At 71.2% G+C, this 57,671-nt stretch carries 40 protein-coding genes (1 of these 40 running past the window's edge); 13 read left to right on the plus strand and 27 right to left on the minus strand.

Annotated elements, in window-relative coordinates; translation table 11 throughout:
• Window positions 1-134: 134 nt before the first annotated feature.
• The 3 genes from ABZ172_RS18745 to ABZ172_RS18755 form a co-directional block, all read right to left on the minus strand.
• Window positions 135-758, minus strand: coding sequence for a helix-turn-helix domain-containing protein (locus tag ABZ172_RS18745; RefSeq protein ID WP_356884897.1), 624 nt, complete (start codon window positions 756-758; stop codon window positions 135-137).
• Window positions 759-921: 163 nt separating this feature from the next.
• Window positions 922-1,596, minus strand: coding sequence for a response regulator (locus ABZ172_RS18750; RefSeq protein ID WP_356884829.1), 675 nt, complete (start codon window positions 1,594-1,596; stop codon window positions 922-924).
• Window positions 1,593-3,248: a sensor histidine kinase gene (locus ABZ172_RS18755; RefSeq protein WP_356884830.1), complete on the minus strand. Its 1,656-nt coding sequence runs from the start codon at window positions 3,246-3,248 to the stop codon at window positions 1,593-1,595. Before ABZ172_RS18755 ends, ABZ172_RS18750 begins: the two co-directional genes overlap by 4 nt.
• A gap of 155 nt (window positions 3,249-3,403) precedes the next feature.
• On the opposite strand from ABZ172_RS18755, the gene ABZ172_RS18760 reads away from it, so the two are divergent.
• The gene (locus ABZ172_RS18760; RefSeq protein WP_356884831.1) at window positions 3,404-4,771 is read left to right on the plus strand and encodes a cation:dicarboxylase symporter family transporter; all 1,368 of its coding nucleotides are present in this window, start codon (window positions 3,404-3,406) and stop codon (window positions 4,769-4,771) included.
• Between the two features lie 146 nt (window positions 4,772-4,917).
• Here ABZ172_RS18760 and ABZ172_RS18765 read toward each other — a convergent pair whose 3' ends face one another.
• The gene (locus tag ABZ172_RS18765; RefSeq protein WP_356884832.1) at window positions 4,918-6,378 is read right to left on the minus strand and encodes a glycoside hydrolase family 16 protein; all 1,461 of its coding nucleotides are present in this window, start codon (window positions 6,376-6,378) and stop codon (window positions 4,918-4,920) included.
• A 172-nt stretch (window positions 6,379-6,550) separates the two neighbouring features.
• Between ABZ172_RS18765 and ABZ172_RS18770 the strand changes: the two genes are divergently transcribed.
• Both ABZ172_RS18770 and trxA read left to right on the plus strand, forming a co-directional pair.
• Window positions 6,551-6,967: a MerR family transcriptional regulator gene (locus ABZ172_RS18770; protein WP_356884833.1), complete on the plus strand. Its 417-nt coding sequence runs from the start codon at window positions 6,551-6,553 to the stop codon at window positions 6,965-6,967.
• Window positions 6,964-7,305 (plus strand): thioredoxin, encoded by a 342-nt coding sequence (gene trxA / locus ABZ172_RS18775; protein ID WP_356884834.1) that lies wholly within the window; start codon window positions 6,964-6,966, stop codon window positions 7,303-7,305. The genes ABZ172_RS18770 and trxA overlap by 4 nt, the downstream gene beginning before the upstream one ends.
• A gap of 304 nt (window positions 7,306-7,609) precedes the next feature.
• Here trxA and glgB read toward each other — a convergent pair whose 3' ends face one another.
• The 4 genes from glgB to ABZ172_RS18795 form a co-directional block, all read right to left on the minus strand.
• Complete coding sequence (glgB, locus tag ABZ172_RS18780; protein WP_356884835.1) at window positions 7,610-10,060, minus strand: 1,4-alpha-glucan branching enzyme; 2,451 nt, start codon at window positions 10,058-10,060, stop codon at window positions 7,610-7,612.
• 117 nt (window positions 10,061-10,177) lie between these two features.
• Window positions 10,178-11,611 (minus strand): maltokinase, encoded by a 1,434-nt coding sequence (locus ABZ172_RS18785; protein ID WP_356884836.1) that lies wholly within the window; start codon window positions 11,609-11,611, stop codon window positions 10,178-10,180.
• A gap of 236 nt (window positions 11,612-11,847) precedes the next feature.
• A complete protein-coding gene (gene treS / locus ABZ172_RS18790; RefSeq protein ID WP_356884837.1) occupies window positions 11,848-13,554 on the minus strand; it encodes a maltose alpha-D-glucosyltransferase in 1,707 nt (568 codons plus the stop codon).
• Complete coding sequence (locus tag ABZ172_RS18795; protein WP_356884838.1) at window positions 13,551-15,653, minus strand: alpha-1,4-glucan--maltose-1-phosphate maltosyltransferase; 2,103 nt, start codon at window positions 15,651-15,653, stop codon at window positions 13,551-13,553. Before ABZ172_RS18795 ends, treS begins: the two co-directional genes overlap by 4 nt.
• Window positions 15,654-16,361: 708 nt before the next feature.
• Here ABZ172_RS18795 and glgP point away from each other — a divergent pair.
• Window positions 16,362-19,019 (plus strand): alpha-glucan family phosphorylase, encoded by a 2,658-nt coding sequence (gene glgP, locus ABZ172_RS18800; protein ID WP_356884839.1) that lies wholly within the window; start codon window positions 16,362-16,364, stop codon window positions 19,017-19,019.
• A gap of 195 nt (window positions 19,020-19,214) precedes the next feature.
• Window positions 19,215-21,044: a SpoIIE family protein phosphatase gene (locus ABZ172_RS18805; RefSeq protein ID WP_356884840.1), complete on the plus strand. Its 1,830-nt coding sequence runs from the start codon at window positions 19,215-19,217 to the stop codon at window positions 21,042-21,044.
• A gap of 260 nt (window positions 21,045-21,304) precedes the next feature.
• Here ABZ172_RS18805 and ABZ172_RS18810 read toward each other — a convergent pair whose 3' ends face one another.
• From ABZ172_RS18810 to glgX, 4 genes are all read right to left on the minus strand, one after another.
• Entirely contained in the window at window positions 21,305-23,347 is a 2,043-nt protein-coding gene (locus ABZ172_RS18810; RefSeq protein ID WP_356884841.1) for a M4 family metallopeptidase, read from the minus strand.
• Between the two features lie 680 nt (window positions 23,348-24,027).
• Window positions 24,028-25,899, minus strand: coding sequence for an ABC transporter ATP-binding protein (locus tag ABZ172_RS18815; RefSeq protein WP_356884842.1), 1,872 nt, complete (start codon window positions 25,897-25,899; stop codon window positions 24,028-24,030).
• On the minus strand, window positions 25,896-27,707 hold the full coding sequence (locus tag ABZ172_RS18820) for an ABC transporter ATP-binding protein (protein ID WP_356884843.1): 1,812 nt from the start codon (window positions 27,705-27,707) through the stop codon (window positions 25,896-25,898). Before ABZ172_RS18820 ends, ABZ172_RS18815 begins: the two co-directional genes overlap by 4 nt.
• Before the next feature lie 216 nt (window positions 27,708-27,923).
• Window positions 27,924-30,158 carry a glycogen debranching protein GlgX gene (gene glgX / locus ABZ172_RS18825; protein WP_356884844.1) on the minus strand — a complete coding sequence of 745 codons (2,235 nt, stop codon included), beginning with the start codon at window positions 30,156-30,158 and terminating at the stop codon, window positions 27,924-27,926.
• A gap of 154 nt (window positions 30,159-30,312) precedes the next feature.
• On the opposite strand from glgX, the gene ABZ172_RS18830 reads away from it, so the two are divergent.
• From ABZ172_RS18830 to ABZ172_RS18860, 7 genes are all read left to right on the plus strand, one after another.
• Window positions 30,313-31,533, plus strand: a complete 1,221-nt coding sequence (locus ABZ172_RS18830; RefSeq protein WP_356884845.1) for an Ig-like domain-containing protein — start codon at window positions 30,313-30,315, stop codon at window positions 31,531-31,533.
• 213 nt (window positions 31,534-31,746) lie between these two features.
• Entirely contained in the window at window positions 31,747-32,997 is a 1,251-nt protein-coding gene (locus ABZ172_RS18835; protein WP_356884846.1) for an Ig-like domain-containing protein, read from the plus strand.
• An 86-nt stretch (window positions 32,998-33,083) separates the two neighbouring features.
• On the plus strand, window positions 33,084-33,851 hold the full coding sequence (locus ABZ172_RS18840) for an enoyl-CoA hydratase-related protein (protein WP_356884847.1): 768 nt from the start codon (window positions 33,084-33,086) through the stop codon (window positions 33,849-33,851).
• 251 nt (window positions 33,852-34,102) lie between these two features.
• Entirely contained in the window at window positions 34,103-34,618 is a 516-nt protein-coding gene (locus ABZ172_RS18845; RefSeq protein WP_356884848.1) for an ATP-binding protein, read from the plus strand.
• Between the two features lie 387 nt (window positions 34,619-35,005).
• Entirely contained in the window at window positions 35,006-35,857 is an 852-nt protein-coding gene (locus ABZ172_RS18850; protein ID WP_356884849.1) for a polysaccharide deacetylase family protein, read from the plus strand.
• Window positions 35,857-37,029 (plus strand): beta-propeller fold lactonase family protein, encoded by a 1,173-nt coding sequence (locus tag ABZ172_RS18855; protein WP_356884850.1) that lies wholly within the window; start codon window positions 35,857-35,859, stop codon window positions 37,027-37,029. Before ABZ172_RS18850 ends, ABZ172_RS18855 begins: the two co-directional genes overlap by 1 nt.
• 101 nt (window positions 37,030-37,130) lie before the next feature.
• Window positions 37,131-37,346: an EF-hand domain-containing protein gene (locus tag ABZ172_RS18860; RefSeq protein WP_014153971.1), complete on the plus strand. Its 216-nt coding sequence runs from the start codon at window positions 37,131-37,133 to the stop codon at window positions 37,344-37,346.
• A gap of 89 nt (window positions 37,347-37,435) precedes the next feature.
• Here ABZ172_RS18860 and ABZ172_RS18865 read toward each other — a convergent pair whose 3' ends face one another.
• The 10 genes from ABZ172_RS18865 to ABZ172_RS18910 form a co-directional block, all read right to left on the minus strand.
• On the minus strand, window positions 37,436-37,840 hold the full coding sequence (locus tag ABZ172_RS18865) for a GntR family transcriptional regulator (protein ID WP_356884898.1): 405 nt from the start codon (window positions 37,838-37,840) through the stop codon (window positions 37,436-37,438).
• A 105-nt stretch (window positions 37,841-37,945) separates the two neighbouring features.
• Window positions 37,946-38,914, minus strand: coding sequence for an ABC transporter permease subunit (locus tag ABZ172_RS18870; RefSeq protein WP_356884851.1), 969 nt, complete (start codon window positions 38,912-38,914; stop codon window positions 37,946-37,948).
• On the minus strand, window positions 38,911-39,846 hold the full coding sequence (locus tag ABZ172_RS18875; protein WP_356884899.1) for an ABC transporter ATP-binding protein: 936 nt from the start codon (window positions 39,844-39,846) through the stop codon (window positions 38,911-38,913). Before ABZ172_RS18875 ends, ABZ172_RS18870 begins: the two co-directional genes overlap by 4 nt.
• 195 nt (window positions 39,847-40,041) lie before the next feature.
• A complete protein-coding gene (locus ABZ172_RS18880) occupies window positions 40,042-40,806 on the minus strand; it encodes an enoyl-CoA hydratase/isomerase family protein (protein ID WP_356884852.1) in 765 nt (254 codons plus the stop codon).
• 77 nt (window positions 40,807-40,883) lie between these two features.
• Complete coding sequence (locus ABZ172_RS18885; protein ID WP_356884853.1) at window positions 40,884-42,137, minus strand: cytochrome P450; 1,254 nt, start codon at window positions 42,135-42,137, stop codon at window positions 40,884-40,886.
• Between the two features lie 101 nt (window positions 42,138-42,238).
• Entirely contained in the window at window positions 42,239-43,612 is a 1,374-nt protein-coding gene (locus tag ABZ172_RS18890) for a cytochrome P450 (RefSeq protein WP_356884854.1), read from the minus strand.
• 13 nt (window positions 43,613-43,625) lie between these two features.
• Window positions 43,626-44,216, minus strand: coding sequence for an ATP/GTP-binding protein (locus tag ABZ172_RS18895; protein ID WP_356884855.1), 591 nt, complete (start codon window positions 44,214-44,216; stop codon window positions 43,626-43,628).
• Window positions 44,191-44,571: a DUF742 domain-containing protein gene (locus ABZ172_RS18900; protein WP_356884856.1), complete on the minus strand. Its 381-nt coding sequence runs from the start codon at window positions 44,569-44,571 to the stop codon at window positions 44,191-44,193. Before ABZ172_RS18900 ends, ABZ172_RS18895 begins: the two co-directional genes overlap by 26 nt.
• Entirely contained in the window at window positions 44,568-44,978 is a 411-nt protein-coding gene (locus tag ABZ172_RS18905; protein ID WP_147958276.1) for a roadblock/LC7 domain-containing protein, read from the minus strand. Before ABZ172_RS18905 ends, ABZ172_RS18900 begins: the two co-directional genes overlap by 4 nt.
• Window positions 44,975-46,129, minus strand: coding sequence for an ATP-binding protein (locus ABZ172_RS18910; protein ID WP_356884857.1), 1,155 nt, complete (start codon window positions 46,127-46,129; stop codon window positions 44,975-44,977). The genes ABZ172_RS18905 and ABZ172_RS18910 overlap by 4 nt, the downstream gene beginning before the upstream one ends.
• Window positions 46,130-47,159: 1,030 nt before the next feature.
• On the opposite strand from ABZ172_RS18910, the gene ABZ172_RS18915 reads away from it, so the two are divergent.
• On the plus strand, window positions 47,160-47,729 hold the full coding sequence (locus tag ABZ172_RS18915; RefSeq protein WP_356884858.1) for an SMI1/KNR4 family protein: 570 nt from the start codon (window positions 47,160-47,162) through the stop codon (window positions 47,727-47,729).
• A gap of 73 nt (window positions 47,730-47,802) precedes the next feature.
• On the opposite strand, the gene ABZ172_RS18920 is transcribed toward ABZ172_RS18915, so the two are convergent.
• The 5 genes from ABZ172_RS18920 to gcvH form a co-directional block, all read right to left on the minus strand.
• Window positions 47,803-52,278, minus strand: coding sequence for a hypothetical protein (locus ABZ172_RS18920; RefSeq protein WP_356884859.1), 4,476 nt, complete (start codon window positions 52,276-52,278; stop codon window positions 47,803-47,805).
• 21 nt (window positions 52,279-52,299) lie between these two features.
• Window positions 52,300-53,238, minus strand: coding sequence for a hypothetical protein (locus ABZ172_RS18925; protein WP_356884900.1), 939 nt, complete (start codon window positions 53,236-53,238; stop codon window positions 52,300-52,302).
• Window positions 53,239-54,539: 1,301 nt separating this feature from the next.
• Window positions 54,540-55,925, minus strand: coding sequence for an L-serine ammonia-lyase (locus ABZ172_RS18930; RefSeq protein WP_356884860.1), 1,386 nt, complete (start codon window positions 55,923-55,925; stop codon window positions 54,540-54,542).
• 152 nt (window positions 55,926-56,077) lie between these two features.
• The gene (gene glyA, locus ABZ172_RS18935; RefSeq protein ID WP_356884861.1) at window positions 56,078-57,340 is read right to left on the minus strand and encodes a serine hydroxymethyltransferase; all 1,263 of its coding nucleotides are present in this window, start codon (window positions 57,338-57,340) and stop codon (window positions 56,078-56,080) included.
• An 18-nt stretch (window positions 57,341-57,358) separates the two neighbouring features.
• On the minus strand, window positions 57,359-57,671 hold the 3' portion of the coding sequence (gene gcvH, locus ABZ172_RS18940; protein ID WP_147959602.1) for a glycine cleavage system protein GcvH. It continues 65 nt past the right edge of the window; the window shows 313 of its 378 coding nt (coding positions 66-378); its start codon lies off the right edge, out of view; its stop codon occupies window positions 57,359-57,361.

The raw sequence follows: 57,671 nt of genomic DNA on the forward strand, positions 1-57,671 counted from the left end.
GCGCCCCGCGCGGCGGACGCTCGCCCGGCCGCACCGCCCGGCCCCCGCTCAGCCGCACCGCCCCGCGCTCGCCCGGGACGGCCGCTTCCCGGTCCCGGTGGGGGTACCGGGATCCCGTGAGGGGCCTCACCGGTTCAGACGCCCGCCGTCCGCCAGAACTCCTCGACCACCCGGTCCAGGAACTCCCGCCCCTCGTCGCCCGCCGTCCCCGCGCGGTCCCGGCCGGTGGTGTTCCAGCTCAGCGTCGACACCATCAGGGCCTGGTAGTCGGTGTGCAGCTGTTCCAGCGCGCTCTGGAGCAGGATCCGGTCCAGCGGGACGAGCTTGTCCACCGGCCGCACGTACGCCTGCCAGCGCGTCGTGACGGCCCGGGTCAGCAGATCCGCGAGCTCCTCGTCGCGGCCCGTCACCGTCAGGAACCGGGCCGCCGACATGTCCAGCGCCTCGCAGAGGGCCACCGCCTGGCGCTCGTTGCCGCGCCACCGGCCCGTCTCCTCGATCCGCCGGTAGGCGGAGGGCGTCATCCCGAGGACCCGCGCCAGGTCGTCCACCGCGAGGTCCCGGGCGATCCGGTGTTCGCGCAAGGTGCTCGCGGCGGCCAGCAGTTCACCCGGTGCGCACCACAGCACACCGGCCAGCGCCATGAGTTCGCGGTCCCCGGGCAGCGCCGTGCCGCGTTCCCAGGCCATCACGGTCTCGGCCGTGACACGCATGCCGTACTGGGCGCCGAGCCCGTACGCAACATGTCCGGGCGCCATTCCCAGCGCCTCGCGGAGGCGGCGCGCGGCGGGGGCGTTGAAGGGCGGGGTGGGGTGCACGGCCCCACCGTAGAAGGCCGGGAACCCCCTGGCTACAGGCTGTTCCGACCAGTTCACCCTTCGTACGATCCTCCTAGGCGGGTCCTCGGCGGCGCGCAGGGGATCAGCGGGTTTCGGCCACCCAGTGGTAGTGCAGTTCGGGCCGGCCGACCTGGCCGTAGCTCGGCCGCCGCGCGGCCCGGCCGAGCGTGACCAGATACTCCAGATAGCGCCGGGCGGTGATCCGGGAGATCCCCAGGGCCTCCCCGGCGGCCGCCGCGGTGACCCCGTCCGGGGCCTTGCGCAGCGCCCGGGTCACCGCCTCCAGCGTCGGCCCGCTCAGCCCCTTGGGCAGCGCGGCCGGATCGGCGACCCGCAGCGCGCCCAGCGCCCGGTCCACCTCCTCCTGGCCGCTCGCCTCACCCGCCGCCGCCCGGAACTCCGCGTACCGCAGGAGCCGGTCCCGCAGTGTGGGGTAGGTGAACGGCTTCAGCACGTACTGCACGACGCCGAGCGACACGCCCTCCCGCACCACCGCCAGGTCGCGCGCGGACGTCACCGCGATGACGTCCGCGCCGTGCCCCGCCGCCCGGAGGGAGCGCAGCAGCTGCAGACCGTGCCCGTCGGGCAGGTAGAGATCGAGCAGCAGCAGGTCCACCTCGGTGCGCTCCAGCGCCCGCGCCGCCTCCGCCCGGGTGTGGGCGACGGCGGCCACCTCGAAGCCCGGGACCCGGCCCACGTACATCTGATGGGCGTCGGCCGCCACCGGGTCGTCCTCCACGACCAGCACCCGGATCACGGAGCCTGCACCTCCGCCGCCGTACGGCCGGCGAGCGGCAGCCGCACCGTGAACTCCGCGCCGCCGCCCGGCGCCCGGTCCAGCGTCACGGTCCCGCCGTTGCGGTGGACCGCCTGCCGCACCAGCGCCAGCCCCAGGCCGCGGCCCGAGCCGTGGGTCGTCCAGCCGCGCCGGAACACCTCGTCCGCGTCGTCCGGGCCGATCCCGGCACCGGTGTCGGCCACCCGCAGCAGCAGCTCCCCGGACTCCGTCCGCGCCGTGACGGTGACCACCGCCCGTGCCGCGCCGCGCTGCGCGGGGACGGGCCCGTCGGGGCCGCCGGTCGCGGTCTCGGACGCGGCGTCCACCGCGTTGTCGATCAGGTTCCCCAGGATCGTCACCAGGTCACGCGGCGACGGCGAGCGCGGCAGGGCCCCGTCGTCGATCAGGCTGTCCTCGGCGAGCACCAGCTCCACCCCGCGCTCGTGCGCCTGCGCCGCCTTGCCCAGCAGCAGGGCGGCGAGCACCGGCTCGGCGACCGCGCCCACGACCCGGTCGGTCAGCACCTGGGCGAGCTCCAGCTCCGCCGTCGCGAAGTCCACCGCCTCCTCGGCGCGGCCCAGCTCGATGAGCGACACCACGGTGTGCAGCCGGTTCGCCGCCTCGTGCGCCTGCGACCGCAGGGCCTGGGTGAACCCGCGCTCCGAGTCGAGCTCGCCCGACAGGGCCTGGAGCTCGGTGTGGTCCCGCAGGGTCACGACCGTGCCGCGCCGCTCACCGCCGACCACCGGGCTGGTGTTGACGACGATCACCCGGTCCGCCGTCAGGTGGACCTCGTCCACCCGCGGCTCCGAGGCCAGGAGCGCGCCGGTCAGCGGCGCCGGGAGCGCGAGCTCGTCCACGCCGCGTCCCACCGCGCCCGGCGCGAGCCCCAGCAGCTCCCGGCCCGCGTCGTTGATCAGGGCCACCCGACGCTGCCCGTCCAGCATCAGCAGCCCCTCACGCACCGCGTGCAGCGTCGCCTCGTGGTAGGTGTGCATCCGGCTCAGCTCTCCGGCGTTCATCCCGTGGGTGTGGCGCCGCAGCCGGGCGTTGATCACGTACGTACCGAGCGCCCCGAGCGCCAGTGCGGCCCCCGCGGCCGTGCCCAGGGCGCCGAGCTGCTCGCGCACCTGGGTGGACACCCGCTCCACGGTGATCCCCGCGCTGACCAGGCCGACGATCCTGTCCCCGTCGCGCACCGGTGTGACGACGCGTATCGAGGGGCCGAGCGTACCGGTGTAGGTCTCCTCGAAGGTCTCGCCGAGCAGGGCGCGCTCGGTGTGCCCGATGAACCTCCGGCCGATCTGGGAGGGGTCCGGGTGCGTCCAGCGGACCCCCTCCGGGTTCATGATCGTGACGAAGGCGATCCCGGTGTCCGCGCGGACCTTCTCCGCGTACGGCTGGAGTACGGCGGACGGGTCCGGGGTACGGATCGCCTCCCGGACCGACGGAGATCCGGCCATGGCGAGGGCGGCGGCCCTCACCTGGCGGGCCGCGGTCTCCTCGGCCTGGGACCGGCCGGAGGCGTAGGCGAAGAAGGCGCACCCGGCCACGACCGCCGCCACGAGCAGGGCCTGCATCGCGAACAGCTGGCCGGCCAGGCTGCGGGGGCGGGTACGGGGCAGGCGCATGCTCCCCAGTCTGCCTGGCGGCGACCGACTGCCCAAGGTGGCTCGAAAGCATCCGTGAACGTTATGAACGCAAGGGTGACGGCCGTCACAGGGAAGTGAATAGTCACCGGAGCCCCCAGGGACGGGGAGCGAGCCGCATACCCGAGGAGACCCCCGTGGCAGAGAAAGCCGCACGACGGGACCGCACGCATTACCTCTACCTGGCCGTGATCGCCGCCGTGGTGCTGGGCATCACGGTGGGCCTCGTGGCTCCGGGCTTCGCCGTCGAGCTCAAGCCGATCGGCACAGGATTCGTCAACCTCATCAAGATGATGATCTCGCCGATCATCTTCTGCACGATCGTGCTCGGGGTCGGCTCCGTACGGAAGGCCGCCAAGGTCGGCGCCGTCGGTGGTCTGGCCCTCGGCTACTTCCTGGTGATGTCGACCGTCGCCCTGGCCATCGGCCTGGTCGTCGGCAACCTCCTGGAGCCCGGTTCCACCCTCCACCTCACCGAGGCGGCCCGTGCCGCGGGTGAGAAGCAGGCGTCGGGGGCCAGCGAGTCCACCGTCGACTTCCTGCTCGGCATCATCCCCACCACGATGGTGTCCGCCTTCACCGAGGGCGAGGTCCTCCAGACCCTGCTCATCGCCCTGCTCGCGGGCTTCGCGCTCCAGGCCATGGGGTCGGCCGGCGAGCCGGTCATCCGGGGCATCGGCCACATCCAGCGCCTCGTCTTCCGCATCCTGGCCATGATCATGTGGGCCGCCCCGGTCGGCGCCTTCGGTGCCATGGCGGCGGTGGTCGGCGAGACCGGCGTCGACGCGCTGAAGTCGCTCGCGATCATCATGATCGGCTTCTACGTCACCTGCGCGCTCTTCGTCTTCGTGATCCTGGGCGCGATCCTGCGCCTGGTGGCCGGCGTCAACATCCTCTCCCTGCTGAAGTACCTCGGCCGTGAGTTCCTGCTGATCCTCTCCACCTCCTCCTCCGAGTCGGCCCTGCCCCGGCTGATCGCGAAGATGGAGCACATGGGCGTCAGCAAGCCCGTCGTGGGCATCACCGTGCCGACGGGCTACTCCTTCAACCTCGACGGCACCGCGATCTACCTCACGATGGCCTCGCTCTTCATCGCCAACGCGACGGGCGACCCGCTGAGCATCGGGGAGCAGATCTCGCTGCTGGTCTTCATGGTGATCGCCTCCAAGGGAGCGGCGGGCGTCACCGGCGCCGGTCTCGCCACCCTCGCCGGCGGGCTCCAGTCGCACCGCCCCGAACTGGTCGACGGCGTCGGCCTGATCGTCGGCATCGACCGCTTCATGAGCGAGGCCCGCGCCCTGACGAACTTCGCGGGCAACGCGGTCGCCACGGTCCTGGTCGGCACCTGGACCAAGGAGATCGACCGGGAGCGGGTGGACCAGGTTCTCTCCGGCGCCCTCCCGTTCGACGAGCAGACGATGACGGACGACGGCCACGGCGGCACTCCGGACGTCCCGGACGCCAGGGACGGCGGCGAGGAGCAGCCCTCGCTCGCGAAGGTCTGACACGCGTGCGACCGCGGCCGGTACGGGACTCCCGTACCGGCCGCGGCCGTGTGTGCCCGGGGCGCCGCGGGCGCCGTGCCCCGGGCACGACCGCCGCTCCCGGTCCGGCGCACCCCCCCGTGCCGCGGGGTGCGCCGGACCCCGCCTCAGCCGTACGGGATGTGGACCACCGACTGGTTGCCGACGCCCACGGTGCTCGGGCCGTTGCCGATGGCGTTCCAGACCTCCACCTTCACCGTGCCGTTCGACAGGCTGCCGTGGCTCCCGGTGGACGACTTGAGGCCCTTGGCCTGCGTGTAGTGCTCGTATCCGCTGACGGGGTCGGTGGCGAAGTACTGGTAGGTCTCCGTGCGGTCCCAGGTGCCGTCCCCCGTGCGGTCGTAACTCACCCGCACCTGCTGGGCGTTGGCGACGGCAGTGCCCGAGTCGGCGAACACGTCGAACTGGGTCGAGCCGCCGTCGTACGCCCCGTCGAGGCCCGTCGCGGTGAAGGTCTGCGGGCTGTGCGGGGTGCCGTCGTAGTTGCCGCCGCCGGCCGAGGCGACCGTCACCGAGGAAGCGGCGGACTGGGCCGCGCCGAGGCCGCCCGCGCTGCGCAGGACGAGGGTGGCGGAGCCGGCCGGAGGATCGGTGGGCGGGTCCGTCGTGCCGCTGCCGCCCTTGGTCCAGACGCCCACGTAGTCGACCAGCATGGGCCGGCCGGGCACCGTCTCGGCGGTCGGGGTGGAGCCGCCGAGCGCGTTCGGGAAGGCGCCCCCGACCGCCAGGTTCAGCAGCAGGAAGTACCCGGCGTGGTCCGTCATGTTCGCCCAGGTCGCGGCGTCCAGCTGGCTCTGGGTCACGCTGTGGAAGAGCTGGCCGTCGACGTACCAGCGCAGGGCGTTGGGCGTGACGGCACGGTCCCACTCGAAGCGGTAGGTGTGGAACGCGGACTGGCAGCTCGCGCCCGGGCAGGCGCGGCTGTTGCCGAGGCCGGTCGTCTCGTTGCAGGGGCCGCCCGGGTTGACCCCGCAGTGCAGCACGCCCCAGACGGAGTTGATGCCGTTGACGTTCTCCATGATGTCGAACTCGCCGATGCCCGGCCAGTTCCAGTAGTTGCCCCGGTACGGCGAGCCGAGCGCCCAGAAGGCCGGCCAGTAGCCCAGCGCCGCGTTGCCCGTCACGTTCGGCATCTGGATGCGGCCCTCGATGCGCAGGGTGCCGCCCGCGGGGGCCTTGAAGTCGGCCCGCTTGGTCTCGATCCGGCCCGAGGTCCAGTTGCCCGCGCCGTCGCGGAGCGGGATGATGCGGAGGTTGCCGCTGCCGTCGAGGCTGATGTTGTCGGGACTCGCGGTGTAGTTCTGGATCTCCCCGGTGCCCCAGTTCCCGGGGCCGCCGGGATAGCCGTGCCCGGTGTCGATCTGCCAGTTCGCGGAGGACGGCAGGGCGCGGTTCGCCCCGTTGAAGTCGTCGCTCCACTGCAGGTTCCAGCCGGGCGTGGCCGGCACGTCGCCGCGGGCCGACCCGGAACCGGCGACGGTGATCGCCGCGGCGAGGGTCAGGACCAGGGCGGTCAGGGCGGCGAGGAAGGCGGTGCGTCTGTGGGGGACGGTGCGGCTCGTACGCAAAGGAACCTCCGGTGGGGACGTGCCGGGAAGGCCGATGTTCTGAGAGCGCTCTCAGAAAGGTGTAGAGGCACCCGGGGCGGCCGTCAATGGCCCCGGCCGCTCCACTTGCCGAACACCGAGTGCCTCCTTCGCCCCTTGCCCTGACGCCGACGTCAAGGATTACGGTCGCGGTATGCGAATCGGAGAGCTGGCCGAACGCGCCGGGACGACGACGCGGGCGCTGCGGTACTACGAGTCACGCGGCCTGCTGCACGCGTGCCGCGCGGAGAACGGCTACCGCACGTACGACGAGAGCGATCTGCGGCTGATCCGGCAGATCCGGACCCTCCAGGACTTCGGATTCGACCTGGAGGAGACCCGCCCCTTCGTGGACTGCCTGCGCGCCGGCCACCCGGCGGGCGACGCCTGCCCCGCCTCACTGGCCGTCTACCGGCGCAAGCTCGGCGAACTGGACGCGCTCATCGACCAGTTGCAGGGCGTCCGGGCGGAGGTGGGCGCGCAGTTGGCCCGCGCCGAGGTGGAGGCCTCGGCCCAGGTGCCGGGCGGCCCCGAACCGCGGTGCGAACTCAACCAGGAGGACGAGAGATGATCCACGCGCAAGGTGTCCCCGAGGTCACCGACACGACGTTCGACGCGGAGGTCCTGGGAGCCGGGATCCCCGTACTGGTCGAGTTCACCGCCGACTGGTGCGGCCCCTGCCGCCAGCTGGCCCCCGTGCTCGGCGCGATCGCCAAGGAGGAGGCCGGCCGCGTCAAGGTGGTGCAGATCGACGTGGACCACAACCCGGGCATCACCAGCCGCTACGCCGTGCTGTCGATGCCGACCCTGATGGTCTTCCAGGGCGGCGAACCGGTGAAGTCGATGGTGGGCGCCCGCCCGAAGCGCCGCCTCCTCCAGGAGCTGGAGGACGTGCTCCCGGCGGTCTGACCGTCGGGCGGTCACGGACACGTCGAGGGGCTGTGTGCCCGGCCCGGCAACCGCGCTCTGTTCCTTCAGGCTCGAGCAGCCCGGCGGCGGGAGCGTGACGTCCGTGCGCTCTCGATGCCGGACCGGAGGGTGCTGAGGCGGACGGGATCTCGCGAGTCGTCCAGCACCACCACGGCGTGCAGCTCACTTCGAGGGCCGGCGCAGGCATGTAATTGCTGATGCGCGCGTGCACGAAAGGCAATGCCCTGGCGGAAGAGGGGTGGAGTGCCCGAAGGCACGGGCACTCCACCCCTGTCCCGTCCCGTCAGGCCGGCCGCAGCCAGACCGTCGCCAGCGGCGGCAGCGTCAGCGTGATGCTGCTGTCCCTGCCGTGCGCGGCCACGGCCTCCGGCTTCAGCGGCTCCTCGTTGCGCACGTCGCTCCCGCCGTAGCGCGCCGCGTCCGTGTTCAGGACCTCCACCCAGGTCTCCGGTCCGTCCGGGACGCCGATGCGGTAGCCGGTGCGCACCACCGGGGAGAAGTGGGACACGGCGATCAGCGGCGATCCGTCCGCGTCGTACCGCACGAACGCGAACGCGTTGTCCTCCGCCGCGCCCCCGTCGATCCAGCTGAAGCCCTCCGGTGCCGTGTCCCGCTGCCACAGTGCCGGCAGCGCGGTGTACACCGCGTTGAGGTCGGTCACCAGGGTGCGTACGCCCCGGTGGTCGCCGGAGGCGTCGTACGTCTCGTCGAGCAGCCACCAGTCCGGGCCGTGCCCCTCCGCCCACTCCGCGCCCTGGGCGAACTCCTGCCCCATGAAGAGGAGTTGCTTGCCGGGGTGCGCCCACATGAAGCCGAGGTAGGCGCGGTGGTTCGCGCGCTGCTGCCACCAGTCGCCCGGCATCTTGCCGACCAGCGCCCGCTTGCCGTGCACCACCTCGTCGTGCGAGATCGGCAGCACGTAGTTCTCGCTGTACGCGTACACCATCGAGAAGGTCATCTCGTCGTGGTGGTACCTGCGGTGGACGGGCTCCTTCGACATGTACACGAGGGAGTCGTGCATCCAGCCCATGTTCCACTTCAGGCCGAAGCCCAGCCCGCCGTGGTCCGTGGCGCGGGTGACGCCCTCCCAGGCGGTGGACTCCTCCGCGATCGTGACGACGCCCGGATTCCGGCGGTAGACCGTCGCGTTCATCTCCTGGAGGAAGGCGACCGCGTCCAGGTTCTCCCGGCCGCCGAACTCGTTCGGCGACCACTGGCCCTCCTCGCGGGAGTAGTCGAGGTACAGCATGGAGGCCACCGCGTCGACGCGCAGCCCGTCGATGTGGAACTCCTCGCACCAGTAAGTGGCGTTGGACACGAGGAAGTTGCGCACCTCCTTGCGGCCGTAGTCGAACTCCAGGGTGCCCCAGTCCGGGTGGGCGGCCCGCTGCGGGTCGGCGTGCTCGTACAGCGGACGGCCGTCGAACTCGGCGAGCGCCCACGCGTCGCGGGGGAAGTGCGCCGGCACCCAGTCCATGAGGACGCCGATGCCCGCCGCGTGCAGCGCGTCGACCAGGAAGCGGAAGTCGTCGGGACCGCCCATCCGGGAGGTCGGGGCGAAGAAGCCGGTGACCTGGTACCCCCAGGAACCGCCGAACGGATGCTCCGCGACCGGCATCAGCTCCACATGGGTGAAGCCGAGCTCCCGCACGTAGGCGGGGAGCTGGGCGGCCAGCTGCCGGTAGGTGAGGCCCGGCCGCCAGGAGGGGAGATGGACCTCGTAGACGGAGAACGGCGCCTCGTGGACCGGCCGGTCGCCCCGGTGCGCCATCCAGTCGTCGTCCTGCCACACGTGGTGCGAGGCCGTCACCACCGAGGCGGTGGCGGGCGGGACCTCGGTGTGACGGGCCATCGGGTCGGCGCGCAGGGTGTGCGAGCCGTCGGGCCGGCAGATGTCGTACTTGTACACGGCGCCCTCGCCGACGCCGGGCAGGAAGAGCTCCCACACGCCGGTGGAGCCGAGGGAGCGCATGGGGAAGGCCGTGCCGTCCCAGTAGCTGAAGTCGCCCGTCACGCGGACGCCCCGCGCGTTCGGCGCCCAGACGGTGAACCGGGTGCCCGCCACCCCCTGGTGCTCCATCGGCCGCGCCCCGAGCGCCGTCCAGAGCTCCTCGTGCCGGCCCTCGCCGATCAGGTGCAGATCGAGCTCCCCGACGGCCGGCAGGAAGCGGTACGGGTCGTCCACCTCGATGGTGTCGTCCGCGTACGCCACCCGCAGGCGGTACGCGTCGGGCACGGCGGGCAGAGCCAGAACGCCGGAGAAGAAGCCGTCGCCGTCGCTCTGCAGCTCCGCCTTCCTGCCCCCGGTCAGCACGGTCACCGTGTGCGCGTGGGGGCGCAGCACCCGGAAGAGCACCCCGCCCGGGACCGGGTGGGCGCCCAGCACCCCGTGCGGGTCGTGGTGGTCACCGGCCAGCAGCCGGCCCCGGTCCGCTCCGTCCAGGGCGGTGGCGGGCAGGACGTTCCTGCTGCCCCCGCCGCGGCGCGGGCGGGGCGGGGCGCCGGTGGCCGCGGCCGTCGCCTTTCTGGCGCGGGGCCGTTTGGCGGGGGCCGCCGGGGCGGGCCCGGCGGGTGTGTCCGCGGCGGCGGGACCGGAGGCCGGGACGGCGGGCGTGTCCGCCGGGCCTGAGGCCGGGACGGCGGCCCCGGCGGTGATCTCGGTGGTCGCCGGCGCGGCCGCGGGCGGGACCTCGACGGGCTCGGACGGCTTGCGGGACGGCTTGCGGGCGGTCACGGGGACGGCCTCCTCGGAAGGCTCGGGGGGAGTCGGGAGTCGGGAATCGGGGGCCGGGGGACCCGCTGGGGGCCGGGACCCGGACGGCTCGAAGGGCGGGTGGTGGGGTGCCGGGTCTCAGGCCGGTCCGGCGGCCAGGCGCTGGATGGCGGCCATCGGGACCGGCAGCCAGTCGGGGCGGTGGCGGGCCTCGTAGAGCACCTCGTACACCGCCTTGTCGGTCTCGTGGGCGCGGAGCAGTTCCGGTGCGTCGCGTGGATCGGATCCCGCCGCGCGGGCGTAGCCCTCGCAGTACGCGGTGCGGCAGCGGGCCGCCCACTCGGGGTTCCACGGATGGTGCGAACGGGCCGCGTAGTCGAAGGAGCGGAGCATCCCCGCGACGTCGCGCACCGTCGGCTGCGGGCTCCGGCGCTCCGGCAGCGGCCTGGCCGGCTCGCCCTCGAAGTCGATCAGCGACCAGAAGCCGTCGTCCCCGCGCAGGGTCTGACCGAGGTGCAGGTCCCCGTGGACCCGCTGGGCGTCCCAGCCGCTCCCCGTCCCCCCGAGCGCCGCCACGGCGTCGAAGGCGGTCCGCAGGCCCGGTACGTACGGCACCAGTGCCGGCACCGCCCGGGCGGCCGCCTCCAGCCGCTCCACCATCCCCGCCACCAGATGCCTGGTCCGGTCGTGGGCCAGGGGCGGCGTCGGCAGCGCGGCGGCGAGCGCCGTGTGCACCTCGGCGGTGGCCCGCCCGAGCGCGTGCGCCTCGGGCAGGAAGTCCCGCCCGGCGGCCAGGGCCGCCAGCGCGAGCTGCCAGCCGTCCTGCGCACCGCGCAGGAACGGCTGCAGCACACCGAGGGTCAGCGGCTCCTGCTCGGTCGCCGCCTCGAACCAGGCCACCGGAGCGGGGACCCGGCCGCAGCCCTCGCGGCCGAGCGCCAGCGGCAGTTCGAGGTCCGGGTTGGTGCCGGGGAAGACCCTGCGGAAGATCTTCAGGATGAGGGCGTCCCCGTAGACCAGCGAGGAGTTGGACTGCTCGGTGTCCAGCACCCGCGGGGCGAGACCCGCGGGCACGGGCCCGGCACGGTCGAAGCGCAGCGGACCCAGTGACCCCGGGTTACGGAATCGTTCCAGCAGCAGGTCCGCGACGCGCGGGTCGTGCAGCCCCTCGTACAGGGTGCGCCCGGCCAGCGGCCCCTCGGCGACCAGGCCGATCCGCGCCCCGGCGAGCCGCTGGGGCAGCGCGGTGCGCACGCCCAGGAGCAGCTGGTAGCAGTCCCCCTGCGCGTGCGCCGCGGTGCTGCCCGGCTGGTGGACCCGGACGAGCAGGTGCAGCAGACCGGGCCCGGTGGCCGTGGCGTCCAGCGGCAGTATCTCCGTCGCGGCCACCAGCGAGAAGCCGGTGACCGGCTGCCCCTTGCCCGCGAACCACCGCTGGCGGGGGACCCATTCGTGGAGCAGCGGGGCGAGCGACGGCAGCAGGGCCGTGGTGCTTGCCGGGTGTCTTCTTGTCGTCGTTCTCGACGTTGTGCTCTTCGCCAGGGCGACTCGAGTGGATGCAGCCTCCGACATGGCATCGCGTCCTTTCCCCGGGCACACCACAGGATGCGAAGAGTGTCCCGGATTGCGGCAATGGCTGTCCGGCTGTGCGGGACGTGTCGGGAGAGGAGGGTCCGTACGGACCCGGTGGACGGACCCTCCTCCCCCGAAGGGACCGGAAGGGTCCGGCGGCGGGGAGGACGCCCCGTGCGGGGCGGTGGGAACCGCCCCGCGGTCGGCGCCGCCGGTGCGGCGCCGTCGGCCGGCGGTCAGCCGACCGGAGCGTCCTTCCGCAGCCGGAACCAGTAGAAACCGTGGCCGGCGAGCGTCAGCAGGTAGGGCAGCTGACCCACGGCGGGGAAGCGGACCCCGCCGATCAGCTCCACCGGATGGCGCCCGTCGAAGGCCCGCAGATCGAGCTCCGTCGGCTGCGCGAACCGCGAGAAGTTGTGGACGCACAGCACCAGGTCGTCCTTGTACTCGCGGGTGAACGCGATCACCGCCGGGTTCGACGAGGGCAGTTCGGTGTACGAGCCGAGGCCGAACGCCGGGTTCTGCTTGCGGATCTCGATCATCCGCCGCGTCCAGTGCAGCAGCGACGACGGCGAGGCCATGGACGCCTCGACGTTGGTGACCTGGTAGCCGTAGACCGGGTCCATGATCGTGGGGAGGTAGAGCCGCCCCGGATCGCTGGAGGAGAAGCCGGCGTTGCGGTCGGGCGTCCACTGCATCGGGGTGCGCACGGCGTCGCGGTCGCCCAGCCAGATGTTGTCGCCCATCCCGATCTCGTCCCCGTAGTAGAGGATCGGGGAGCCGGGGAGGGACAGCAGCAGCGCCGTGAACAGCTCGATCTGGTTGCGGTCGTTGTCCAGGAGCGGTGCCAGACGCCGGCGGATGCCGATGTTGGCCCGCATCCGCGGGTCCTTGGCGTACTCGGCGTACATGTAGTCCCGCTCCTCGTCCGTCACCATTTCGAGCGTCAGCTCGTCGTGGTTGCGGAGGAAGATGCCCCACTGGCACCCCGAGGGGATCGACGGGGTCTTCGCCAGGATCTCCGAGACCGGGTACCGGCTCTCGCGGCGCACGGCCATGAAGATCCGGGGCATCACCGGGAAGTGGAACGCCATGTGGCACTCGTCGCCGCCGGCCGTGTAGTCGCCGAAGTAGTCGACGACGTCCTCCGGCCACTGGTTGGCCTCGGCCAGCAGGACCGTGTCCGGGTAGTTGGCGTCGATCTCCTTGCGGACCCGCTTGAGGAAGTCGTGGGTCTCGGTCAGGTTCTCGCAGTTGGTGCCCTCGCGCTGGTAGAGGTAGGGCACGGCGTCGACCCGGAAGCCGTCGATGCCCAGGTCCAGCCAGAAGCGCAGGGCCGAGATGATCTCCTCCTGCACCGCCGGGTTCTCGTAGTTGAGATCGGGCTGGTGCGAGAAGAACCGGTGCCAGTAGTACTGCTTGCGGACCGGGTCGAAGGTCCAGTTGGACGTCTCCGTGTCGACGAAGATGATCCGCGCGTCCGGGAACTGCTTGTCGTCGTCGGCCCAGACGTAGTAGTCGCCGTACGGCCCGTCCGGGTCGGTGCGGGACTGCTGGAACCAGTCGTGCTGGTCGCTCGTGTGGTTCATGACGAAGTCGATGATCACGCGCATGCCGCGCTGGTGCGCGGCGTCGACGAACTCGACGAAGTCGGCGAGGTCGCCGAACTCGGGCAGCACGGCGGTGTAGTCGGACACGTCGTAACCGCCGTCGCGCAGCGGCGACTTGAAGAACGGTGGCAGCCAGAGGCAGTCGACGCCCAGCCACTGCAGGTAGTCGAGCTTGGCGGTCAGGCCCTTGAGGTCGCCGACGCCGTCCCCGTTCGAGTCCTGGAAGGACCGGACGAGTACCTCGTAGAAGACGGCGCGCTTGAACCAGTCGGGGTCGCGGTCCTTGGCGGGAGTGTCCTCGAACAGGTCGTGGACAGGCTCGTTGACGATCATGTGGTGGGTGACCCTCCGGTCGACGGGGACGGTCGCAGGACCGCGATGTGCGCCGGTGTCACACCCGGATCGAGACGCACGTAGAAGGTCCTGCCCCAGTGATAGGTGTCGCCGGTGAGCTCGTCGCGCACCGGTACGCTCTCGTGCCGGTCGAGGCCGAGACGCGGCATGTCCAACGAGACCGTGGCCTCGTGGGTGTGGTGAGGGTCGAGGTTGACGACCACCAGAACGATGTCCGGACCGGAGCGCTTGCTGTACGCGATCAGCGCCTCGTTGTCGACCGAGTGGAAGTGCACGTCGCGCAGTTGCTGGAGTGCCGGATGGCGACGGCGGATCCGGTTGAGCGAGGTGATCAGGGGAGCGAGCGAGCGGCCCTCACGTTCCGCCGACTCCCAGTCCCTGGGCCTGAGTTGATATTTCTCCGAGTCCTGGTACTCCTCGCTCCCGGGATGCACCGGGGTGTTCTCGTACAGTTCGAAGCCCGCGTACACGCCCCAGGAGGGGGACAGCGTCGCGGCCAGCACGGCCCGGGTCGCGAAGGCGGGACGGCCGCCCTCCTGGAGGTAACCCGGAAGGATGTCGGGCGTGTTCACGAAGAAGTTGGGCCGCATGTACGAGGAGGTCTCGCCCGCGAGCTCCTGTACGTACTCGGTGAGTTCCGCCTTCGTGTTACGCCAGGTGAAGTAGGTGTAGGACTGCTGGAAGCCCACCGAGGCCAGCGTGCGCATCATCGCGGGACGGGTGAAGGCCTCGGCCAGGAAGATCACGTCCGGATCGGTGCGGTTGACGTCGGCGATCACCTTCTCCCAGAAGACCACCGGCTTGGTGTGCGGGTTGTCGACGCGGAAGATCCGTACGCCGTGCTCCATCCAGAACCGCAGGATGCGGACGGTCTCGCGGACGATCCCCCCGAGGTCCTCGTCGAAGGCGATCGGATAGATGTCCTGGTACTTCTTGGGCGGGTTCTCGGCGTAGGCGATCGATCCGTCGGCGCGGTGGTGGAACCACTGCGGATGCTCCGTCACCCAGGGGTGGTCCGGGGAGCACTGGAGGGCGAAGTCCAGGGCGATCTCCATCCGCAGGGTGCGGGCCGTCGCGACGAAGTGGTCGAAGTCCTCCAGCGTGCCGAGGTCCGGGTGGACGGCGTCGTGGCCGCCCTCGGCCGACCCGATCGCCCAGGGCACCCCCGGGTCGTCGGCCCCGGGGGACAGGCTGTTGTTGGGGCCCTTGCGGTGGGTGGTGCCGATGGGGTGGATGGGTGGCAGATAGACCACGTCGAACCCCATCGCGGCGACGGCGGGCAGCCGCTCGGCGGCGGTGCGGAAGGTGCCGCCGACCATCCTGGTGGCCGGCTGGGGCACCTGCGCGGTGACCTCGGCCTGCTTCTTCCGCGCGGTGGCGGCCGCCGCGGTCTTCGCGGTCTTCGCGGCTCTCGGTTTCCGGGCCGGCTTCGGCGGAGTCACCGGCTCCTCCCGCGCCCCCTCGGAGCGGGGGAACAGCTCGTACCAGGAGCCGTACAGGGCGCGCCGGCGCTCGACGGTCAGCGGCAGCGGCCGGGACGCGGTCACCAGCTCGCGCAGGGGGTGGCGGCCGAGGGCCTCGTCCACCTCGGCGGTCAGCGCGGCGGCCAGCCGGGCGGCCGCCGGACGGCCGGTGTCGCGCAGCGCGTCGACCGCGGCGAGCACGGCCTCGCGCCCGTCCTTCTTGGGGACCCCCTCCGCCGCGCGGGCGTAGAGCACGGCGCCCTCGTCCAGGACGAGCGCGGTGTCGATGTCCGCGGGGACCTTGATCCGTGCGTGGGCCCGCCAGGTGGTGACGGGGTCGCTCCAGGCCTCGACGGTGTACGTCCAGGCGCCCTCGGAGTCCGGGGTGACGTCGGCGCCCCAGCGGTCGGTGCCGGGGGCGAGCTCGCGCATCGGCGTCCAGGGGCCGGGCCGTCCGTTCGCGTCGCACAGGACGACGTTGGCGGCCACCGCGTCGTGGCCCTCGCGGAACACGGTGGCGCTGACCTGGAAGGTCTCGCCCTCGACGGCTTTGGCGGGCCGTCTGCCGCAGTCGACGAGCGGACGGACGTCCAGGACGGGAATGCGACCGATCATGGAATCACCTGGGGGTCGGAACTCGGCGTGCACGGCCCGCGGCGTGGGCGTGAGGGGCTGACCGCGCGCGCCGCGATGGTGGGGTTGCGTCCTTTGTAGCTGCTCGGTCGACTGCTGGCGGGCTGTGGGCATGGCCGCTCCTGTCCGCGTTCACTCGAATGGCACTCGAATGGCAGGTGCGCGGGCGGTTCGGGCTCGGCCCGGGACACCTGGCGTGTGCAGCGCGGGAGTGTGACCGGGGAAGCCTTCCCACCGCTTCCGGGCGGCCAACCCGGCGGCGTGTTAACTCCTGGGTGCATCCGGTGCACGCGCTGTGGGCCGCGCGCCGGTCACCGGCCGCCACACGGGCACCTCCGCAGCCTTCCCCGTGCCACCGGGTGTCACAAGTCCGAGCGGGGAGGGGAAATCAGCCATATCGCCCGTGACAGAAGGGTACGTAACTGGCGCATCTGGTCCATGAGGTCAAAGGGGCCGGAGGCGTCGGTGCGACCCGGGTGACCCATGAGGTGCCGCGGGGAGGGCGCGCATCGTGCCTCGCCGGGGCGCGGGGCGGCGGACCGCCCCGGGCCGGACCCGGCGGCGGCGCCCGCGCCGGCCGCGCGCCGTGGTCCCGCACGACGGCGCGCCGCTACCGTCCAGGGTGACGGAGAGGGCGCCCACCGCCGTGCGTCCCCTCGGATCCGTACGTCCCCTGTAAAGGTGGGTCACGTGAAGGCCATTCGTCGGTTCACCGTGCGTCCCGTCCTCCCCGAACCCCTGCGACCGCTCAGCGACCTCGCCCGCAACCTGCGCTGGTCCTGGCACACCGAGACCCGAGAGCTCTTCCGGGCCGTCGACCCGGAGGGCCGGCCGACCGCGGACGCCGACCCCGTGCGGCTGCTCGGCGCCGTCTCCGCCGCGCGCCTCGCCGAGCTGGCCGGGGACCAGCGCTTCCTGGCCCGGCTCGCCGAGGCCTCCGAGGACCTGCGGGACTACCTCGGCGGACCCCGGTGGTACCAGGACCGGCTCGCCCGGGGGGCCGAGCTCCCCGCGGCCGTCGCCTACTTCTCACCCGAGTTCGGTGTCACCGCCGCCCTGCCCCAGTACTCCGGCGGTCTGGGCATCCTGGCCGGTGACCACCTGAAGGCCGCCAGCGACCTGGGTGTGCCGCTCATCGGCGTCGGCCTGCTCTACCGGCACGGCTACTTCCGCCAGAGCCTGTCCCGGGACGGCTGGCAGCAGGAGCACTACCCCGTCCTCGACCCCAACGAGCTGCCGCTCACCCTCCTGCGGGAGGCCGACGGCACCCCCGTCCGGGTGGTGCTCGCCCTGCCCGGCGGCCGTTCCCTGTACGCCGCGGTCCGGCAGGCCCGGGTCGGCCGCGTCCCGCTGCTGCTCCTCGACTCCGACGTCGAGGAGAACGCCCCGGGCGAACGCGACGTCACCGACCGCCTCTACGGCGGCGGCAGCGACCACCGGCTGCTCCAGGAGATGCTGCTCGGCATCGGCGGGGTGCGTGCCGTGCGCACCTACTGCCGGCTGACCGGACACCCGGACCCCGAGGTCTTCCACACCAACGAGGGCCACGCCGGGTTCCTCGGCCTGGAGCGGATCAGGGAGCTCGCCCACGCGGGGCTGGACTTCGACGCGGCCCTGGAGGTCGTGCGGGCCGGCGCGGTGTTCACCACCCACACCCCGGTCCCCGCCGGGATGGACCGCTTCGACCGCCGGCTCGTGGCCCGCCACTTCGGCGACGACGGTGAGCTGCCGGGCGTCGGGGTCGAGGACGTCCTGCGTCTCGGCACGGAGACCCACGCCGGCGGGGAGCCCGGCCTCTTCAACATGGCGGTGATGGGACTGCGGCTCGCCCAGCGGGCCAACGGGGTCTCCACCCTGCACGGAGCCGTGAGCCGGGAGATGTTCTCCGGACTGTGGCCGGGATTCGACCCTGACGAGGTCCCGATCACCTCGGTGACCAACGGAGTGCACGCCCCGACCTGGGTCGCCCCGGAGGTCCAGCGCCTCGCAGCCGGAGCCGGAGCCGGAAGCGGGGCCGGAGCCGGAGACGGAAACGGGGCCGGAGCCGGGGAGCCGGGGAGCACCGAGGGCCGGAACGCCCCGGCCGCCGTCCCCGACCGGGAGATCTGGGACCTCCGCCGAGGGCTGCGGGAACAGCTCGTCACCGAGGTGCGCGGGCGCCTGCACGCTTCCTGGCGGGGCCGCGGTGCGGGCGCCGCCGAGCTCGGCTGGATCGACGGTGTGCTCGACCCCGACGTCCTGACCATCGGGTTCGCCCGCCGGGTGCCCTCGTACAAGCGGCTGACGCTCATGCTGCACGATCCGGACCGGCTGCGGGAGCTGCTGCTCCATCCGACGCGCCCGGTCCAGATCGTCGTCGCGGGCAAGGCCCACCCCGCCGACGACGGCGGCAAGCGGCTGATCCAGGAGCTGGTGCGGTTCTCCGACGATCCGCGGGTCCGCCACCGCATCGTCTTCCTGCCGGACTACGGCATGGGCATGGCCCAGAAGCTCTACCCGGGCTGCGACGTGTGGCTGAACAACCCGCTGCGCCCCCTGGAGGCCTGCGGCACCAGCGGCATGAAGGCCGCGCTCAACGGCTGCCTCAACCTCTCCGTGCGCGACGGCTGGTGGGACGAGTGGTTCGCGCCCGACTTCGGCTGGGCGATCCCCACCGCCGACGGGTCCGCCACCGACGAGGAACGGCGCGACGAGCTGGAGGCCAACGCCCTCTACGCGCTCATCGAGGACCGGGTCGCCCCCCGCTTCTACGACCGCAACGCCGAGGGCCTGCCCGGGCGGTGGATCGAGATGGTCCGCCGCACCCTGGGCACCCTCGGCCCCAAGGTCCTCGCGGACCGCATGGTGCGGGAGTACGTCGAACGCCTCTACGCCCCCGCCGCCCTGTCCCGCCGCGCGATGGAGCCCGAGGCCGCCCGCGGTCTCGCCGCGTGGAAGACCAGGGTCCGTGCGGCCTGGCCGCAGGTCGCCGTCGACCATGTGGAGGCCACCGCGGACACCGTCGTCGGCGGATCCGCCGAGCTCGGGTCCGCCCTCGCCCTGCGCGTCCGGATCACCCTGGGCGGCCTCGACCCGGAGGACGTCGAGGTCCAGGTGGTCGCCGGGCGGGTCGACTCCGGGGACGTGATCACCGAGGCGCAGACGTACCCGCTGAAACCGGCCGGGGGGCACGATCTGGAGGACCGCCGGCTGTACGAGGGCCCTCTCGTCCTCGACCGCACGGGCCCCTGCGGGTACACCGTGCGCGTCCTGCCCGCCCACCCGCTGCTCGCCTCGGGAGCGGAACTCGGCCTGGTCACGGTGCCGGACGCGGCCACCGGCGACGAGGGCGGGATGCTCCTGCGCTGACCGTCCCGGGCGGGCGGCGGGCCCGGCGCGTTCCCCCTGCCGGGCCCGCCGCCCCTGTCCCGATACGTACCGGTCGTCCGGCAGGGGTGTTTTCGCCGCGATCTCGCTAACATGACAGCCCTGCCGGTGCTCCAGCAGCCACCGACGTGACGGACGAGCGAGGCGTTCTCCCGGACGCGAGTGGAGGTCAGCACGGTGAACGGCGGCGGAGGCCGAGCCAGACGCCTGACCCGTCGGCTGGCCGCGCAGCGGGGCAGCGCCCGCCTCCTGTGGAACCTGGGTCCGGAGCGCGCCGGACCGCCCCGGGACGACCCCTTCACCACCGCGGCCCGGATGCGCTGGCTCAACGAGGCCGGGACCCGGATCGGCACGACCCTCGACCTGGAGCGCACCGCCGAGGAGCTGGCCGCGTACAGCGTCCCGAGGCTGGCCGACGCCGCCGCCGTCGACCTGCTGGAGTCCGTGCTCCACGGTGAGGAGGGGGAGCGGGTCACCGGCGCCGCGGTGCCCGTCACCCGCGCCATGGCGGTCCGGGCCGTCGACTCGCTCACGGAGCTCGAACCCGCCCCGGTCGGCGAGGTGGTGAACCGGCTGGAACGCCGCGAGACGCTGCTGACCACCGAGTGCCTGCGCAACGGCAGGCCCGTGCTGGTCGGCCGGATGACACCGCGGGACTACACGCGCGTCGCGCCGACGGACAGCGCGGAGGCGGCGATGCGGCGCCAGGGCGTGCACAGCTACATGGCGGTGCCGCTCATCGCCCGCGGTGTCCTGCTGGGCTCGGCGGACTTCGTACGCGCCGGCGACAGCCCGCCCTTCAACCGCGCCGACCTGGACCTGGCGTGCCAGCTCGCCTCCACGGCCGCCGTCTTCATGGACAACGCCCGGCTCTACGGGCGTGAACGCGAGCACGTGGTCTCGCTCCAGCGCTCGCTGCTCCCGCGCGCCACACCGCACACCCCGGGCCTGCGGGTGCACGCCCACTACGCGCCGGCCGTCGACGCGCACGGGGTGGGCGGCGACTGGTACGACGTGGTGGCCCTGCCCAGCGGGCGCACCGCGCTGGTCGTCGGTGACGTCACCGGCCACGGACTGCCCGCCGCCGCGACGATGGGCCGGCTGCGGGCCGTCGCGCGCACGCTCATGATGCTGGACATCGCGCCCGACCGGGTGCTCGCCCGGCTCGACCTGGCCACCCGCGACCTGGAGGACGACCAGGTCGCCACCTGCCTGTGCGCCGTGTACGACCCGGCGGACTCCAGCTACACGATCGCCAGCGCGGGCCATCCGCCGCCGCTGCTGGTGGACGCCGGCGGGACCGCCCGCTACCTCGACGTGCCGGTCGGGGCGCCGCTGGGTGCCGGGGTGATCCCGTACGACCCGCTCCGGGTGCGCGGCCCGGTGGGGGGCCGGCTCGTGCTCTACACCGACGGCCTGATCAAGACGCGCACCGACGACGTGGACGTCCAGCTGGAGGGGCTGCGCGGGTCCGTGACCGCGATGGCGCCCGAGCAACTGGACGCCGGAGGACCGCTCACCGCGCCGAGGCAGGACGTCGGCCGCTTCGACGAGGCGGTGCTGCTGGTCGCCGGGGGCCACGAACTGGGCCCGGGCGTGCGGCTGCGCGAGTGGGACCTGCCCACGGAGGGCAACCCCGCGTCCACCGCCCGCACGCTGGTCACCGAGCAGCTCGCCCGGTGGGACCTGGCCGAACTCGCCGACGTGACCGAGCTGGTGGTCAGCGAACTGGTCGGGAACGCCCTGCGCTACGGCGGCGGTCCCGGCCGGCTCCGGCTGCTGCTGGACGAACGCCTCCAGGTGGAACTCGCCGACACCGGACCGGATCTGCCGCAGATCCAGCACGCCGACGTCAGTGACGAGGGCGGCCGGGGGCTCCAGCTCATCAACCTGCTGTGCCGCAGGTGGGGTTCGTGCCGCACGGCCAGCGGCAAGATCGTCTGGGCCGAGCAGAACGTCCCCGAGCGGGACGGCGGCCAACCCGTCCGACGTACCGACCCTGCCTGACGCACGGACCCCGTCCGACGCACGGGCCTCGTCCGACGCACTGCCCCCGTCGGCGTCCGGTCCCTTCCGGTCTGCGGACCGCTCGTGGAACCGTCCGGCCCGTCAGGGGTGCCCGTGGCCCGCCGTCCGCGTCGGGAGGGGCCCCGGCGCGGACCGTCCCGACGCGCGGAACGGCCCCGGGGAGGTGTGCTCCCCGGGGCCGTCCCGTCGTGCCGGTGCGCGGTGCGGGACGCTGCCCGCTCAGCGGTTCCGGACGCTGCTCAGAAGGTGAGCTTGACGCTGTTGAAGGTGCCGGTGTCGCCCGAGTAGACGTCCTGGACCCTCAGGTTCCACGTGCCGTTGGCCACCTCGGACGAGGCGTTGACCGTGTAGGTCTCCACCACGTTGTCCGCGGAGTCGCTCGACGAGGAGTTCTTCAGCCGGTACGCCGTACCGTCCGGGGCCACCAGGTCCAGGACCAGGTCACCGCGGTAGGTGTGGGTGATGTTCACCGCCACCGCCAGGGTGCTGGGCGCGTTGCCGGTGACGCCGCTGACGACGATCGGGAAGTTGGTGGTGCTGTTGTCGGCGATCGCCTTGGCGGTCGTGTTCTGGAAGACCTTGCCGCCCGGGTCGGTGCCGCCGCCGGGGCGGGAGCCCACCGCGATGCCGGCCCACGCGTTGGCGACCGCGGTGTACTCGGCGCTCGACGTGCCGTACAGCTCACCGGCGACCGCGAGGGTGCCGGTGCGGGCCGCGGCGTAGTTCGTGGTGGAGGTGAACTTCGTGGTGAGCGCCTTGAACCAGATCTGCAGCGCCTTGTCCCGGCCGATGCCGGTCACCGGAAGCCCGTCGGACGTCGGGGAGTTGTAGGCCACCCCGTTGACGGTCTTGGCCCCGCTGCCCTCGGACAGCAGGTAGAAGAAGTGGTTGGCCGGGCCCGAGGAGTAGTGGACGTCGACCGAACCGAGGCCGGAGTACCAGTAGTCCTTGGACGCGCCGTCCTTGCTGGGCTTGTCCATGTAACGGAGCGGGGTACCGTCGCCGTTGATGTTGATCTTCTCGCCGACGAGGTAGTCGCCCGGGTCGGTGGCGGTGTTGGAGTAGAACTCCACGCCCGCCGCGAAGATGTCCGAGGTGGCCTCGTTGAGACCGCCCGACTCACCGCTGTAGTTGAGGCCGGCGGTGTTGGAGGTGACGCCGTGCGTCATCTCGTGCGCCGCCACGTCCAGCGAGGTCAGGGGGGCGAGGTTGCCGCTGCCATCGCCGTAGGTCATGCAGAAGCAGCTGTCGGACCAGAAGGCGTTGACGTAGTTGTTGCCGTAGTGGACGCGGGAGTACGCGCCGACACCGTCGCCCCTGATGCCGCTGCGGCCCATGACGTTCTTGTAGAAGTCCCAGGTCTCCGCCGCGCCGTAGTGCGCGTCGGCCGCGGCGGTCTCGGTGTTCGAGGCGCTGCCGTTGCCCCAGACGTCGTCGGGGCCGGAGAACAGGGTCCCGGTGCCGGACGTACCGCGGTTCAGGTTGTACGTCTTGTGGCCGCCGCGCGCGGTGTCCGTCAGGTTGTACGAGCTGCCGGAGCCGGAGGTCCCCAGCGTCACCGTGCCGCTGTACTGGGTGTTGCCGGTGCCGGTCTCGATGGCCTGCCACTCGAAGAGCTTGGCGCCGGACGAGGCGTCCGTGATGACGTGCAGCTCGTTCGGGGTGCCGTCGTGCTGGAGGCCGCCGACGACGGTCTCGTAGGCGAGCTGGGGGGTCCCGCTCGCCGCCCACACGACCTTGCGCGGCGCCTTGCTCGCCTCGGTGCTCTTCGAGCCGTCGGCGCGGGCCGCGGTGAGCGCCTGCTTCTCGGCGGTGGCCGGAGCGACGTCCGCCGCCGTGCCGACCGCCTTCAGCTGGGCCCCGGTCACCTTCGACGCCTTGGTGACGCCCTGGGTCGCCCCTGACTTCGACGCGGCCACGACCAGGTCGCCACCGAGCACGGGGAGACCGTCGAGCGTGCGCTCGTACCGGGTGTGGGTGGTGCCGTCGACGTCCTTGACGACGTCGCGGACCACCAGCTTCTCCGTGGCGCCGAGCCCGAGCTTCTCGGCGGTGGCCGCCTTGGTGGAGTTGGCCTCCCTGAGCAGTTCGGCACGCTGGGCGGGGGAGAGCTTCGCGGGCAGCGCGCCGGGGTCGGCGCCCTTCACCGCTGCGGCGGGCGCCGCGGTCGCGCTGTCGGGCGCGGCCGATGCGGTACCGCCCTGCATTCCGACGGCGAGGAGGGCTGCTGCGGCTATCAGAGCGCCGGTCGCGGTGGCACGACGGCTGTGCGTGGGTCTCACGCGGACTCCTTCTGCGAGGGGGGCGACGGCCGACTGGGTGAGTGGGCCGGCTGAGCAGGCGGTGCGTGGAACGGGGGAAGAGTGCCAGCAGAACGAGGCGCGTGTCAGGAGCGCGTCAACACATTGGCCGGAAATCGTTCGTTGCCGGAAAGGTCATGTTCGTTAAGCGGACGTTTCCCTCTGTGTCGTCCCGATGGCGCGGGAAGATCGCCGAGGGGGCGGGAAGCCGTGCGGCGCAGGACGGAGAGGGGTTTCTGTCGTATCCGCCGGGCCCGGGCCGTGCGCCGGCCGAGCGGGCGAGGGCCACGGGATGAGACGTCGCGGAACTGTGGCCGGTTCCACGCCAGGCCGTCACGGCCCCGTCCGGGGGCGTGACTGCGCCACGCACCCGGGCGGTCCCGCGCCCCGCATCCCGGGGCGATCCCGGCGCCCCGCCCGCGGCCCGAGCCCCCGGCCCCGCGCCCAGGCCCGGCGCCCCCGGCCCCCGCCCCGCCCGTCCGGTGCGCCGGCCCGTCCGCGCGTGCGGCGCGTCCGGCGCGCCCCGCCGGGTCGGCGCGACCCGCCCGTCCGGCGCGTCCGCCGGGCCGTGCCGCGTCCCCGGCCCCGAGCCTCCGGCCGTCCCCGGCCCTGCGCCCAGGACCGGCGCCCCCGGCCGCACCGGGCCGACGGCCCCGGTCCGGTCAGGCCAGGCTCTCCCGCCACGCCTTGTGCAGCCCGGCGAACCTGCCCGTGCCGCCGATGAGTCCGGCCGGGGAGCCGTCCTCCACGATCCGTCCGTGCTCCATCACCAGCACCCGGTCCGCGATCTCCACCGTCGACAGCCGGTGCGCGATGACCACCGCCGTACGCCCGTGCAGCACGGTGTCCATCGCCCGCTGCACCGCCCGCTCCCCGGGCACGTCCAGCGAGCTGGTGGCCTCGTCCAGGATCAGCACGGCCGGGTCCGCGAGCAAGGCCCGTGCGAACGCCACGAGTTGCCGCTGACCTGCCGAGATCCGCCCGCCGCGCTTACGGACGTCCGTGTCGTACCCCTCGGGCAGCGCGCCGATGAAGTCGTGCGCCCCGATGGCCTTCGCGGCGCGCTCGATCTCCTCGGGCGTCGCCTCCGGACGGCCGATCGCGATGTTCTCGGCGATCGTCCCGGAGAACAGGAACGCCTCCTGGGTCACCATCACCACGCCCCGCCGCAGTTCGGCCGTCGCCAGGTCGCGCAGATCGGTGCCGTCCAGCAGGACCCGGCCCTCGGTCGGGTCGTAGAAGCGTGCCAGCAGTTTGGCCAGCGTCGACTTGCCCGCACCCGTCGAGCCGACCACGGCCACCGTCTGGCCCGCCGGGATCGTCAGGGCGAAGCGCGGCAGGATCTCACCGCCGGTGCGGTACGCGAACCGCACCCCGTCGAACGTGACCTCGCGGCCCGGGTACTCCCCGGCGACGGCCGGCAGCACCTTCGGGGCGGCGGGTTCGGGAACCGCGGGCGTCTGCGCCAGCAGGCCCGCGATCTTCTCCAGCGAGGCGGCGGCCGACTGGTAGGAGTTCAGGAACATCGCGAGCCGGTCGATCGGGTCGTACAGCCGCCGCAGGTACAGCACCGCCGCGGCCAGCACACCGAGCGCCAGCGTGCCCGACGCCACCCGGGAGGCGCCCCACAGCACCATCCCGGCCACCGCGGTGTTCGCGACGAGCCGGGAGCCGACGACGTACCGGGCCATGGCCAGCAGGGCGTCGCCGTTCCGCCGCTCGTGCGTGTGGTTGGACACCGCGAAGTCCCGCTCGTTGGCCCGCTCCCTGCGGAAGGCCTGCACGGGGCGGATCCCGTTCATCGTCTCGGCGAACTTCACGATGACCGCGGCGATCGCCGTCGAGCGCGCCGCGTACGCCGCGGCCGCCCGCCGCCGGTACCCCCGCACCAGCAGGTACAGAGGGAGGAAGGAGGCGACCGCAATGGTCCCGATGCCGAGATCCAGCCACAGCAGCAGCACGGAGATCGACACGAAGGACAGGATCACCCCGACCAGTTCCTGCAGGCCCTCGCCCAGCAGCTCGCGCAGGGACTCCACGTCCGTGGTCGAGCGGGAGATCAGCCGGCCCGAGGTGTAGCGCTCGTGGAAGTCCACGCTCAGCGCCTGGGCGTGACGGAAGATCCGCCCCCGCAGATCGAGCAGCACGTCCTGGTTGATCCGGGCGGCCGCCCGGACGAAGGAGTACTGGAGCGCCCCCGAGCCCACCGCGCACACGGCGTACCCGATGCCCACGGCCGCCACCGGACCGTAGTCGTGGTCCCGGAAGGCCGGCACCCCGCTGTCGATGGCGTACGCGACCAGCAGCGGTCCCGCCTGCACGGCGGCCTGCTGGAGGAGCAGCAGGAGGGAGGCCACGGCCACCCTGGCGCGCAGCGGCGCCAGCAGGGAGAACAGCAGCGCCCGGGTGGCACCCCGGGGAGCGGGGAGCGCGTCGGCGGCGAACGGGTCCCCGCCGTCCGGCGCCGGGCCGGAGCCCTTCCCCGGCAGGTCCTCGTCGGCGAGGGCGGGTCCGTCGGCAGTCGTACTGGTCATCGGGAGCTGCCCTCCTCGGCGGCGAGAACGCCGGTGTCATGGGCGCCGGACATCAGCCAGGCGTACTCGGAGCTGGTGCGCAGGAGCTCCTGGTGGGTGCCGACGGCGCTGATCCGGCCGCCGGACAGCAGGGCCACCCGGTCCGCCAGCATCACCGTGGACGGCCGGTGCGCGACGACCAGGGCCGTCGTCCCCTCCAGCACCCGCCGCAGCGCCGCCTCCACCAGGGCCTCGGTGTGCACGTCCAGGGCGGACAGCGGGTCGTCGAGGACCAGGAAGCGCGGGCTCCCGACGACGGCGCGGGCCAGGGCGAGGCGCTGCCGCTGGCCGCCGGAGAGGCTCAGCCCCTGCTCGCCGACCTGGGTGCCGACACCCTGCGGCAGCTCGTGCACGAAGCCGGCCTGGGCGACCGACAGGGCCTGCCCGAGCTCCGGCTCGCTCGCCCCCTCGGCGCCCATCAGCACGTTCTCCCCGACGGTCGCCGAGAACAGGGTGGGCTCCTCGAAGGCCACCGAGACCAGCTCCCGCAGCCGGGACCGCGGCATGGCCGCGATGTCCTCGCCGTCCAGCAGGATCCGGCCGCCGGTGACCTCGTGCAGCCGGGGCACCAGCGCCGTCAGCGTGGTCTTGCCGGAACCGGTCGCCCCCACCAGTGCCATGGTCTCGCCGGGACGGATCCGCAGGTCGATCCGGCCGAGGACGGGCGGTGAGCCCGGTGCGGCGTCGGGATAGCCGAACTCCACGCCCTCGAAGACGATGCCCCGCCCCGAAGCCGCGTCCGCCGTGCCCGCCGCGTCCGGGGACCCGGGGTCCTGCTCCTCCTCGGCGTCCATGACCTCGAAGAAGCGGTCCGCGGCCGTCGCCGCCTCCTGGCTCATCGCGAGCAGGAAGCCGATCGACTCGACCGGCCAGCGCAGCGCCAGCGCCGTCGAGAGGAACGCCACGAGGGTGCCCGCCGACAGGGTGCCGTCCGCGACCTGGATCGTGCCGAGCACCAGCGCGGCGCCGACCGCCAGCTCCGGGACGGCGGTGACGAGCGCCCAGATCCCCGCGAGCAGCCGGGCCTTGCCCAGCTCCGTGGTCCGCAGCCGCTGCGCGAGCCTCCGGAAGGCGAGCGCCTGGCTGCGGTTGCGGCCGAACCCCTTGACGACACGGATGCCGAGCACGCTCTCCTCGACGACCGTGGCCAGATCCCCGACCTGGTCCTGGGCCCTGCGCGCCACCAGGGAGTACCTCGTCTCGAAGAGCGAGCACACCACCATCAGAGGGACGGCGGGCACGAGCAGCACCAGCCCCAGCGTCCACTCCTGCACGAACAGGATGACGAAACCCACCAGGATCGTCGTGCCGTTGACCAGCAGGAACGTCAGCGGGAAGGCCAGGAACATCCGCAGCAGCATCAGATCCGTGGTGCCGCGCGAGAGCAACTGCCCCGAGGGCCAGCGGTCGTGGAACGCCACCGGCAGCCGCTGGAGGTGCCGGTAGAGGTCGGCGCGCATCGACGCCTCGACCCCCGCCAGCGGCCGGGCCACCAGCCACCGCCGCAGCCCGAACAGCCCGGCCTCGGCGATCCCCAGCAGCAGCAGGAGGAGCGCCCCCAGCCCCACCCCGCCGGGATCGCGGTCGGCCACGGGACCGTCCACCATCCACTTCAGCACCAGCGGGATGACCAGGGCGAGGCTGGAGGCGAGCACCGCCACGAGGGCGGCACCGATCCAGCGCACCCGCACCGGTCGGACATAGGGCCACATGCGCAGGAGGGAGCGCACGGCGGACCGGTCCGTGTGCTCTGCAGGTGTTTCGGGCATCAGGGCCGACCCTACGGTTCGCCACTGACCTCGCTCATGTGGTTTTCCGGACACACCGTGCGGGCCGCGGACCGCCGTCAGCCCGTCGGACGATGCCGGTACGGGCGTGACGGCGGACACCGGCGCCCGCCCCGGACCGGAACGCCCGGCACACGGCGGACGACGCGGCCCTGGCGCCGGCCGGCGAGCGCGGCGTCCCCGGCCGGGGACGGTCCCTCACTCCGCCACCCGCAGCAGCAGCACCGCCCTGCCCTCCACGGTCAGTGCCGTGCCGCCCCGGTGGAGGGTGCCGGGAGCCGACGCCTGGTCCTCGCGCGAGGTGTCCAGGACCAGTTCGTAGGACCGCGCCCAGGGCGGGCCCGGGAGCCGGAAGTCGCAGGGCCGGTGGTCCGCGTGCAGGACGGCGAGGAAGCTGTCGTCGGTGACCTGACCACCCCGTGCGTCCCTGCCCGGGATGTCCCGCCCGGACAGGTAGAGGCCCAGCGTCGCCGCCGGGGCGTACCAGTCGCCCTCCGTCATCTCCGTGCCCTCCGCGGTGAACCACGCCAGGTCCCGCAGGCCGTCCGGGGCCTGCGGCGTCCCGGCGAAGAAGGCGCGGCGGCGCAGCACCGGGTGGCGGTGGCGCAGGGCCAGCACCCGGGCGGTCAGCTCGGTCAGCTGCCGCCAGCCGGGGTCCTCCAGGAGCGACCAGTCCAGCCAGCCGACCTCGTTGTCCTGGCAGTAGGCGTTGTTGTTGCCGCCCTGGGTGCGCCCCATCTCGTCGCCCGCCACCAGCATCGGCACCCCGGTCGACAGGAGCAGCGTGGTCAGGAGGTTGCGCAGCTGCCTGCGGCGCAGCGCGTTCACACCGGGGTCGTCGGTCTCGCCCTCGGCGCCGCAGTTCCAGGCCCGGTTGTCGTCCGTGCCGTCGCGGTTGCCCTCCCCGTTGGCCTCGTTGTGCTTCTGCTCGTAGCTCACCAGGTCGCGCAGGGTGAACCCGTCGTGCGCGGTGACGAAGTTGACCGAGGCGTACGGGCGCCGGCCTCCCCAGGCGTACAGGTCGCTCGACCCGGCGAGCCGGTAGCCGAGGTCGCGCACGTCGGGCAGGGCGCCCCGCCAGAAGTCGCGCACGGTGTCCCGGTAGTGGTCGTTCCACTCGGTCCACAGCGGCGGGAACGCCCCCACCTGGTATCCGCCGTTGCCGACGTCCCAGGGTTCGGCGATCAGCTTGACGCGGCGCAGCACGGGGTCCTGGGCGATCACCGCGAGGAACGGGGACAGCATGTCCACGTCGTGCATCGAGCGGGCCAGCGTCGCCGCCAGGTCGAAGCGGAAGCCGTCGACGCCCATCTCCGTCACCCAGTAGCGCAGCGAGTCGGTGATCAGCCGGAGGACCTGCGGCTGCACCACGTGCAGGGTGTTGCCGCAGCCGGTGTAGTCGGCGTAGCGGCGGGCGTCCTGCTGGAGCCGGTAGTACCCCCGGTTGTCGATCCCGCGCAGGGACAGCATCGGACCGAGCTCGCCGGCCTCCGCCGTGTGGTTGTAGACCACGTCGAGGATGACCTCGATCCCCGCGTCGTGCAGGGCGCGCACCATCTGCTTGAACTCGCCGACCTGCCGGCCCGCCGTCCCGCTCGCCGCGTAGTCCGCGTGCGGGGCGAAGTACCCGATGGAGTTGTAGCCCCAGTGGTTGCGCAGCCCGCGCCGCAGCAGGTGGTCCTCGTGGGCGAACTGGTGGACCGGCAGCAGCTCGACGGCGGTCACACCGAGGCGCCGGAGGTGGCCGATCGCGGCGGGATGGGCGAGTCCCGCGTAGGTGCCCCGCAGCTCGGGCGGGATGTCCGGGTGGAGCCGGGTGAAGCCGCGCACGTGCAGCTCGTAGATGACCGAGTCCGCCCACGGGGTTTTCGGCCTGCGGTCCTGCGCCCAGTCGTCGTCGTCGTGCACGACGACCGCCTTGGGCACGTACGGCGCCGAGTCCCGGTCGTCGCGCACGGTGTCGGCGACGTCCTGCTCGGGCCAGTCCCTCACATGGCCGTACACCTCGGGCGGCAGGGTGAACGAGCCGTCCACCGCCCGGGCGTACGGGTCCAGGAGCAGCTTCGCCGCGTTCCAGCGGGCCCCGGTCCAGGGATCCCAGCGGCCGTGCACCCGGTAGCCGTAGCGCTGACCCGCGCCCACCCCGGGGACGAAGCCGTGCCAGATCTCATGGGTCAGCTCGGTCAGCGGGAGCCGGGTCTCGGCGCCGCGCCCGTCGAAGAGGCAGAGCTCCACGGCCTCGGCCCCGCCCGCCCAGAGGGCGAAGTTGGTGCCCGCCACACCGTCCGGTCCGACGCGGAAGCGGGCGCCCAGCGGCGTCGGCGCACCCGGCCATACGGGTGGTCCGTCCGCCTCCGCCCCGCGAGGGGTTCCGGCCGCCGCGGTCCGGCCCGCCGTGCGCGGCGTCTCCTCCTGCTCGGCTGTGCTCGACACCTCTCAGCCTCCCGCGGCTCGTAGCGGCGGCCACCCGGGGGAGGGGTGCGCGGCGTCCCGGCCGCGCCCCTCCCGGCGGTGTCCTCCCCCCTGTTCTGCCCACCGGTGGCCCCGTCCTCACGTTTCCCCCGGGCGGCGGCGTCGTTGGGGGAGCGTGAACCACGTAGCGAAGAGAGCACGCGCCGGTTCGACCGCCGTGCTGACATGGGCAGGACTGTTCACCGTGCTGGCCGTACTGACGGGCTGCAGCGGTGCCACGCCGTTCTTCGGGGACGACCGCTCACCCGGGGACGCGATCCGGATCGTCCCGAAGGACGGGGCCGTGGACGTCGGCGCGGACAGCCCGCTCCGGGTCACCGTCCCCGACGGGCGGCTGGAGCGGGTGAAGGTGATCCGGACACAGGACGCGGAGCACCGCGAGGTGCCGGGCCGGATCGCCGGCGACGGCCGCTCCTGGGCCCCCCGGGACGACGGGTACCGGCTCGGGCTGGCCGGGAAGTACAGCGTGGAGGCCGTGGCCGTCGACGGGGACGGACACCGCTCGGCCCGCAGCACCACCTTCACCACGCTGGTCCCGGAGGACCGGTTCATCGGCTACTTCAAGCCGGAGAACCGGTCGACCGTGGGTACCGGCATGATCGTCTCCTTCGACTTCAACCGGCCCGTCACCCATCGGGCGGCGGTGGAGAAGGCCATCCGGATCACCACGGATCCCGAGGTCGAGGTGGCCGGCCACTGGTTCGGCAAGGACCGCCTGGACTTCCGCCCCGCCTCCCCCTGGGAGCCGGGCACCCGCGTCACGGTCGACGTCGGCCTGCGCGACGTGGAGGGCGCGCCGGGGGTGTACGGCAGCCAGCGGAAGAAGGTGACCTTCACGATCGGCCGCTCCCAGACGTCGGTGGTGGACGCCCGGGCGCACACCATGGAGGTCCGCCGCGACGGCGAGCTGGTCAGCACGGTGCCGATCACCGCGGGCGCCGAGAAGACCACCTCGTACAACGGGAAGATGGTGGTCTCCGAGCTGCACGAGATGACCCGGATGAACGGCGACACCGTCGGCTTCGGCGGTGAGTACGACATCAAGGACGTGCCGCACGCCGTCCGGCTGACCACGTCGGGCACCTTCCTGCACGGCAACTACTGGGAGTCGCCCGACATCTTCGGTTCCGAGAACACCAGTCACGGCTGCATCGGGCTGCGCGACGTGAAGGGCGGCAGCTCGGACACCCCGGCCGGCTGGTTCTTCGAACGGACCCTGGTGGGCGACGTGGTCGAGGTGGTCAACTCCACCGACCGGACCGTGGCCCCCGACAACGGGCTCGGCGGCTGGAACCTCGCCTGGCCGCAGTGGAAGGCGGGTTCCGCCCTGCGCTGAGCCCCCGTCCGCCCCGCGTGACCGCCGGGTTCCCCCCGGTGGTGTGGTCCGGGACCACCCGGCGGTCGGGCGGGACGAGTTGGGACGGAACGGTGACATCCCGGGGGAGTTCTCCCGACGCGCGGTGTGATTGTCTTGCGCCGAGCGCGCACGAACAGCGCGCGGGGGTGCGGGCCATGGCGGGGCCAGGCCGTGCGAGGGGAGACGACCACATTGAACGGGCAGCCGATATCGGGGGCATGGGCCGGAGCGAGCGGGGGACGGCGCGGGCGCGGGGCCCACGGCCTCCTCGCACTGGTACTGGGCGCGCTGCTGTTGCTGGTGACCGCCTGCGGGGGCAGCGGGGCCGCCGCCGAGAAGGACGGCGGACGGGCCGGAGCCGAGGCCGAGGACACCAGTGCCTCGCAGGCGGTGGTGACCATCGCGCCGGAGGACGGCGCCGACGACGTCGCGACCAGCGGGGCGCTGAAGATCTCGGCGGCCCGGGGCAAGCTGAGCACGGTGAAGGTGTCCGACCCCCAGGGCAAGGAGGTCCGGGGCAAGACGGCCGCGGACGGCCTCAGCTGGGTCCCGGACCGCCACCTCGCCGCCGCGACCAAGTACGCCGTCCACGCGGTCGCCGAGGACGCCGAGGGGCGCGCGTCCGCGAAGGACACCAGCTTCACCACCCTGGTTCCGGAGAACACCTTCATCGGCCAGTACACGCCCGAGAACGGCTCCACCGTCGGCGTGGGCATGCCGGTCTCGATCCACTTCACCCGCGGCATCACCGACCCGGCGGCCGTGGAGAAGGCCATCAGCGTGACGGCCGAGCCGGCCGTCCGGATCGAGCCCCACTGGTTCGGCAACGACCGCCTGGACTTCCGCCCCGAGGACTACTGGGCCGCCGGCACGAAGGTGACGCTGCGTCTGGACCTCGACGGGGTCGAGGGACGGCCGGGGGTCTACGGCAAGCAGGCCAAGACGGTGAAGTTCACCGTCGGCCGCAGCCAGGTCTCCACGGTCGACGCGAGCTCGCACCGGATGAAGGTGGTCCGCGACGGCAAGCAGATCAAGGACATCCCGATCTCCGCGGGCGCCCCGTCCACCACGACGTACAACGGTCAGATGGTCATCAGCGAGAAGCTCAAGGTGACCCGGATGAACGGTGACACCGTCGGCTTCGGCGGCGAGTACGACATCAAGGACGTGCCGCACGCGATGCGCCTGTCCACCTCGGGCACCTTCATCCACGGCAACTACTGGGGCGGGTCGGGCATCTTCGGCACGACCAACACCAGCCACGGCTGTGTGGGCCTGCGGGACGCGCGCGGCGGCTGGGACGGCAAGACGCCTGCCGCCTGGTTCTTCGACAACTCGCTGATCGGCGACGTCGTCGTCGTGAAGAACTCCGAGGACAAGGTGATCCAGCCGGACAACGGCCTCAACGGCTGGAACATGGACTGGTCGGAGTGGACCGCGTAGGTCCCCGCCGCGCGGACGGAGCGGGCCCGGTGCTGTGACCCACGGCACCGGGCCCGTCGGCGTTAGCGGCGGTTAACCTGCATGCCATGACCGTAACCCTGGAAGTCAGTGACCGCGTCGGCACGATCCGGCTGGACCGCCCGCCCATGAACGCCCTGGACGTCGCCGTCCAGGACCGGCTGCGGGAGCTCGCCGAGGAGGCGGGCCGGCGCGACGACGTGCGGGCGGTGATCCTCTACGGCGGGGAGAAGGTGTTCGCGGCGGGCGCGGACATCAAGGAGATGCGGGAGATGGACCACGCGGCGATGGTCGCGCGCTCCCGGGCGCTCCAGGAGTCCTTCACCGCGGTGGCCCGGATCCCCAAGCCCGTGATCGCGGCCGTCACCGGCTACGCCCTCGGAGGCGGCTGCGAACTGGCGCTCTGCGCCGACGTCCGGATCGCCGCGGACAACGCGAAGCTCGGCCAGCCGGAGATCCTGCTGGGGCTGATCCCCGGCGCCGGCGGCACCCAGCGGCTGGCCCGGCTGGTGGGTCCGTCCAAGGCCAAGGACCTGATCTTCACGGGCCGTCAGGTGAAGGCCGACGAGGCCCTGGCGATGGGACTCGTGGACCGTGTGGTGCCCGCCGCCGAGGTGTACGAGCAGGCGCACGCCTGGGCGGCGCGGCTGGCCCGCGGCCCGGCGCTGGCCCTGCGGGCCGCCAAGGAGTCCGTGGACGCAGGGCTGGAGACCGACATCGACACCGGGCTCACGATCGAGCGCACCTGGTTCGCGGGCCTGTTCGCCACCGAGGACCGCGAGCGGGGGATGCGCAGCTTCGTGGAGGACGGGCCCGGCAAGGCCGAATTCCTCTGACCGAGGGTGAGTTGCGTACACGGACATGCGCGTTCATCCGTGCGGGCGGATTAGCTGGACCTTAAGAAAACCTTAAGGACCGGCGTCCGTCCGATCCGTGCAATTACCCGGCACTTTTGCGTCCTCGCAGGTGAGCATGGTTGTACGGGCCCCTTTTCTGCCTCTGGCATATGCCGGAGAACCAGGGCGGAATGACTGGTTCCGGCAGAGGGATTCTGTCGGAACGGTCACGCAGCGCGTTCTGTGCGGCCATGATGGGGGACATGGCGGGTCTGGAGGGTGTGGAGCAGCCGCGGCCGCGCAGCAGCGCTGCGGCGGCACGCTTGGCGTCGGTCGTCGGGGACGAACAGGCTTACGAGGCACTGGAGTTGTTCGGGAACCCGACGGAGGCCGAAGTCCGGCTGCCCTCCCGTCCGGAGTCCGCGGCGACCGCCCGGCGGATCACCTCGTGCGTGATGCTGCGGCAGTGGCAGCTCCCTCCGCAGACCGCCGAGTACGGAGTGCTGCTGGTCTCCGAGCTCGTGGGGAACGCCGTGCGCCACACCGGGGCGCGGATATTCGGTCTGCGGATGCTGCGCAGGCGCGGCTGGGTCCGGATCGAGGTGCGCGATCCCTCGCGCGGGCTGCCGTGCCTGATGCCCGTCCGGGAGACGGACGTCAGCGGGCGGGGCCTTTTCCTGGTGGACAAGCTCTCCGACCGGTGGGGCGTGGACCTGCTGCCCCGGGGGAAGACCACCTGGTTCGAGATGCGCACCACCGACCGCTGACACGCAGAAGCCCCCGGTCGGCCGGGGTGCGGCGCGTCGGGGGCTGCTGAGGGGGCCGTGGAGGGTGGGGTGTGCCCACGGCCGCGCGGAAGACCTGGCTCGGGTCGGAGGAGGTCGTGTCACCGACTATGGCAGACGGGCGACCTCGGAGCCAAAGACGCAAAAGGGATAAATGAGCCTATAAAGCTCATTTGGTCAATGGATCGCAGGTGTGTTCGGTCACGCGCCTGGCATTCTTGGTGCGATGTTCAGATTCGCCGGGTGATTCATCGATCCTCCCCGGCGCGTGTCCGGGCCCGGCGACGCCCGGATTTCCGCCCGTCCCGCCCTACTGTGTCCCGGGTCTCGGGGAAACCGCACCCGAACCGACCCGCGAGGTGGACGGCCATGAACGGTCGCAGGACACCGGTGCCCCGCCGCGGCGCCCTGCGCACGGCGGCCGGAGCGCTCCTGGCCGGCGCGTCCGCCGCGGGCTGCGCACCGGACGGCCCCCCGCGGGCGGCACCGGAAGCACCCGGCGGCCACAGCTCCCCGGCCGGAACGGGCGCCCCGGACGCCGCCGGCTCCCCGGCCGGGACAGGCGCGCCGAAGGCCCACGGCGCGGTGGCCCCGGCAGCGGTTGCCCGCCGCTTCCCCGGACAGCCGGTCCAGATCGAGCACGGCTCCCGCGGCCGTCCGCGCGTCGCCCTCACCTTCCACGGCCAGGGCGATCCCACCCTGGCCCGCGCCGTCCTCGGCCAGGCCGAGCGGGCCGGTGCCCGGCTCACCGTGCTGGCCGTCGGCAGCTGGCTCGACCGGTACCCCGACATGGCCCGCCGCATCCTGGACGGCGGCCACGACCTCGGCAACCACACCCAGAGCCACCTCGACATCAACGCGATGGACGAGGAACGGGCCTACGAGGAGATCACCACCTGCGCCCGTCGTCTGCGCCGGCTCACCGGCTCCATCGGCACCTGGTTCAGGCCCTCGCGCGCCCGGTACGCCACCCCGCTCGTCCAGGACCTCGCCCGGCGGGCCGGCTATCCGCACGTCCTGTCCTACGACGTGGACTCCCTCGACTTCACCTCGCCCGGAGTCGCCGGCGTGACCCGCAAGGTCGCCGGCGAGCTCCGCAACGGCTCCGTGGTGAGCCTGCACTTCGGCTACCGGGACACCGTCGCCGCGCTGCCCCTCCTCCTCACCGAGATCGACCGGCGCCGACTGCGCGCGGTGACCACCACGGAGCTGTTGACCTGATGCCTCCCTCCCCGCGCGCCCTGGCCGCCGCCGCCCTGCTCCTCGTCGCGCTCGCCGCCTGCGGCGCCCCCGCGGACCGCGCTCGGCCGGAACCCTCCCGCACCGAGGCCGCCGCCCCGCCCGAACGGCCGGCGCCGCCGCCCGGGCTGCCGGGGATGCCCCCCGTGCTCGACCCGGAGGACGTCTACGCGGCGGACCGGCCCGGGAAGCTCGCCCCCGCCGTCCGGGACTTCCCGTCCCGCGTCTACGTCCCCAACACCGAGTCCGACACGGTGTCGGTGATCGACCCGGCGACGTACAAGGTCATCGAGACCCTTCCCGTCGGCGACCAGCCGCAGCACGTCGTGCCCTCCTGGGACCTGAAGACGCTCTGGGTCAACAACGACCTCGGCGACAGCCTCACCGCGATCGACCCGGCCACCGGGAAGACCGGCCGGACGCTCGACGTCTCCGATCCGTACAACCTCTACTTCACCCCGAACGGCAGGTACGCCGTCGTCATGGCCTCCATGGACCGCGAACTGGTCTTCCGCGACCCGCGGACCATGAAGGTCGCGCGGACGGTGCCGGTGGACTGCGCCGGCGTCAACCACGCCGACTTCTCGGCGGACGGCCGGTACTTCATCGTCTCCTGCGAGTTCTCCGGCGAACTCCTCAAGGTCGACACGGAGAAGATGGAGGTCGTGGCCCAGCAGCGGCTCCCGAAGCAGGGCTCGATGCCCCAGGACGTGAAGCTCTCGCCGGACGGCGGCACCTTCTACATCGCCGACATGATGGCGCACGGCATGTGGGTGCTCGACGGCGAGAAGTTCACGACCCCGAAGCTGCTGCCCACCGGGAAGGGCGCCCACGGCCTCTACGTGAGCCGGGACTCCCGCCGGATGTACGTCACCAACCGGGGCGAGGGCTCCGTCTCCGTCTTCGACTTCGCCAGGAACGAGCTCACCGCGAAGTGGCGCCTCCCCGACGGCGGGAGCCCGGACATGGGCGGCGTCTCCGCCGACGGCAAGGTGCTGTGGCTCTCCGGCCGGTACGACGCCGAGGTGTACGCGATCGACACCGCCACCGGCAGGCAGCTGGCCAGGATCCCGGTCGGCAGCGGTCCGCACGGGCTGGCCGTCTATCCGCAGCCCGGCCGCTACTCGCTGGGCCACACCGGCGTCTTCCGCTGACGGGCGCGGGCCCGGCCGGCCGCCCTCGCCCGCCCGATCCGCCGTCCGGGCAGCCGGATAATCTGACCCCCGACATCAACGCTTGACGAAGGGGCGGAACAGTGGCGGACATCGAGTCGGCACGCACGGCATTCGAGCGCTTCGACCAGAACGGGGACGGCCGCATCACGGCCGCCGAGTACAAGAGCGCCATGGCGCAGCTCGGTGACCCCTACGTCACCGAGACGGTCGCCCAGGCCGTCATCAACGCCCACGACGGCAACGGCGACGGCGAGCTCACGTTCGACGAGTTCTGGGCCTCGCAGAACAAGGCCTGACCCGCACCGGGCCGGCGGGTGCCGGCCCGGCACGGCGGGCGCGACCGGAGCACGGACGATCCCGGGGGCCCGCCGCTCCTGTCGGGTGCTCAGGCCTCCGGGGCGGCCGGGTAGACGGCATCGAACGAGGCCCGGAAGAGGGCCTCGACCTCCTCGCGGCCGAGGCCCTCGCCGTGCGCCTGGTGCAGCCACTCGGTCAGGGCCGTGCGCAGCGGCCACGCGCGGCCCTCGGAGTCCGGCCCCGCGAGCGAGCGGGTGATGAAGGTCCCCGCCCCCTGGCGCACCTCGGCGAGCCCCGCACGCTCCAGCTCCCGGTAGGCCTTGAGCGTGGTGTTCGGATTGACCTTGGTGCTGGCGGCGACCTGCGCGGCCGTGGGCAGCCGGTCGCCCTCCTCCAGCGCGCCCATCCTCAGGGCCTGTTCGACCTGCCGGACGATCTGGAGATACGTCGCCACCCCACTGCGCCGGTCGATGCGGAACACGACCACGGACATCACCTTCCGCTCGATGAGTGACACTGTACGGAGAGGACGGGGCGCCGTCCTGCAAGGGGCCGGTCCTCTCCGTACACGGCGCGCCTCCGTACACGGGGCGCCTTCCTACCGGGGGCGCCGGGACGTCCACCACAGCGCGAACGCGCTCAGCGCCACGGTGCCCGCCAGCAGGACGCCGGCGCCGGTCCACTGCATGGCGCCCATCTGCTCGGGGCCGAGGTACTCGACCACGTTGTTCACGATCCCCTTCTCCCGGACGCACGCGTCCGTCGCCTTCTCGGTCGCCTCGGCGCAGGAACCCCATCCGTACAGCCGGCCGTCGGCGCTGCCGACCCAGCGGTCGAGTTCGTACGCGCCGTCGAGGCGGGCGGGCTGTGCGGCGTCCAGCGGGTACGTGAGCGTGTGCGGGGTGCCCAGCCGGTCCCGGAACATCGACCAGGCGGTCTGCGCGACCACGGTGAAGCCGAAGGTGACCACCATGGCGGCGAGGACCCGGCGCAGCAGGACGCCGATCGTGACACCGGCCGCGGTGAGGAACAGGGCGAGCGCGGGGAGGACCGGGCCCGTGGTGTCGAAGGCGGACGGGTCCATCCAGAGGTCGGGAAGGACCGAACGGTGCGGCCGCCACAGCCAGGTGAAGGCCGCGGACAGCACCGAACAGGCGACCAGGGTGATCGTCAGGCACCAGCCCAGCTTCGCGACGGCCCAGCGCCCGCGGGTGACGGACTGCGTGGTGACGAACCGCGCGGTGCCCTGCTCCTGGTCGGTGGCGATCAGCGGGGCGCCGAAGAACACGGCGAAGACGCCGGGCAGCAGGGTCAGCAGAGCGGTGAGACTGCTGTAGCCCTCACCCACGACGGGCAGCGGCACGGTCCTCTCCGGCCAGCCCGAAGCGGCCAGCAGCTCGGTGAGCCGCGCACGCTCGTACACGATCCACAGCGAGCCGAGCACCGTCACGGCGACGGCACCGCCCAGTGCGGCCCGGTGCTGGCGCAGGACCAGCCAGGTCAGCCCGCGCAGCAGCCTCGGGCGCGCGCGGCGCGGGGCCTGCGGGCCGGTCAGGGTGGCGTTCATGCGGTCCTGCTCCCTTCGGTCCCGGCGGCGGCGCCGGGCGTGTACAGCGCGGGCGCCTCGGGTGAGCGCAGATGGGCGAGCAGGACCTCCTCCAGGCTGGGTTCGGCCACCTGCCAGTCCCCGGACAGCGGGCCGACGGGCCGCAGCATCGCCTGGAACTGCCGTCCCTGCACACGCTTCTCGATGACGGTGTGGCCGGCCAGGGCCGCGGGCAGCTCCCCGTCCCTGGTCACCCCGGTCACCAGCGCGTGGGCCGGGACCAGGGCGTCGGCGTCACCGGCCATCCGGACCCTGCCGTCGGCGACGACCAGCAGGTAGTCGCACATGTCCTCCAGCTCGGCGAGGATGTGCGAGGACATCACGACGGTGGTGCCGCGCTCGACCGCCTCCGCCATCAGCAGGGTGCTCATCTCGTCCCGGGCCAGCGGATCGAGATCCGCCATCGGCTCGTCGAGCAGCAGCAGGTCGGGCCGCTTCCCGAAGGCCATGGCCAGGGCGACCCTGGTGCGCTGTCCGCCGGAGAGCGTCCCCACGGCGGCGCCCATCGGCACGTCGCCCGCCCGCACGATCCGCTCCGCGGCCGCCCGGTCCCAGCTCGGATTGAGCTCGTCACCCGCCCGCAGGGTGTCCGCGACGCTGAACCGCTTGAACATCGGCTTGTCCTGGCCGAGGAAGGCGAACCTCGGCATCACCGCGGGATCGCCCACCGGCACGCCGAACAGGCGCAGTTCCCCTTCGGTGGGTGCCACCTGACGGGACGCCAAGCCCAGCAGGGTGCTCTTCCCGGCCCCGTTGGGTCCGACGAGACCGCAGATCCGGCCGGCCGGCAGCCGGAAGGAGCAGTCGCGCAGCGCCCAGCCGCGCCGGTAGCGCTTCCCCAGCCCACGGGCCTCCACGGCCCACGGACCCGTACCCCCGCCCGGATCGCTCATCTCCGTCACGCCCCCTCGCCTCGATTCCATGAGTCAATTAATGGAATAGTTGTCATGGCGGGGCATGCCTGTCAAGCTCGTCCCCCGGAGTGCCCGCCCGGTGGCGGGCATGCCGACGGGCACCCCGGCGGTCGTGGCGCAAGGGTGCTGTCGGTGCGTCAGGAGGTGGGGGACCCGGGCCGGATGCGGAGCGGGTCAGCGGCGCCGGGCGGCCTGGGCCGCGGCGACGGAGGCGGTCAGCAGCTCCGCGTCGAACAGCGTGGCCTCGCCGAGGCGGTGGGCGCCGGCATAGGAGTTCAGCATGGCCTTCGTGCTGCGCAGGGCCGAGGGGGAGCGGCGCAGCAGCGGCTTGGTCCAGCGGTCGACGGTGGCGTCGAGCTGGTCCTCCGGAACGACCTTGTGCAGGATGGCCAGTTCGGCGGCCCGCTCGGCGTCGAACCGGTCGGCGGTGAGCAGCAGCTCGCGGATCCGGGCGGCCCCCGTCTCGTACAGCATCCGGGCGGTGATCCCGCCCCAGGCCGGGGGCACGCCCAGGCCCAGCTCCGGTATCCGGTAGTGGCTGGTGTCCGCTCCGACGCGCAGATCGCAGAAGACCGCGAGTCCCAGTCCCGCCCCCACGACGCCGCCGTGCAGCCGTGCGATGGTGACGACCCCGGTGTTCGCCAGCAGGTCGCACATCCGGCGGGCCTTGTTGGCGAGCGCGCGCATGGCCGCGTTGCCGGTCTCCGGGGAGAGCAGGGAGGGGAATTCGGCGCGGTCCCCGCCGAGGCAGAAGTCGGAGCCCGCGCCGGAGAGGACCAGGACGCGGGTGGTCGGATGGTCGTCCAGTGCGCCGAGGACGGCGAGGAGTTCGTCCAGGAGCAGTCCGGATATCGCGTTTCCGGTCTCCGGACTGTTCAGCCGGACCCTCACCACCGCGCCGTCGTGCTCGACGTGCAGGGCCTTGAGATCATCGATCATTGTTCTTGATTCCTGACGGACGGATTCTGGGGACTGGGCACGATGAAACGGTTCTTCTTTTGAGTGGGCGGCCCGGTTCAGGCCGGTGCCACCATGAGGTGGTTGAGCCGGCGGAACGAGACCCGGGGCTCCCAGGCGGGCGGTTCGCTCAGCCGCAGCCGGGGCAGTCGCCTCAGCATCGAGGTCAGCAGCAGGCCGGCCTCCAGCCGGGCCAGCGGTGCACCGAGGCAGTAGTGGATTCCGCTGCCGAAACCGAAATGCGGCGGCTTGCGGCGGACGTCGAAGTCCTCCGGGCTCTCGTACTGCCGCGGGTCGTGCTGGGCCGCTCCCACCATCAACTGCACCATCTCGCCCTCGCGGACCGGAGTGCCGCCCAGCACGAGGTCGTGCGGCGCCGTCCTGCTGATCGCGTGGATCGCCGGGTCGTAGCGCAGGGTCTCGTCGACCACGTGCGGGATGTACTCGGGGTGCGCCCGCAGCCGCTCCAGCTGCTCCGGGTGCTCCAGCAGCAGCCGGACCATGCTGGACAGCAGGTGCTCCGTGGTCTCCAGAGCGGCGACGATCACGAAGACCGCCATGGAGTGCGCCTCGGCGTCGGCCTTCTCGCGGTCCGGTTCCAGCGTGTCCCAGGTCGCTATCCACGAGGACACCGGGTCGTTCCCCGGCCTCGCGCGGCGCTCCCGCACCAGTGCGGTGAAGTACTCCTGGAGCCCGTGGGCCGCCGCGTCCGCCCGCGCGAGCTGACTGGGGGAGGGGAAGAACTCCTGGCTGAGGGTCTGGTCGTTGGTCAGGGACCTGAGCCGGGAGTAATCGCCCGGCGGAAGATTCAGCCATTCCCCGATCGACCGGACGGGGAGCGCGTCGGCGACCAGGGAATTGAAATCCGCGGGGCCCTTGAGCAGTTCGTCCTCGAAAGCGTCGAGCACCTTCTCGACGTTCCTCGCTATCGAACGCTCGATTTCCACCATCTTCGTCCGGTCGAACATGTTGCCCGCCGAACGCCGCACTCTCGTATGGTGCGGCGGATTGAGCATGGGAAGTGATTTCGCCGTCTGCAGCGAAGCCGGTGTGTTCCAGCGGGCGGAATTGGCCTGGCCGGCCCTCCACTCCGTATCGGGTACCTTCCACGTTCTGCTCCGCATGACCTCGTCGCAGAGCGCGTACGAGGTGACGAGGTGCCCGCCCCAGGGAGAGGGGAAGATATCCCCGAGCCCTCTCAGTTCCGCATAGAGGGGCCGGGGATTCGACTGGCCTTTCCCGGTGCGCAGCCGGGAGAAAAGAGAGGCCACGGTGCGGCGGTCGACGGTCGCGGTCGGCAGGCTGGGTTCCACGAGAATCTTTCTCTCAAAGGAGCACGTAGGGTATCCAGCCCTGACTACCCCTCACGCGGAACGCCCATGCGACCGCGACCGCCCATGTGGTGTGGTGGATGTCACCCCTTCCACCAGGAGAGAAAGCCGCTCCAGAAAGTCCCCTTCCGGGCCTGTTGCTGTTGTTCGCCCGCCGGATTCGCCGGTGCGGAACGGGCATCGGCGGAGAAGCGGGTGGCGGCGGAACTCTCGCCGCGTACCGGGGTGAACCGGGCGGGCAGCGAGGTCAGTGCGCGGTGCAGCGGACCGGGCCGCCAGGTCAGCGACTCGACCGGGACGCTCAGCTCGATGTCCGGCAGCTTGTTGAGCAGCTTCTCGATCGTCAGGATCGAGATCAGCAGCGCCGGGTCCTTGGCGGGGCACGCGTGCGGGCCCGCGCCCCAGGCCAGGTGGGCCCGCTTGCTCAGGGTCTGACGGCTCGTCGAGAGGCTCGGGTCGCTGTTGGCGGCCGCGAAGCTGATGAGGACGGGGTCCCCGGCGGTCAGCTTCGTCCCGGAGAGCTCGACGTCCTGCACCGGATAGTGGCCGGCCCAGTTGGCTATGGGCGGGTTGTTCCAGAGCACGTCGTTGATGGCGTCCTCGACCAGCAGGCTGGCGCCGTACTGGTCGCCCGCGTACTTCTCGTCGGACAGCAGGAGCCGCAGCGCGTTGCCGATGAGGTTCTGGGTGGGCTCGGCGCCGCCTCCGATCAGCGTCATGATCTCGGAGATCAGTTCCTCGTCGGTCAGCCGGCCCGGGTGCTGCATCAGCCAGGAGGTGATGTCGTCACCGGGCTGGGCCCGCTTGAGGGCGATCAGCTCCATCAGCGTCTCGGTCAGCAGGGCGATCGCCTTGTCCGCCTCGACGCCGTCCATCAGGCAGGAGATGCTGAAGACCAGCTGGTCGCCCAGCTCCGCGGGGCAGCCGAAGAGCTCGTTGAAGACCAGCAGCGGCACCAACTGCGCGTAGTCGGCGACCAGGTCCACCCGGCCCCGGCCGTTGAACTGGCTGATGAGGTAGTCGGCGACGCGGTCGACGTGCCGGCTCAGCCGGTGCGTGTCGATCCGGGCGAACGTCTCGGTCACGACCTGGCGGTGCCTCATGTGGGCCGCGCCGTCGGAGTAGAGCGAGTTCGGCCGGTACAGCATCATCGGGACGATCGCGCTGTCCAGCGGGACCTCGCCGGCGTTGAGCGCGCGCCAGCGCCGGGCGTCCCGGACGAAGGTCTCCGGATTCTGCAGGACGTGCAGCGCCGTCGCGTAGTCCGTGACCAGCGAGGCGTGCACACCGGGCGACAGCTCGACGGGCGCGGCGGGCCCGAACGTCCGCAGGTACGCGTAGAAGCCGTCCGGATCGGCGGCGAACTCGGGACCGTACAGCGGGACGCTGGCGCCCTTGCCGCCGCCGTGCGCGGGGCAGCCCGGCGGCGGGGCGGGGAAGTCGGAGGGGGATTGCATGGGGGTCGAGCTCCTAGGTGAGGCGTGACTGGAGATAGCGCACGAGCGTGATCAGTGCGTTCGCCGAGGAACGCTGATCGCGCGCGTCGCAGTTGACGAGAGGCGTCTCGGGCAGCAGGTCGAGTGCCTCCCGGATCTCCTCGTCCGCGTGATCGGGTCGGTCACCGAAGCGGTTCACGGCGATGGTGTACGGGATCCCGTAGTGCTCGACCAGGTCCATCACGGGGAAGGACTCGTCGAGGCGCTCCGGGTCCACCAGCACCAGTGCCCCGAGCGCCCCGCGCGACATGTCCTCCCAGACCTGTTTGAACCGCTGCTGCCCCGGCGTCCCGAAGAGGTAGAGCACCAGCTCCTCGCTGAGCGTCAGCCGGCCGAAGTCCATCGCGACCGTGGTCGTGGTCTTGCCGGTCGTGCCCTTGAGGTCGTCGACCTTCTCGCCCGCCCGCGTCATGACTTCTTCGGTGCGCAGCGGCGGGATCTCGGACATCGTCCCGATGAACGTGGTCTTGCCCACGGCGAAGTGGCCGACCACCAGGATCTTCGCCGCGGTCTGCACCGATTCCCGGAGGTAGACACCGTCATCCAAAGCGGGCTTGAAGGCCATGCAGCACCTGCTCCAATATGTTCCGGTCGACAAGCTTCGCGGCGGGGATCGGGGCCCGCGTGACGAGGTACCCGCCCTGGGTGAGGTCGGACAGCAGAATCTTGACGACGCCGACCGGGTACTGGGTGTGCCCGGCGATCTCGGCGACCGACAGGTGTCCCCCGGAGCACAGCTCCAGAAGACGCCGCTTCTCGGGGTCGAGATGCTGTACGGCCGGTGAGTCCTGAGCGGTCGTCACCAGGGTGATCAGCGAGAACGTGTCGTCGTCCAGCAGGCTGCGTCCGTTGGTGATGACATAGGCCGGGACTAAGGGGGTGGCGGGCTGTTCCTGCTCCGGCTCGTCCGCTGCCGTCATGCCTTGGTGTCGGCAATCTCGCGAGGGGGCGTGGTCAGGGCCTTGCCGAGCTGTCCCACGAGCTGCTGCATGCGGAACGTGATCTCGGCCATGTCGACGTCGGGCGTCGCCGAGACCGCGAGGTAGGCGCCCTCGCCGGCGGAGATGAGGAAGACCCAGCCGTGGTCGAACTCCACCAGGGTCTGGCGCCACTGCCGGTGCCGGCTCGCCGGTGTGCCGCAGAAGTCGACCACCGTCCGGCTCAGCGACTGGATTCCGCTCATGGCGGCGGCGACGGTGTCGGCCTGGTCCTTGCCGACGTCCTTCGAGCGCGCCATGAGAAGACCGTCGGCGGACACGAGCAGGGCGTGCTGCGCCTCGGGCACTTCCAGGGCACTGTCAAGCATCCATGACAGGTCGTAATTCACTGAGTCTCAGGCCCTTCGCTGCTTGCGTGGGTGGAACGGCGGCCGGACTGTGTTCCGCGCTGGAACGCGCCCATGACGGAAGCGGCCTGTTCGCTGGAACGCGCCGGCACGTCCGGTGAGTCGACGGCGGGGACGATGGAGATCGCGCCCCTGCGCCGCCGTTTGGGCAGACCTCCGAGGGTGGTCGAGGGGGCCACCGGGCTTTCCTCGGGCGGCATCGAGGGGGGTACGGCCACCGTGGGGAACTCCTTGGGCTCGGGCTTGGGCTCGGGCTGGGGCTCGGGCGCCTGGATGGTCGTGAGGAGCTCCTCCGGGAGCAGCACGACCGCTCGCACACCGCCGTAGGGGGAGGTCGAGTCCACCGAGACGGTGAAGCCGTACCGGGCGGCGAGGACGCCGATCACGGTGAACCCGAACTGCGGCGGGTTGCCCAGCCCCGAGACACCCGGGGAGCGCTCGCTCGAAAGGAGCTTGGCGGCCCGTTCCTTCTCCTCCTCGTTCATGCCGACACCGGCGTCGTCGACGATGATGCAGACGCCCTTGGGGACGGGGCGGATGTTGATCTCGATCATCGTTTCCGGCGCGGAGTAGCTGGTCGCGTTGTCCAGCAGCTCGGCCAGGGTCAGCGCGACCGGTTCGACGGCGCGGCTGGCGATCGCGAAGTTCGTCTGGGCCCGGATCTCCACACGGGTGAAGTAGCGGATGCGCCCCTTCGCGCTCCGGACCACGTCGTAGAGCGACGCGGCGGCGCGCTGCCTGCCGAGCCAGCCGTCGCAGAGCACGGCGATGGACTGCGCGCGCCGGGCGAACTGCGAGTTCATGTGGTCGATGTCGAGGAGGTCCTGGAGAATCTGGAGTTCCCCGTACTTCTCCTGCAGCTTCGTGATCGCCAGCTGCTGCTCGCCGGCGAGACCCTGAAGCGTACGCATGGCCGACTTCAGCGCCGTCTTCGTCGCTTCCTCGGCCCGGTCCTTGGCCTCTTCGACAGCCTCGGCGTAGTGATTTTCGAGATTCGCGTAGTGGGTCCTCAGCTCCTCTTTCTCTCTACGTAGCCCGGATATCTTTTTCCTGCCGCGCATCATCAGAATGACTGCGACAGGAATGCAGGCGATCAGAACCCAAAAAACTGGATCCTGGAGGTAGTGCGTCATAAGGCTCTCTTCGGGCGACTGGGCCACCGGACACTCGGTGTCTGGCGGGTGCTGTCGAGTGCGTCCCCGGTCACAGGCGTCCTGCGGCCACAGATATGTGGGATCGGTCGCGCATGCTCGCCTGGCCGGACAGCCTTGAAAGGCTTGGCTGATGGCATAGGTCTCCCCCGGGGGATGGCGGATTTCTGGGCCGATGCGCTGACTTTCCTGTGATGCCATAGCGGGTTCGGCACCGCTTGGCAAGCTCGGTGATCGTATCACCACGGTCTGATCGGACCATGGGCCGATCTGTTCCTTTTCAGGCACCTGACGGCTATTCAGCTATGGTGCCGATTCGGGGGGATTTGGTGGTCGTTGCGGGCCGCCGGAGTGCGCTGCGGGCCCGCGGCGTTGCCTGTGTATCGGGCGAATCATCCCCCGGAGGCGACCCGGGGCACGTGCCAGAGGCACGGTCGTGAGGAATTGGTGCGGAACCGGTGCGGATGTGGCGGCCCAGGCAACCGGACGCCCTCCGGCCCGGCGGACGCGCCCGCGCCCCGGCGGACCCGCCGGCCCGGCGGGCGCGTCCGCGGAGCTGTGGTCGATCTCGCCCTGTCGCAGCAAGGCCTCCGCCTCGTAGGCGAGGAACACCGACCGGGTCTTGTTCCTGGGTCCTCCACACCAGCCGCGGGACCGGCTCCCGGGGTCCGCCCTTGCGCGTCTTCGCCCCCGGCGAGATCACTCTGCTCGTGCTCCGCTCCCCGCGGCGGCCCGCCACGTCCTGACGCGCCGCAAGAGGTCGGGAAGGCGGAGCCGGGCGGCGACACCAGGTGGGGCGTTGCGGCCGGGGCGCGGCCGTGGGAGACGGCAGCGGCTCGGCGGTGAGGTCCGCGTCGTCTCCCTCGTGGAGGATTGCGCCCATCCCTCACCTGCATATGGCCGGAGCATCTCATGGTGTGAGCGGATGTAGGCTCCTCGCGCGACTGGAGTGATCGCACCTTGCGATGATCGTTGGATGCTGCTCTCGCGCGGAGCAGAGAGGAGTGGGGCCATGACAGTGCTGGAAAGCTGGTCTCGCGTGATGAACCTCCTTCAGGAATGCGCCCCGGCTGATCACGCTGATTTCCCTGGGCCGGCTACGGAGCCCATGATTGCGGCCGCCGAGGAACGGATGGGAATCTCACTCCACCCGGATCTGCGGGACTGGCTGCTTCAGAACAGTCTCGATCTTCCCGAGGAGGACATGGACGACGAGGTGCGATGCTACGGTTTCGCCGGGTTCCCTGACGAGGGCAGCTTCTTCTTGGGGATCCGGGAGATGGAGAAACTCTACGACCATCACTTCCGGCCTGGAGGCATAAACCCCCCGGACCAACCGGACAATCCGTTCTGGCGCAACGAATGGATCCCGTTTCTGTCCGACCAGGACGCCTGGGCGGGAAAGTTCATCGATGTGCGGGACGGGCGTATCGGCACATGGTTCACAGGAGAAGTCACCACTGTGGGCGAATTCGATTCCCTTGCTGACTACTTCGACTCCTTGGCGGACATGCTCACCAATATTTCCCAGGGATCACATGCGACGTGCTCGACGGTCGAGGGTCGGCTTTTCTGGTCATGAGACCATGAGGACACAAAGCAGGAATGCCCCCACGGTCACCCGTGGGGGCATTCCTACTGCATCCTCATGACGGTTACGGCGTGGGTGCGGTGAATCCGTCGAGGTCGAGCCAGTAGTCGTCGTCCTCCAGCAGGCGCTGTTCGGTGATGAAGCCACCGAAGGGCTGCATCGACTGTGTGTTGACCCAGTTCGACATGGAGGACCGGCCGCAGGGCTCCTTCCAGGTGGGAGGAGTCGCGTCCGGGCGCAGATGGAGCGTCATGGTGTCGTCGGCATTACGCTTCAGGTAGGTCTGCACACATTCCTTTCCGCTGTACGAGACAGGGTTGGGACCGTTGACGTTTCCGCCGCTCTGGAAGGAATTGGCGAAAGTGAACTCGTCACAGCTCCTCTGGTCGGTGATCGGCCTTCCGGCATCCGCGGACCACATGTCACTGAACAGGCCGGTGTTCTTGTACGTCTTCCACCGCCTCTCACAGATGAGCTGACGGTTACGGGCCTGCTGCGTCTTGGTGGGCTCGTCGGTGGCCATCTTGTTGGCCAGGTAGGTCAGCGGCTTGCCCCCGTTGCGGTTGCCCCAGTCGATGTTGGTCTTTCGCCACATCATGTCGATGTGGGCGGCGGCACCGGGGAACTTCTTGGAGTTCATCGTGAAGGTCGGGGTGTAACCGGGGAACACACAGCCCGTTCCAGAACCCACACTGTCGCAGCGGATGTCCAGCTTCGACTTCTCGACCTCGGTCGGGACGGGCATCGGAACGCCGTTACCCGATCCCCCGAAGGTCCAGTAGGGGGTGATCACGTTCTTCGTGGTGCCGGTGCTCGGTGTCCACTTGAACCGGGTGGTGATGGTCCTGATCGCCGTGTCACCCTTGGCGAACACCTTGGACCCTGACCAGTTGACGCTCGTGATGCTGCAGTATCCGCGGCACTTGGCCTGGTAGTCCATGGTGACCGTGTTCAGTGCACCTGTCATCGACTTCAACACCATCGTCGTGACCTGGGAGAATTCATTACTCCGGGCGTCGAGATAGATCGTGTTGTAGTAGTCGAAGTACGACCTGCCCGACGGTGCGCCGTCCGTGAAGAACGTGGTCGTCACCTCGTCGTGAATGCATGCATTGGTGCGCTTGCGGGTGATCGAAACGGACACGATGGAGCACGACGCGCTGCTCCTGGCTGCCATCGGGGCCGCCGAGGCTGAACCGGACGAGAGCAGGGCGGCACCGGGATAGAAGTCCTCGTTGATCTCGTCACCGGGCTCGACCAGTTCCGGGTCAGGAGCGGTCAGGTCGGCCCGCATGTCGCCGGTCATCGACTGGCCGTCGTATGTACCGGGTACGAACGCCATGGCGTCGAAGGCGATGTCGGCCTCGCCGTTGCCGCCGTTGAAGTTGTCGAGACGTACTTCGGGGATCTGGTCACCGAACTCGTAGGCGCCCAGGTCCACCCACTTGTTGGACTGGTTCGCCGTCTGCGAGACGGCTGCCTCCTCCTCACCGTCCGGAGTCTGGATCCGGTACTCGGCGTTGGACGTCTGCGCACCGTGGTCGGGGATGTGCGCGAAGACCTTGGCCTGGCGGGAGGTGTTGGTCAGTGGAGCGTTCAGCTTCCAGGTGCCGGTGACCTTCAACCGGTTGGCGTTGGCCGGGTAGGACTCCTCCGTGCGGGTGTGCGTGAACCAGAAGTGGTTGCCGTAGCCCGCGCCGATCTGATGGGTGTCGATCTTCCCCGGATACGTGGTGACGGTGGTCGGGTTGTCCTTGTCGTCATCCGTGAGGTCCATCTGGGTGTCCCAGGGGACGTAGGTGAACCCGAACGTGCCGTCGGATTTCACCGCCCCGCATCCGCGGTTGGTGTCGACCCCCGCGGGTGTGGTGCCACCAGGCAGATCGTCGACCACCAGCGCGTTGGAGGGAAGGCCCGTGGTCGAGCAGTTCGGTGGATAGGATTTGGCGTCGGGCTGCTCACCGTAGGACGTGCCGAAGCGGTGTACGCCGTTGCCGCACTCGGCGAGTTTCTCGCAGTCCTTCCACTGGTCCTTGGTGATCTCCTTGTTCCACCAGCAGTGGAGCCAGTGGGCGTTGGTGTCGCTGTCGCCCGCGTCGAGCGTGCAGGCGCCCATGCCCTGGTCGTTGGAGTCGTTGTCGCCGATCTTGGACGGGACACAGGAGTTGGATGCGTCGCAGAAGAGGTCCACCGGCGGCTTGGCCGCGGAGCGGTCCGCGTTGGTGGTCCACCACGCGGGGCGGTAGCCCGCCTGGAAGTCACCGGGTGCGAACATCGCGGAGATGGGACGGGCGGCCCAGCCGATCACCTTCTCCTCGTACGGCCAGTCCTGCGGGTGCGCGGCGTGGCTGTAGTCGTCCCCCGCCGGGTTGGACGCGCTCTGCAGGAACGGAACGCGGTTGGCCTTCCACAGCGGGTTGGCCGGGTTGTTGGTCCAGCCGACGCCCGAGTGCCCTTGGGAGTCAGCCGTGTCGTAGAAGCCGGAGTTGTAGGCCCACAGGGCGAAGAACCAGTTCTCGATCCACTTGGGGTGGCCGCCGTTGATCTTCATGCCGGCGTTGTAGGTCTGGTTCCACTTCTCGGACAGGATCCGCACACCGGCGGCGACGTTCGCCGTGTAGTCGAGAGCGACGGCTTCCTGCGCGAGCGTGGACAGAGCGGTCTCACCCGGCTTGGTCTTGCCGGCAAGACGCATGCCGTCGGTCGCCTGGGTGATGCCGTAACCGCAGTCGGCGTCGGCCCAGTTGATCCGCCAGGGGTCGATCTGCTCGCCGGACGCCGCGAAGTCGACACCGTAGTAGTTGCCGACCAGGGAGTTGGCGGTGACACCGGGCACGGCGAAGCGGGTCGCCTGCCACATGTTGGACTCCTGCGCGGTGATGCCGAGCATCACCTGCGCGGGAATGTGCCACTTGTCGGTGACGTCCGGGTCCTCGTTGTCGAGGGTGCCGTTGGGGTCACCGGCGAGCACGGTCGGCGGGAACAGGCCCTGCGGCTGATAACCGCCGGTCCCGGTGTTCTTCCAGTTGCCTTCGCGGTAGAAGTCCAGTTCACCGACGACGGCCTGGTCCACGGCCCATTCGACCTGGCGCGGAGTGGGCTGGAACGCCTGCTTCTTCGCGTCGTTGCGGGCCACCGCGCAGTAGCGCTCGCCGGTGCCCTCGCTGGGGTTGTCGGCCTGCGCGGCGAGCGCCTGGGTACGGACGGTCTGCGTGGACAGGCCGTCCGTGCTCTTCTCACCCGTGTCCGGGCCGGAGTCGACCGGACCGCCCGTGGGCAGAGCGGGAGACAGGGCGTGCCCCTGTGTCTCGTCACCCACACGGTGCGCGCCGGGGCGCAGGTCGAGAGTCACGGACTTGCCCGAGTCCAGCATGCGCAGGGCCGTACGGGCGGGCCGTGGCTTGGCGGCGTCCTCCGGGTTGACCAGAGTGGTCTTCCCGTCGGACCAGGTGGTGGTCAGAGCCGCCTGGGCGTGACTGGAGATCGCCGCGCCCATGGGGAGCTTGCCGGGGTTGTGCACCCGCTTGGGCAGGGTCCGGGACGTGGCGTCACCGGTGACGAACACCTCGCCGCGTGCCGAACGGGACAGATCCCAGGCCTCCAGCTTGCCGGAGGCCACCGTGACGGGCTCGGTCTTCTTGCCCTGCGCGACCTCGGTGCGCGTCAGGTGCTTGGCCCAGCTGGCCGGCGTCTTGGATGCCTTTTTGTCGAGCTCGCGGTCGATGAAGGTGATGCCGCCTTCGGCATCGGCAGTGATCTGGAACGGCACAGTCGTCGTGGTGGCCAGGGGCTTCTCGGTCTTGCCCTTGATGCGCACCAGCTTGTTGCCGTGCGCGGCGACGACGCCTTCGGCCGTGGGAACGGCCGAGGTGACCTGCCCGGCGAGCGTGACGGACGGGTTCTGCTTGCCCGTCGCTGCGTCGACGGTGATCAGACGGGTCTGCTGCTTCTCGTCGCCGTCGTGCGAGAGCTGGGTGAACACCGCCTGATCGCCCTGGCCGCAGCCCGGCGAGAAGTAGGCGAGCGACGACTGGAACGGAAGCTTGGTCACCTTGCCCGATTCCAGGTTCACCACCGCGGTGAAAGCGCCGCGAACCATGAGCTCAGGCTTGTTGGTGAACATCCGCGGCGCGTACGAGACAGCCGCGTACCTGCCGGACCCGGTCACACAGTGGTTTCCGATCCACGTGTCCGAGGCGAAGCCGTCCTCGAACAGGCTGGCTATCGTCCGAAGCTGGTAGCCGTCCTCCTCCTTGCCCGCGAGTATGTGGAAGCCGGTTCCGTCGCCGGTCGCGGTGACTGCGGTGTCAGCGGACTTCTGGTAGTCCGCGCCGAGTATGCGGACCCGGTCCTTCGCCGGGATCGCGGACGGCTCCAGCGAGAACTTCCTCTGCTGCTCGGTGGCGTCGCTCCACCCCTGTGCCGCACCCGCGGGAGGTTTTGACCCCTCGGCCTGCGCGGGCAGGCCCAAGGGTATCGCCAGCGCCATGGCCACCGAGAGGGTGACCGGTATGCGCGGATGGATACGTCTCTTTCTCAACTGCTTTTCCCCTCTGGTCATCTACTTGACGGCCTTGGCGGCCGTAAGGACTTCCTTCATGCGCCTTTCGACGGCAGTGAGCTGGTCCTTGTTCTTTTTGATCAGCTGCTTCTGCACTGCCGACTCCTCCTTGAACCAGACCGCGATCAGACGGCTCTGCTCCTTGCAGTCGATGTCGTCCAGCGCGAGCGCGATCGAGTCTTCGGTGTCGGTGCCGCCGAGGCCCTGTTCCATGGCCCTGTACGGATCCGAGGTGGCGTGGCCCTTGCCCTTCATGCAGGCCGACCACTTGGTGACGGCCTTCTCGACCGGCTGGTGGGGGCGGGATTCGGAAATTCCTGTCGACGCGAGCTGAACGACGAATCCCGCATCGGACTCGTTGAGCTTGAGTTTCCGCTTCGCCCATCCGACACAGCCGCCTTCGTGCAGCTTCTTGCCGTCGTACTCGGCGCGAGCCGGTTCGGTCGTGTCGCCCGACCCGGAGTAGGCACCGTCGCTGCCGGTGGGAGGGGCGAGCGGTTCCGGCTTGGTGCGCCCGGTGAGAACCTCGACCTGGACGTTCGGCAGGTCGGGCGTCTGCTCGGCGGTGTACTTCTGCTGCTCGGGCGGGAGCAGGTATCCGTACTTCTCCGCCTGGGCACGGTCAGTGATGCCGTAACGGCGTTCGATGTTCATGCTGTTACTGCTCGCAGGCGGATTCACCCCAGGCCGCGGCAGGTCGACCGTGAATCCGTACTCGGCCATGCACTCCGTCTGGAGCGTGCGCAGAGCGGAGTCGATGACGACCTGATCCGGGTACGACACCATGTAGCCTTCGAGCGGAAGTTCCAGGCCCTTGGCCAGTCCGGAACTGGGCAGTTCCTCCGGCCACTCGCTCCGGTCGGCCTGCGTCTCCTTCGCAGCCGCGCCCGAGGAGGGCTCGGACTGCGAACAAGAGCTGAGAAGTATTGCCGCGAGCATGACAGTCACGGCGGTGGATGCTTTCCTGGGGACGTGCACGGGTTCCTTCTCTGTGTGATGTCGTGAAGCGCCGAGACGCTCGTGCAGAGGAGCTTTCGCATCAATGGCGAACAGGCACGGAGTGACCGGCCCACCATGATTCGGGAGCCGTGATTCCCGGGAAGTCGGTGTGCCCGTTCACCTGTGTCGAGTACGGCACGGGTGGCGGCTCCAGCACTCGCGACGCCTTGGCCGACCCACGGGCCGCCCGTCCGCCGTCCTGCTCAGTGAAGCCCGGCCACGGACACCACGTACGAACGAAGGCTGCTTGAACGGGCCGCTTGCCACCGTGGCTTGAGGGAGGCGAGGTCGAGAACATCGTGTCGGACTCTCCGCGGCCGACTGCCGTCGCAGCCGCGTCCGCACCGGCGAACTCCGGGGCCGCTGCGTCCGCAGCGACGTCGCCGGTTCGCCGGTCGGGGCCGACGTCATGCCTCTCCCACACGCATTGATGCAGCGTCCCCCCCCCAGGCGCACGTCGGTTCAACGTCGAGGACTGGACGCACGGTGGGTGCCATCTGCATGCCCCAGCCATCGACTTGGGCATTAGACCATCACCACTTCTCCGCGAAGTGGACATTCAGTGACCTAGTCGACGGTCACGAATTCATCTCTTTCTCACCTGTGCGGTCGAAGCCGGTGACGCCGCAGCGACTGACGGCACAGACCTCCTGGCGGCGGGTGGAGCATCCGAACTGACGCAGGCAGGAGCAGAGTGTGCTCCGATCGGCTGTTCGGCCACCCCGGAGCGGTGTGATGCATGGTTCGCCGGAGATCAGCGAAGCCATGCCCGATCGCTCCGACGATGATGTGCAGCACGAGCCGCGGACCCACGCACGCGGAGGCGTGAAGCGGCTCCGTTCGCAGCCGAACCACCAGGCCGGGTTCGGGTTCGGACCGCGCCGGCACGGGAGCACGTACCAGGACCGTGGCCGCAACCCCCGGCGCCGCTGTCGGATCCGGGTGCCGGGCGGCGGCGGTCCGCTCGGTCACCCGCCGGCTGAACCAGGTACCCGCCTGCCCGGCGGGATCAGCGGGCCGAATCACCGGGTGCCCGCCTGACGCATCCGTGTCTCAGCTCGGTCCTGCCGGAAGATCCGGCGGGCGTGCGCAGCAGTGCACCGACGGGACCTGTCCCCGAGTGGTGGACACCTCCGATCCCGGCCCCTGTCCCAGGGAGATTCCAGGGGTTCCCGCCGTGCAAGCAAGAAAGGCCCTGACAGCGCTGAAAGGTACGAACACGCTGGTCAGGGCCTATCCGTTCAGCACTCGATGATGTTCACCGCGAGCCCGCCCCGGGCCGTCTCCTTGTACTTGACGCTCATGTCGGCGCCGGTGTCCTTCATGGTCTTGATGACCTTGTCGAGGGACACCTTGTGGCTGCCGTCGCCGCGCAGCGCCATCCGGGCCGCCGTGACCGCCTTGACCGCCGCCATCCCGTTGCGCTCGATGCAGGGGATCTGCACGAGCCCGCCGACCGGGTCGCAGGTCAGGCCCAGGTTGTGCTCCATGCCGATCTCGGCGGCGTTCTCCACCTGCTCGGGGGAGCCGCCCAGGATCTCGGCGAGGGCGCCCGCGGCCATGGAGCAGGCGGAGCCCACCTCGCCCTGGCAGCCGACCTCGGCGCCCGAGATGGAGGCGTTCTCCTTGAAGAGCATGCCGATCGCGCCCGCGGCCAGCAGGAAGCGGACGACACTGTCGTCCTTCTCGGCCGCGGTGCAGCCGCCCGCCGCGAAGGTCATCCAGTAGTTCAGGACGGCGGGGATGATGCCCGCCGCACCGTTGGTGGGGGCGGTGACGACACGGCCCCCGGCGGCGTTCTCCTCGTTCACGGCCATCGCGTAGAGGGTGATCCACTCCATCGCGTGGGCCTGCGGGTCGCCCTCGGCGCGCAGCTGCCTGGCGGTGTTCGCGGCGCGGCGGCGGACCTTCAGACCGCCGGGCAGGATGCCCTCGCGGGACATCCCGCGTGCGATGCAGGCCTGCATGACCCGCCAGATCTCCAGCAGGCCGGCCCGGATCTCGTCCTCGGTGCGCCAGGCCTTCTCGTTCTCCAGCATCAGGGAGGAGATGGACAGGCCGGTCTCCCGGGCGAGTCGCAGCAGCTCGTCCCCGGTGCGGAAGGGGTGCCGCAGCACGGTGTCGTCCGGGACGATCGGGTTCTCGCCGTCCACGGCGTCCTCGTCGACGACGAAACCGCCGCCCACCGAGTAGTAGGTCTTCTCCAGCAGCGGGGCCCCGTCGCGGTCGTACGCGAGGACGGTCATCCCGTTGGCGTGGTAGGGGAGCGCCTTGCGCCGGTGCAGGACCAGCTGCTCGTCGGCGTCGAACGGTATGTCGTGCACGCCCAGGAGGCTGATGCGGCCGGAGGAGCGGATCTCCTCGATGCGGGCGTCGGCGCCCTCCACGTCGACCGTGCGGGGCGACTCGCCCTCCAGGCCGAGCAGGACGGCCTTGGGCGTGCCGTGGCCGTGGCCGGTCGCGCCGAGCGAGCCGTACAGCTCGGCCCGCACCGAGGCGGTGTGGACCAGCAGGCCCTCGTTCTTGAGGCGGCGGGCGAACATGCGGGCCGCGCGCATCGGTCCCACCGTGTGGGAGCTGGACGGGCCGATGCCGACCGAGAAGAGGTCGAAGACCGAGAGGGCCACGGGGTACTCCTAAGCAGTGGTGGACGTCGTTGTCCGCCCGGGTGGTGCGGGACGGGCCGGGTGGGCCCGGGTGCGCGGGGCACAGGGATGGGGGCACCGCGCACGCCGTGTCCAGTGTGCGCGGTGCCCCCACCCTGTGTGCAAACTGCGGGTTACTTCGAGAGGCCGGGGTACAGCGGGAACTTCCCGGCCAGCGCGGTCACCCGCGCCGTGAGCGCCTCGGCGTCGTACGCGGGCTTCAGCGCGGCCGCGATGATCTCGGCGACCTCGGCGAAGTCCTCCGCGCCGAAGCCGCGGGTGGCGAGCGCCGGCGTGCCGATGCGCAGGCCGGAGGTGACCATCGGGGGCCGCGGGTCGTTCGGGACGGCGTTCCGGTTGACCGTGATGCCCAGCTCGTGGAGCCGGTCCTCGGCCTGCCGGCCGTCCAGCTCGGAGTTGCGCAGGTCGACCAGGACCAGGTGCACGTCCGTGCCGCCGGAGAGCACGGAGACGCCCGCCTCGGTGACGTCCGGCTGTACCAGGCGCTCGGCGAGGATGCGGGCGCCGTCCAGGGTGCGCTGCTGGCGCTCCTTGAACTCCTCGCCCGCCGCCACCTTGAACGAGACCGCCTTGGCCGCGATCACGTGCTCCAGCGGACCGCCCTGCTGACCGGGGAAGACCGCCGAATTGATCTTCTTGGCGAGCTCCTGCGTCGACAGGATCACGCCGCCGCGCGGACCGCCGAGGGTCTTGTGCGTGGTGGTCGTGACGACGTGGGCGTGCGGCACCGGGTTGGGGTGCAGACCGGCGGCGACCAGGCCCGCGAAGTGCGCCATGTCGACCATCAGGTACGCGCCGACCTCGTCCGCGATGCGGCGGAAGGCGGCGAAGTCCAGCTGGCGCGGGTAGGCGGACCAGCCGGCCACGATGAGCTTCGGCTTCGACTCCTTGGCGAGGCGCTCGACCTCGGCCATGTCCACGACGCCGGTGTCGTCGACGTGGTACGGGACCACGTCGTAGAGCTTGCCGGAGAAGTTGATCTTCATGCCGTGGGTCAGGTGACCGCCGTGGGCCAGGTTGAGACCCATGATCGTGTCGCCCGGCTTCAGCAGCGCGAACATCGCGGCGGCGTTCGCCTGCGCACCGGAGTGCGGCTGGACGTTCGCGGCCTCGGCACCGAAGAGCGCCTTGATGCGGTCGATGGCGATCTGCTCGACCACGTCGACGTGCTCGCAGCCACCGTAGTAGCGGCGGCCGGGGTAGCCCTCGGCGTACTTGTTGGTGAGGACGGAGCCCTGCGCCTCCATGACCGCGACCGGAGCGAAGTTCTCCGAGGCGATCATCTCGAGGGTGGACTGCTGGCGGTGGAGCTCGGCGTCGACGGCGGCGGCGACGTCCGGGTCCAGCTCGTGGAGGGAGGAGTTGAGAAGCGACATCAGTGGGTCCCTAAGGTCTCAGTTGCCGGAGAACGCGGTGTACTCGTCGGCGGAGAGGAGGTCGTCCGGCTCCTCCGCGACGCGCACCTTGAACAGCCAGCCGCCCTCGAAGGGGGCGGAGTTCACCAGCGACGGGTCGTCCACGACGTCCTGGTTGGCCGCGGTCACCTCGCCGGTCACCGGCGAGTACAGGTCGCTGACCGACTTGGTCGACTCCAGCTCACCGCAGGTCTCGCCCGCGGTCACCGTGTCGCCGACCTCCGGGAGCTGGGCGAAGACGACGTCACCGAGCGCGTTGGCCGCGAACTCGGTGATGCCGACCGTGGCCACG

The organism is Streptomyces sp. NPDC006296 (assembly GCF_040613235.1).
Lineage (GTDB): Bacteria > Actinomycetota > Actinomycetes > Streptomycetales > Streptomycetaceae > Streptomyces.

Excerpts from the sequence above, each read along its gene's own strand:
- ABZ172_RS18900 (WP_356884856.1), bottom strand. The coding sequence starts at position 44,571 with ATGACGGCAGCGGACGAGCCGGAGCAGGAACAGCCCGCCACCCCCTTA.
- ABZ172_RS18850 (WP_356884849.1), top strand. The coding sequence starts at position 35,006 with ATGAACGGTCGCAGGACACCGGTGCCCCGCCGCGGCGCCCTGCGCACG.
- ABZ172_RS18895 (WP_356884855.1), bottom strand. The coding sequence starts at position 44,216 with ATGGCCTTCAAGCCCGCTTTGGATGACGGTGTCTACCTCCGGGAATCG.
- ABZ172_RS18865 (WP_356884898.1), bottom strand. The coding sequence starts at position 37,840 with ATGTCCGTGGTCGTGTTCCGCATCGACCGGCGCAGTGGGGTGGCGACG.
- ABZ172_RS18845 (WP_356884848.1), top strand. The coding sequence starts at position 34,103 with ATGATGGGGGACATGGCGGGTCTGGAGGGTGTGGAGCAGCCGCGGCCG.
- ABZ172_RS18840 (WP_356884847.1), top strand. The coding sequence starts at position 33,084 with ATGACCGTAACCCTGGAAGTCAGTGACCGCGTCGGCACGATCCGGCTG.
- ABZ172_RS18875 (WP_356884899.1), bottom strand. The coding sequence starts at position 39,846 with ATGAGCGATCCGGGCGGGGGTACGGGTCCGTGGGCCGTGGAGGCCCGT.
- ABZ172_RS18815 (WP_356884842.1), bottom strand. The coding sequence starts at position 25,899 with ATGACCAGTACGACTGCCGACGGACCCGCCCTCGCCGACGAGGACCTG.
- ABZ172_RS18820 (WP_356884843.1), bottom strand. The coding sequence starts at position 27,707 with ATGCCCGAAACACCTGCAGAGCACACGGACCGGTCCGCCGTGCGCTCC.
- trxA (WP_356884834.1), top strand. The coding sequence starts at position 6,964 with ATGATCCACGCGCAAGGTGTCCCCGAGGTCACCGACACGACGTTCGAC.
- ABZ172_RS18745 (WP_356884897.1), bottom strand. The coding sequence starts at position 758 with ATGGCGCCCGGACATGTTGCGTACGGGCTCGGCGCCCAGTACGGCATG.
- ABZ172_RS18880 (WP_356884852.1), bottom strand. The coding sequence starts at position 40,806 with ATGATCGATGATCTCAAGGCCCTGCACGTCGAGCACGACGGCGCGGTG.
- ABZ172_RS18915 (WP_356884858.1), top strand. The coding sequence starts at position 47,160 with ATGACAGTGCTGGAAAGCTGGTCTCGCGTGATGAACCTCCTTCAGGAA.
- ABZ172_RS18755 (WP_356884830.1), bottom strand. The coding sequence starts at position 3,248 with ATGCGCCTGCCCCGTACCCGCCCCCGCAGCCTGGCCGGCCAGCTGTTC.
- ABZ172_RS18925 (WP_356884900.1), bottom strand. The coding sequence starts at position 53,238 with ATGCTCGCGGCAATACTTCTCAGCTCTTGTTCGCAGTCCGAGCCCTCC.
- ABZ172_RS18785 (WP_356884836.1), bottom strand. The coding sequence starts at position 11,611 with ATGTCGGAGGCTGCATCCACTCGAGTCGCCCTGGCGAAGAGCACAACG.
- ABZ172_RS18795 (WP_356884838.1), bottom strand. The coding sequence starts at position 15,653 with ATGATCGGTCGCATTCCCGTCCTGGACGTCCGTCCGCTCGTCGACTGC.
- ABZ172_RS18770 (WP_356884833.1), top strand. The coding sequence starts at position 6,551 with ATGCGAATCGGAGAGCTGGCCGAACGCGCCGGGACGACGACGCGGGCG.
- glyA (WP_356884861.1), bottom strand. The coding sequence starts at position 57,340 with ATGTCGCTTCTCAACTCCTCCCTCCACGAGCTGGACCCGGACGTCGCC.
- ABZ172_RS18890 (WP_356884854.1), bottom strand. The coding sequence starts at position 43,612 with ATGCAATCCCCCTCCGACTTCCCCGCCCCGCCGCCGGGCTGCCCCGCG.
- treS (WP_356884837.1), bottom strand. The coding sequence starts at position 13,554 with ATGATCGTCAACGAGCCTGTCCACGACCTGTTCGAGGACACTCCCGCC.
- ABZ172_RS18855 (WP_356884850.1), top strand. The coding sequence starts at position 35,857 with ATGCCTCCCTCCCCGCGCGCCCTGGCCGCCGCCGCCCTGCTCCTCGTC.
- ABZ172_RS18870 (WP_356884851.1), bottom strand. The coding sequence starts at position 38,914 with ATGAACGCCACCCTGACCGGCCCGCAGGCCCCGCGCCGCGCGCGCCCG.
- ABZ172_RS18910 (WP_356884857.1), bottom strand. The coding sequence starts at position 46,129 with ATGACGCACTACCTCCAGGATCCAGTTTTTTGGGTTCTGATCGCCTGC.